Origin of the sequence: Nocardioides marinquilinus, from assembly GCF_039543705.1 — a bacterium.
Taxonomy (GTDB): Bacteria; Actinomycetota; Actinomycetes; order Propionibacteriales; family Nocardioidaceae; genus Nocardioides; species Nocardioides marinquilinus.
Map to the genome: position 1 here is coordinate 169,140 of NZ_BAABKG010000001.1, position 57,512 is coordinate 226,651.

The 57,512-nt window shown below is 74.9% G+C and carries 50 protein-coding genes and 1 tRNA gene (2 of these 51 cut by a window edge); 31 read left to right on the plus strand and 20 right to left on the minus strand.

Annotated features, from left to right (window positions below; genetic code table 11):
* Positions 1-1,260, minus strand: partial view of a bifunctional phosphatase PAP2/diacylglycerol kinase family protein gene (locus tag ABEA04_RS00835; protein ID WP_345453372.1) — the 5' portion only. It extends 390 nt beyond the left edge of the window; only the first 1,260 of its 1,650 coding nucleotides appear in the window; its start codon is at positions 1,258-1,260; its stop codon lies off the left edge, out of view.
* Between the two features lie 106 nt (positions 1,261-1,366).
* Here ABEA04_RS00835 and serS point away from each other — a divergent pair, with 106 nt between their 5' ends.
* The 5 genes from serS to ABEA04_RS00860 all read left to right on the plus strand — a co-directional run bounded on the left by serS (position 1,367) and on the right by ABEA04_RS00860 (position 6,020).
* On the plus strand, positions 1,367-2,653 hold the full coding sequence (gene serS / locus ABEA04_RS00840; RefSeq protein ID WP_345453375.1) for a serine--tRNA ligase: 1,287 nt from the start codon (positions 1,367-1,369) through the stop codon (positions 2,651-2,653).
* On the plus strand, positions 2,650-3,504 hold the full coding sequence (locus tag ABEA04_RS00845) for an HAD family hydrolase (RefSeq protein WP_345453378.1): 855 nt from the start codon (positions 2,650-2,652) through the stop codon (positions 3,502-3,504). The genes serS and ABEA04_RS00845 overlap by 4 nt, the downstream gene beginning before the upstream one ends.
* 4 nt (positions 3,505-3,508) lie before the next feature.
* A complete protein-coding gene (locus ABEA04_RS00850; protein ID WP_345453380.1) occupies positions 3,509-4,009 on the plus strand; it encodes a GNAT family N-acetyltransferase in 501 nt (166 codons plus the stop codon).
* The gene (locus tag ABEA04_RS00855) at positions 4,006-4,815 is read left to right on the plus strand and encodes an HAD-IIB family hydrolase (protein ID WP_345453383.1); all 810 of its coding nucleotides are present in this window, start codon (positions 4,006-4,008) and stop codon (positions 4,813-4,815) included. The genes ABEA04_RS00850 and ABEA04_RS00855 overlap by 4 nt, the downstream gene beginning before the upstream one ends.
* Before the next feature lie 365 nt (positions 4,816-5,180).
* Entirely contained in the window at positions 5,181-6,020 is an 840-nt protein-coding gene (locus ABEA04_RS00860; protein WP_345453386.1) for a hypothetical protein, read from the plus strand.
* 41 nt (positions 6,021-6,061) lie between these two features.
* Here ABEA04_RS00860 and ABEA04_RS00865 read toward each other — a convergent pair whose 3' ends face one another.
* Genes ABEA04_RS00865 through mobA form a run of 4 tightly spaced genes read right to left on the minus strand, consistent with a single transcriptional unit; the run spans position 6,062 to position 8,689 of the window.
* Positions 6,062-6,724: a bacterial proteasome activator family protein gene (locus tag ABEA04_RS00865; protein WP_345453389.1), complete on the minus strand. Its 663-nt coding sequence runs from the start codon at positions 6,722-6,724 to the stop codon at positions 6,062-6,064.
* Between the two features lie 39 nt (positions 6,725-6,763).
* Positions 6,764-7,741, minus strand: a complete 978-nt coding sequence (locus ABEA04_RS00870) for an NAD(P)H-quinone oxidoreductase (protein ID WP_345453392.1) — start codon at positions 7,739-7,741, stop codon at positions 6,764-6,766.
* Positions 7,738-8,067 (minus strand): DUF6457 domain-containing protein, encoded by a 330-nt coding sequence (locus ABEA04_RS00875; protein ID WP_345453394.1) that lies wholly within the window; start codon positions 8,065-8,067, stop codon positions 7,738-7,740. Before ABEA04_RS00875 ends, ABEA04_RS00870 begins: the two co-directional genes overlap by 4 nt.
* 58 nt (positions 8,068-8,125) lie before the next feature.
* On the minus strand, positions 8,126-8,689 hold the full coding sequence (mobA, locus tag ABEA04_RS00880) for a molybdenum cofactor guanylyltransferase (protein WP_345453396.1): 564 nt from the start codon (positions 8,687-8,689) through the stop codon (positions 8,126-8,128).
* A 25-nt stretch (positions 8,690-8,714) separates the two neighbouring features.
* Between mobA and ABEA04_RS00885 the strand changes: the two genes are divergently transcribed.
* From ABEA04_RS00885 to ABEA04_RS00895, 3 genes are read left to right on the plus strand one after another with little or no spacing between them, the layout of a single operon-like run.
* Positions 8,715-9,500, plus strand: a complete 786-nt coding sequence (locus ABEA04_RS00885; RefSeq protein ID WP_345453399.1) for a carbon-nitrogen hydrolase family protein — start codon at positions 8,715-8,717, stop codon at positions 9,498-9,500.
* A gap of 11 nt (positions 9,501-9,511) precedes the next feature.
* Positions 9,512-10,537: a hypothetical protein gene (locus tag ABEA04_RS00890; RefSeq protein WP_345453402.1), complete on the plus strand. Its 1,026-nt coding sequence runs from the start codon at positions 9,512-9,514 to the stop codon at positions 10,535-10,537.
* A 58-nt stretch (positions 10,538-10,595) separates the two neighbouring features.
* Positions 10,596-10,823, plus strand: coding sequence for a biotin/lipoyl-binding carrier protein (locus tag ABEA04_RS00895; protein WP_345453405.1), 228 nt, complete (start codon positions 10,596-10,598; stop codon positions 10,821-10,823).
* An 88-nt stretch (positions 10,824-10,911) separates the two neighbouring features.
* Here the strand turns inward: ABEA04_RS00895 and ABEA04_RS00900 are convergent.
* Positions 10,912-11,000: transfer RNA gene (locus ABEA04_RS00900), tRNA-Ser, on the minus strand.
* Positions 11,001-11,083: 83 nt separating this feature from the next.
* Between ABEA04_RS00900 and ABEA04_RS00905 the strand changes: the two genes are divergently transcribed.
* From ABEA04_RS00905 to ABEA04_RS00915, 3 genes are read left to right on the plus strand one after another with little or no spacing between them, the layout of a single operon-like run.
* Positions 11,084-11,593: a sigma-70 family RNA polymerase sigma factor gene (locus ABEA04_RS00905; protein WP_345453408.1), complete on the plus strand. Its 510-nt coding sequence runs from the start codon at positions 11,084-11,086 to the stop codon at positions 11,591-11,593.
* The gene (locus ABEA04_RS00910) at positions 11,586-12,356 is read left to right on the plus strand and encodes a hypothetical protein (protein WP_345453411.1); all 771 of its coding nucleotides are present in this window, start codon (positions 11,586-11,588) and stop codon (positions 12,354-12,356) included. The genes ABEA04_RS00905 and ABEA04_RS00910 overlap by 8 nt, the downstream gene beginning before the upstream one ends.
* 43 nt (positions 12,357-12,399) lie before the next feature.
* The gene (locus tag ABEA04_RS00915) at positions 12,400-13,707 is read left to right on the plus strand and encodes a hypothetical protein (RefSeq protein ID WP_345453414.1); all 1,308 of its coding nucleotides are present in this window, start codon (positions 12,400-12,402) and stop codon (positions 13,705-13,707) included.
* Positions 13,708-13,827: 120 nt separating this feature from the next.
* Here ABEA04_RS00915 and ABEA04_RS00920 read toward each other — a convergent pair whose 3' ends face one another.
* Complete coding sequence (locus ABEA04_RS00920; RefSeq protein ID WP_345453416.1) at positions 13,828-14,703, minus strand: class I SAM-dependent methyltransferase; 876 nt, start codon at positions 14,701-14,703, stop codon at positions 13,828-13,830.
* Between the two features lie 75 nt (positions 14,704-14,778).
* On the opposite strand from ABEA04_RS00920, the gene ABEA04_RS00925 reads away from it, so the two are divergent.
* Entirely contained in the window at positions 14,779-15,528 is a 750-nt protein-coding gene (locus ABEA04_RS00925; RefSeq protein WP_345453419.1) for a Fic family protein, read from the plus strand.
* Positions 15,529-15,821: 293 nt separating this feature from the next.
* Here the strand turns inward: ABEA04_RS00925 and ABEA04_RS00930 are convergent, their stop codons facing one another.
* From ABEA04_RS00930 to ABEA04_RS00955, 6 genes are all read right to left on the minus strand, one after another.
* Complete coding sequence (locus tag ABEA04_RS00930) at positions 15,822-16,172, minus strand: hypothetical protein (RefSeq protein WP_345453422.1); 351 nt, start codon at positions 16,170-16,172, stop codon at positions 15,822-15,824.
* Positions 16,173-16,203: 31 nt separating this feature from the next.
* On the minus strand, positions 16,204-17,586 hold the full coding sequence (locus tag ABEA04_RS00935; RefSeq protein WP_345453425.1) for an alpha/beta hydrolase family protein: 1,383 nt from the start codon (positions 17,584-17,586) through the stop codon (positions 16,204-16,206).
* 10 nt (positions 17,587-17,596) lie between these two features.
* The gene (locus ABEA04_RS00940; protein ID WP_345453426.1) at positions 17,597-18,064 is read right to left on the minus strand and encodes a hypothetical protein; all 468 of its coding nucleotides are present in this window, start codon (positions 18,062-18,064) and stop codon (positions 17,597-17,599) included.
* A gap of 59 nt (positions 18,065-18,123) precedes the next feature.
* Entirely contained in the window at positions 18,124-19,365 is a 1,242-nt protein-coding gene (locus ABEA04_RS00945) for a PASTA domain-containing protein (RefSeq protein WP_345453427.1), read from the minus strand.
* A 119-nt stretch (positions 19,366-19,484) separates the two neighbouring features.
* Positions 19,485-19,973, minus strand: coding sequence for a SigE family RNA polymerase sigma factor (locus ABEA04_RS00950; protein ID WP_345453430.1), 489 nt, complete (start codon positions 19,971-19,973; stop codon positions 19,485-19,487).
* Between the two features lie 50 nt (positions 19,974-20,023).
* Entirely contained in the window at positions 20,024-20,812 is a 789-nt protein-coding gene (locus tag ABEA04_RS00955; protein ID WP_345455597.1) for an HAD family hydrolase, read from the minus strand.
* A 180-nt stretch (positions 20,813-20,992) separates the two neighbouring features.
* Here ABEA04_RS00955 and ssd point away from each other — a divergent pair, with 180 nt between their 5' ends.
* The 4 genes from ssd to ABEA04_RS00975 are packed head-to-tail and all read left to right on the plus strand — an operon-like array spanning position 20,993 to position 24,772.
* Positions 20,993-22,111 carry a septum site-determining protein Ssd gene (gene ssd / locus ABEA04_RS00960; protein WP_345453432.1) on the plus strand — a complete coding sequence of 373 codons (1,119 nt, stop codon included), beginning with the start codon at positions 20,993-20,995 and terminating at the stop codon, positions 22,109-22,111.
* Entirely contained in the window at positions 22,108-23,265 is a 1,158-nt protein-coding gene (locus tag ABEA04_RS00965; RefSeq protein WP_345453435.1) for a TadA family conjugal transfer-associated ATPase, read from the plus strand. The genes ssd and ABEA04_RS00965 overlap by 4 nt, the downstream gene beginning before the upstream one ends.
* On the plus strand, positions 23,265-24,044 hold the full coding sequence (locus tag ABEA04_RS00970) for a type II secretion system F family protein (RefSeq protein WP_345453438.1): 780 nt from the start codon (positions 23,265-23,267) through the stop codon (positions 24,042-24,044). Before ABEA04_RS00965 ends, ABEA04_RS00970 begins: the two co-directional genes overlap by 1 nt.
* Positions 24,041-24,772, plus strand: a complete 732-nt coding sequence (locus ABEA04_RS00975; RefSeq protein ID WP_345453441.1) for a type II secretion system F family protein — start codon at positions 24,041-24,043, stop codon at positions 24,770-24,772. The genes ABEA04_RS00970 and ABEA04_RS00975 overlap by 4 nt, the downstream gene beginning before the upstream one ends.
* On the opposite strand, the gene ABEA04_RS00980 is transcribed toward ABEA04_RS00975, so the two are convergent.
* Positions 24,758-25,528, minus strand: coding sequence for a methyltransferase domain-containing protein (locus tag ABEA04_RS00980; RefSeq protein ID WP_345453444.1), 771 nt, complete (start codon positions 25,526-25,528; stop codon positions 24,758-24,760). The two genes, ABEA04_RS00975 and ABEA04_RS00980, sit on opposite strands and share 15 nt — an antisense overlap.
* A 212-nt stretch (positions 25,529-25,740) precedes the next feature.
* Between ABEA04_RS00980 and ABEA04_RS00985 the strand changes: the two genes are divergently transcribed.
* From ABEA04_RS00985 to ABEA04_RS00995, 3 genes are all read left to right on the plus strand, one after another.
* Positions 25,741-25,941, plus strand: a complete 201-nt coding sequence (locus ABEA04_RS00985; RefSeq protein ID WP_345453447.1) for a DUF4244 domain-containing protein — start codon at positions 25,741-25,743, stop codon at positions 25,939-25,941.
* Positions 25,942-26,005: 64 nt separating this feature from the next.
* Positions 26,006-26,338 carry a TadE family type IV pilus minor pilin gene (locus ABEA04_RS00990; RefSeq protein WP_345453450.1) on the plus strand — a complete coding sequence of 111 codons (333 nt, stop codon included), beginning with the start codon at positions 26,006-26,008 and terminating at the stop codon, positions 26,336-26,338.
* Positions 26,335-26,700: an Rv3654c family TadE-like protein gene (locus tag ABEA04_RS00995; RefSeq protein WP_345453453.1), complete on the plus strand. Its 366-nt coding sequence runs from the start codon at positions 26,335-26,337 to the stop codon at positions 26,698-26,700. The genes ABEA04_RS00990 and ABEA04_RS00995 overlap by 4 nt, the downstream gene beginning before the upstream one ends.
* On the opposite strand, the gene ABEA04_RS01000 is transcribed toward ABEA04_RS00995, so the two are convergent.
* A complete protein-coding gene (locus ABEA04_RS01000) occupies positions 26,697-29,054 on the minus strand; it encodes a DEAD/DEAH box helicase (protein WP_345453456.1) in 2,358 nt (785 codons plus the stop codon). The two genes, ABEA04_RS00995 and ABEA04_RS01000, sit on opposite strands and share 4 nt — an antisense overlap.
* A 232-nt stretch (positions 29,055-29,286) precedes the next feature.
* Between ABEA04_RS01000 and ABEA04_RS01005 the strand changes: the two genes are divergently transcribed.
* From ABEA04_RS01005 to topA, 6 genes are all read left to right on the plus strand, one after another.
* On the plus strand, positions 29,287-29,625 hold the full coding sequence (locus ABEA04_RS01005; protein WP_345453459.1) for an anti-sigma factor antagonist: 339 nt from the start codon (positions 29,287-29,289) through the stop codon (positions 29,623-29,625).
* A 189-nt stretch (positions 29,626-29,814) separates the two neighbouring features.
* Positions 29,815-32,157, plus strand: a complete 2,343-nt coding sequence (locus ABEA04_RS01010; RefSeq protein WP_345453462.1) for a sodium-translocating pyrophosphatase — start codon at positions 29,815-29,817, stop codon at positions 32,155-32,157.
* Positions 32,158-32,260: 103 nt separating this feature from the next.
* The gene (locus tag ABEA04_RS01015) at positions 32,261-33,082 is read left to right on the plus strand and encodes a metallophosphoesterase family protein (RefSeq protein ID WP_345453465.1); all 822 of its coding nucleotides are present in this window, start codon (positions 32,261-32,263) and stop codon (positions 33,080-33,082) included.
* Entirely contained in the window at positions 33,079-34,605 is a 1,527-nt protein-coding gene (locus ABEA04_RS01020; RefSeq protein WP_345453468.1) for a DUF7059 domain-containing protein, read from the plus strand. Before ABEA04_RS01015 ends, ABEA04_RS01020 begins: the two co-directional genes overlap by 4 nt.
* 10 nt (positions 34,606-34,615) lie before the next feature.
* Positions 34,616-35,830, plus strand: coding sequence for a DUF2510 domain-containing protein (locus ABEA04_RS01025; RefSeq protein WP_345453471.1), 1,215 nt, complete (start codon positions 34,616-34,618; stop codon positions 35,828-35,830).
* A 103-nt stretch (positions 35,831-35,933) separates the two neighbouring features.
* Positions 35,934-38,648 (plus strand): type I DNA topoisomerase, encoded by a 2,715-nt coding sequence (gene topA / locus ABEA04_RS01030; RefSeq protein ID WP_345453474.1) that lies wholly within the window; start codon positions 35,934-35,936, stop codon positions 38,646-38,648.
* Positions 38,649-38,711: 63 nt separating this feature from the next.
* Here the strand turns inward: topA and ABEA04_RS01035 are convergent, their stop codons facing one another.
* Positions 38,712-39,341 carry a DUF805 domain-containing protein gene (locus ABEA04_RS01035; RefSeq protein WP_345453476.1) on the minus strand — a complete coding sequence of 210 codons (630 nt, stop codon included), beginning with the start codon at positions 39,339-39,341 and terminating at the stop codon, positions 38,712-38,714.
* Positions 39,342-39,487: 146 nt separating this feature from the next.
* On the opposite strand from ABEA04_RS01035, the gene tmk reads away from it, so the two are divergent.
* The 4 genes from tmk (at position 39,488) to ABEA04_RS01055 (ending at position 49,173) form a co-directional block, all read left to right on the plus strand.
* Complete coding sequence (tmk, locus tag ABEA04_RS01040; protein ID WP_345453478.1) at positions 39,488-40,120, plus strand: dTMP kinase; 633 nt, start codon at positions 39,488-39,490, stop codon at positions 40,118-40,120.
* Between the two features lie 71 nt (positions 40,121-40,191).
* Positions 40,192-45,054: an NAD-glutamate dehydrogenase gene (locus tag ABEA04_RS01045; RefSeq protein WP_345453480.1), complete on the plus strand. Its 4,863-nt coding sequence runs from the start codon at positions 40,192-40,194 to the stop codon at positions 45,052-45,054.
* 346 nt (positions 45,055-45,400) lie between these two features.
* Positions 45,401-47,275 (plus strand): ABC transporter ATP-binding protein, encoded by a 1,875-nt coding sequence (locus tag ABEA04_RS01050; RefSeq protein ID WP_345453483.1) that lies wholly within the window; start codon positions 45,401-45,403, stop codon positions 47,273-47,275.
* Positions 47,272-49,173 carry an ABC transporter ATP-binding protein gene (locus ABEA04_RS01055; protein WP_345453486.1) on the plus strand — a complete coding sequence of 634 codons (1,902 nt, stop codon included), beginning with the start codon at positions 47,272-47,274 and terminating at the stop codon, positions 49,171-49,173. The genes ABEA04_RS01050 and ABEA04_RS01055 overlap by 4 nt, the downstream gene beginning before the upstream one ends.
* A gap of 335 nt (positions 49,174-49,508) precedes the next feature.
* Here ABEA04_RS01055 and ABEA04_RS01060 read toward each other — a convergent pair whose 3' ends face one another.
* Positions 49,509-50,201, minus strand: coding sequence for a hypothetical protein (locus tag ABEA04_RS01060; RefSeq protein WP_345453489.1), 693 nt, complete (start codon positions 50,199-50,201; stop codon positions 49,509-49,511).
* A 31-nt stretch (positions 50,202-50,232) separates the two neighbouring features.
* Here ABEA04_RS01060 and ABEA04_RS01065 point away from each other — a divergent pair, with 31 nt between their 5' ends.
* Together ABEA04_RS01065 and ABEA04_RS01070 are read left to right on the plus strand one after the other, a co-directional pair.
* The gene (locus tag ABEA04_RS01065) at positions 50,233-50,760 is read left to right on the plus strand and encodes a hypothetical protein (protein WP_345453492.1); all 528 of its coding nucleotides are present in this window, start codon (positions 50,233-50,235) and stop codon (positions 50,758-50,760) included.
* 9 nt (positions 50,761-50,769) lie between these two features.
* The gene (locus tag ABEA04_RS01070) at positions 50,770-52,278 is read left to right on the plus strand and encodes an amidohydrolase (RefSeq protein ID WP_345453495.1); all 1,509 of its coding nucleotides are present in this window, start codon (positions 50,770-50,772) and stop codon (positions 52,276-52,278) included.
* A gap of 84 nt (positions 52,279-52,362) precedes the next feature.
* Here the strand turns inward: ABEA04_RS01070 and ABEA04_RS01075 are convergent, their stop codons facing one another.
* The 3 genes from ABEA04_RS01075 to ABEA04_RS01085 form a co-directional block, all read right to left on the minus strand.
* Positions 52,363-56,187, minus strand: coding sequence for an Ig-like domain repeat protein (locus tag ABEA04_RS01075; RefSeq protein WP_345453498.1), 3,825 nt, complete (start codon positions 56,185-56,187; stop codon positions 52,363-52,365).
* Between the two features lie 126 nt (positions 56,188-56,313).
* Complete coding sequence (locus ABEA04_RS01080) at positions 56,314-57,216, minus strand: SGNH/GDSL hydrolase family protein (protein ID WP_345453501.1); 903 nt, start codon at positions 57,214-57,216, stop codon at positions 56,314-56,316.
* A gap of 9 nt (positions 57,217-57,225) precedes the next feature.
* Positions 57,226-57,512, minus strand: partial view of a PucR family transcriptional regulator gene (locus ABEA04_RS01085; protein WP_345453504.1) — the final stretch only. It continues 898 nt past the right edge of the window; only the last 287 of its 1,185 coding nucleotides appear in the window; the start codon falls outside the window, past its right edge; it ends in the stop codon at positions 57,226-57,228.

A 57,512-nucleotide genomic window follows, 5' to 3' on the forward strand; every position in this document is an offset into this window, starting at 1 on the left:
CAGCGCCGACAGCACGTAGGCGAGCCAGCCGACGCGGCGCTTGATGTCCTCGTTGACGCCCTCCATAATCGCGGCGTCGAAGCCCATGCCGGCCATCACCATGAAGTGGCTGGAGAACTCGTCGTCCTCGGTGAGGACGCCGTCGCCGTCGGCGTCGTGCTGCTCCTCGGCGTGGTCGTCGCCACCGGTCGGGCCGCGGTCGCCGCGCACGGCGACCATGTCGATGGCGCGGTCCTGGCCGGTGAGGGCGATGTCGATGGCGGCGCGGATGTAGAGCGGGATGTCGAGGTTGCGGGCCAGCAGGTTGCCGGTGCCGGCGGGCACGATGCCGACCGGGATGCCGGTGCCGGCCAGCTCGGCGCACACCTCGCGCACGGTGCCGTCGCCTCCGCACACGATGACCAGGTCGGCGCCCGCCACGGACGCCGCCTCGGCCTGCCCGGTGCCGGAGTCCTCGACGGTGGTCAGGTGCCAGGTGGGGTCGCGCCACCCGGCGGCGCGCGCCATGGAGGTCACCGTCGTCATGAACGCCTCGACGTCCTCGACCTTGATCGGGTTGAGGACGACGGCGAGCCGCTTCGCCGACGGCACGGCCTCGGGCAGCGGCTCGACCTTGAGGGCGTGGCTGCGCGGCAGCGGGCTGAAGACCGACAGCGCCAGCAGGCCGATGCCCGCGCCGAGCAGGACGCCGGCCGCGACGTCGCTGGGGTAGTGGCGGCCGAGCAGGATGCGGTCGAGGCCGACGAGCACGACCAGCAGCACGGCCCCGACGCCGATCAGCCGGCGCACGACCGCGCGGCGCACCAGCATCACCGCCAGCACGATCACGACCGTGCCGAACGCCGCGATCGAGGAGGCGTGGCCGGAGGGGAAGGCCTGGTTGTCGAGGAAGTCCTCGGGGTGCTGCCAGTCGGGGCGGGCGCGGCCGATCGCGGCCTTCATCACGGTGGTGAGCACCGCCGTCACGATCGCCACGCCGCCGGCGTACTCGGCCGCCCGCACGTGGCCCTTGAGGAACAGCGCGAGGCACAGCACGACCACGTAGAGGGTCATCGCGATGGTGCCGAAGGCGTCCTCGACGATCCGCAGCGCCGACTGCACGCCGGCGTCGTCGACCGCCCAGGCCCCGGCCGAGCGGCCGCGGTCGTCGATCGAGACCAGCCACGCGGCGTCGGTGGCCACGGCGACCGCCAGGAGGGCCAGCAGCACCAGGCAGCCGGCGGCCCACGCCAGCGGCACGGTGCGCGGTCGGTCGAGCACGGGGTCCTCTTCGCGGGTGGGGGGCGGCGCGTGCCGCCGGAGCGGAGCCAGTATGGCGGCCGCAACCGGGTCGAGCCGCACCGGCGGCGACGACTAGCCTGGCGAGGTGATCGACCCGCGTGTCCTGAGGGACGACCCCGACCGCGTCCGCGCCGCCCAGGCCAAGCGCGGCCTGTCGGACGACGTCGTCGACCGCGCCCTCGCGGCCGACGCCGCCCGCCGTGAGGCGATCAGCGCCTTCGAGTCGCGGCGCGCGGAGCAGAAGCAGCTCGGCTCCCAGGTCGCGAAGGCCTCGGGCGAGGAGAAGCAGCAGCTGCTGGCGCGCACCAAGGCGCTCGCCGCCGGCGTCAAGGAGGCCGAGGCCGACCGCGTCGCCGCCGAGGAGGCCTGGACCGCCGCGCTCGGCTCGATCCCCAACCTCGCCGCCGAGGAGTCGCCCGCGGGCGGGGAGGACGACTACGTCGTCCTCGAGACCGTGGGCACCCGGCCCGAGTTCGACTTCGAGCCGCGCGACCACGTCGAGCTCGGCCGCCTGCTCGGCGCCATCGACATCGAGCGCGGCGTGAAGGTCTCGGGCTCGCGCTTCTACTTCCTCACCGGCGTCGGCGCCCGGCTGGCGCGCGCGCTCGTCAACCTCGCCTTCGACCGGGCCGCGGCCAACGGCTTCACCGAGGCCATCGCCCCCTCGCTGGTGCGCCCGCACGCGATGGCCGGCACCGGCTTCCTCGACCAGGCCGCCGACGACGTCTACAAGATCGAGGGCCAGGACCTCTACCTCGTCGGCACCTCCGAGGTGCCGATGGCGGCGATGCACGCCGACGAGATCCTCGACGGCGCGGCGCTGCCGATGCGCTACGCCGCCTTCAGCCCGTGCTTCCGCAAGGAGGCCGGCAGCCACGGCAAGGACACCAAGGGCATCTTCCGGGTGCACTGGTTCGACAAGGTCGAGATGTTCGTCTACACGACCGTCGAGGAGTCCTACGCCGAGCACCAGCGGCTGCTGGCGTGGGAGAAGGAGTTCATGGACGACCTCGAGCTGCACTACCGCGTCATCGACGTCGCCGCCGGCGACCTCGGCACGTCGGCGCAGCGCAAGTTCGACTGCGAGGCCTGGATCGCCTCGCAGGGCCGCTTCCGCGAGCTCACCTCGACCTCGAACTGCACCGACTTCCAGGCCCGCCGTCTCGACATCCGCACCGCCGGCAGCGCCGGCAGCGCGGGCGGTGAGGGCCGCAACGTGCCCGTGGCCACGCTCAACGGCACCCTGTGCTCCACCAACCGCCCGCTCATCGCCCTGCTCGAGACCCACCAGCAGGAGGACGGGTCGGTGCGCGTCCCGCAGGCGCTGCGGCCCTACCTCGGCGGGCTCGAGGTCCTGAAGCCGATCGCGTGAGCACCCCCGAGCCGGGCGACTGGACGCCGGGCCTGGTCGCCCTCGACATCGACGGCACCCTGCTCGCCTGGGTCGACGGCGCCGGCACGACCTACGAGACCATCACGCCGCGGGTGCACGCCGCCGTCCACCGCGCGCTCGACGCCGGCACGCACGTCGTCCTCGCCTCGGGTCGTTCGCCGCACGGCATGACCGCGATCGCCGACCTGCTCGAGCTGTTCGGCCTGCCGCCGGGCGGCGGTGAGCGGCTGTGGGTGGTGGCTTCGAACGGTGCGGTGATCTTCCGCTACGACCCGGGCCACGAGCTCGAGGTGGTGCACGAGGAGACCTTCGACGCCGGCCCGGCCGTGCGCGCCGTCCTCCAGCAGCGGCCCGGCGCCATCGTGGCCATCGAGGACCGCGGCCGCGGCTACCGGGTCAGCTCGCCGTTCCCCGACGGCGAGCTGTCGGGCGAGATGAGCCTCGCCGAGGTCGACGACCTCGTCTCGCGGCCGGTCAGCCGCGTCATCATCCGTGACCCCGACGCCACCGCCGAGGACTTCGTCGCGCTCGCCGCCGACCTCGGCCTGCACGGCACCGACTACGTCGTCGGCTGGACGGCGTGGCTCGACCTCACCCCGGTCGGCGTCAGCAAGGCCTCCGGGCTCGAGCACGTGTGCCGTGAGCTGGGGCTGACGTCGTCCGACGTGCTGGCCATCGGCGACGGCCGCAACGACATCGAGATGCTGCGGTGGGCCGGGCGCGGCGTCGCCATGGGCCAGGCGGTCGAGGTGGTGCGCGAGGCCGCCGACGACGTCACCGAGACCGTCCACGACGACGGGGTCGCCGTCGAGCTGGAGCGGTGGTTCTGAGGCCGTGGACCTCCCGGACCTCGACGCGCTGCCGGCGCTGATCGAGACCGGTCGGCTGCGGCTGATCCTCGTCACCCTCGACGACGCCGCCGCCATGCGCGAGGGACGCCGCGACGTGCGGTGGCACCCGCAGTACCCGCGACCGGACGACGTCGCTGCGGCCGAGACGGTGCGCACCGGGACCAACACGTTCGGGCCGCGGCACGTCGTCCTCGACCGGCTGGCGGTCGGCACCGTCACCTGCCACGCACCGCCCGAGGTGGCGGGCCCCGAGCTCGAGGTCGGCTTCGGGCTGGTGCCCGACGCGCGCGGGCGCGGCGTGGCCACCGAGGCGCTGCTGGGCTACGCTACGGCGCTCGAGGCGCTGGGGCTGCGGGTGCGCGGCGCCGCCCGACCCGAGAACCGGGCCAGCCTGCGGGTGCTGGCGAAGGCCGGGTTCACCGAGCTGCGTGGCAGCGACGACGACGGCCACCTCGTGATGGCCCGGCCCGCCGTCGTCCGATGAGGGCGCGCCTGGTCGCGACCGACCTCGACGGCACGCTGCTGCGCTCCGACGGTACCGTGAGCGTGGAGACCGAGGGGGTGCTGGCCGCCGTCGAGGAGGCCGGGGTGCCGCTGGTCTTCGTCACCGCGCGGCCGCTGCGCTGGATGGAGCACCTGTGGCGGTTCGTCGGGCGCCACGGGCTGGCCCTGGTGAGCAACGGCGCGCTGCTGTTCGACGTCGCCGAGCGGCGGGTGCTCGAGACGCGGGGCATCGCGCCCGACGTCGGGCTGCCGCTGGTGGACGCCGTCGCGGCGGCGCTGCCCGACGCGGCGTTCGCGCTCGAGTGCGTCTCGGGGCTGGTGCGCGACCCCCGGTTCGTGGAGCCCAACGAGATCCCGCCGGGCAGCCCGGTCGGGCCGCTCGCCGAGCTGTGGGTCGAGCCCGCCCTCAAGCTGATGGTGCGCTGCCCGGGCGCGGACGACGTCCGGGTGCGCGCGGCCGTCACCGCGGCGGTGGGCGCGCGTGCCGTCGCCACCTGGTCGGGCCCCGGGCTCGTGGAGGTCAGCGCACCGGGCGTCACCAAGGCGGCGGGCCTGGCCCGGGTGGCCGCGCGGCTCGGCGTCGACGCCGCCGACGTGGTCGCCTTCGGCGACCAGCCCAACGACCTCACGATGCTGGCGTGGGCCGGCACCTCGTGCGCGGTGGCGAACGCCGACCCGGCGGTGCGCACGGCCGCCGACCACGTCGTCCCCGCCAACGACGACGACGGCGTCGCCCGCACCCTCGCCGCCCTGCTGGCGGGCCGGGGGCTGCCGACGGAGCGGTGACGCCGTCGCCGGCCGGGACGGCGGTGGGTGGGTTACCGAATCCGGTGGCGGAACGGTCACTGGCTCACCGCTGGGTGGGGTCGGGTCGGGACGGCGGTGGGTGGGTTACCGAATCCGGTGGCGGAACGGCCACTGGCTCACCGCTGGGTGGGGTCGGGTCGGGGTGGCGGTGGCTTGGTTACCGAAACCGGTGGCGGATCGGTGACTGGCTCACCGCTGGGTGGGGTCGGGTCGGGGTGGCGGTGGCTTGGTCACCGAGTCCGGTGGCGGAACGGTCACTGGCTCACCGCCCACCGGTCCGGCACGCCGGGTCGGGACGGCGGGGAGTGGCTACGGCCTGGCCGGGTGCGGGACGATCTGTTGTGATGAACCGTGTGCCCCGACCCCAGCGCCTGCCGCGCGCCCTGCTCGCCGTGCTCGTCGCGGCGGTGGTGGCGCTGCTGGCCCTGCCCGTCGGCGGCCTGACGGCGCCCGCGCAGGCCGACGAGACCGAGGTCGGCGGCGTGGCCGAGGAGGCCCAGGCGGTCTTCGTCGGCACCTTCGTCGGCACCCCGCTGGTCTTCGGCGCCTCGCCGGAGCGCACCATCCGCATCTACCGCGTCGAGGTCGACCAGGTCTACGGCGACGTCGACGTGCCCACCCAGCGGGTCAAGGTCCGCTCCCGGGCCGACCTCCTCGGCTGTGCCAACGACGCCGGCAGCGTGGGCGGGTCCTCGACCGACGACCCCACCCCCGGCACGCCGACGCCCAGCACGCCCAGCACGCCGGGCGCCCCCACCACCCCCACCACCCCGAGCACGCCGACCACGCCCAGCACCCCGCAGACCACCGAGCAGACCGAGCCGGTCTCCGACCGCGCACCGCGCGTCTTCACCACCCGCTTCGACGCCGAGACCGGCGTCTACGTCGTCGTCGGCTGCAGCCAGGTGCAGGTGGCCTCCGAGACCGTCGAGCGCGAGCTCGAGGACGAGTACGGCGCCGGCCGCCCCCCCGGCGTCCCGCAGCCGCCGGCCGAGCCGAGCTTCGACGACGTCACCTACCGGTGCGAGGACAGCGACGCCACGGTGCGCGACGTCGGCAGCCCCGAGTGCGACGCCGCCGCCGCCCGGACGCCGTTCGGCCGCCCGGCCGCCCCCGGCCTCGCCCTGGTGATCGTGGGCGTGCTGGGGCTGCTGCTCGCGCGGCGCCTCGGCCGCACGCGCTGACCGGCTGACCGACCGGCCGACCAGCCGGCCAGGCCGACCGGCTAGAGGTACATCCCGCCCGAGCCGCCGGAGCGGTCGTCGTCCCCGCCCGGCTGACCGGGGCCACCCGGCTGACCGGGGCCGGGCTGACCCGGCTGACCGGGCACCTGCTGCATCGACAGACCGGCCGGCAGCCCGCGGCGGATCTGCTCGAACTGCGCCCGCGCCGCCATCTGCTGGGCGTAGATCGCGGTCTGGATGCCGTGGAAGAGGCCCTCGAGCCAGCCGACCAGCTGTGCCTGGGCGATGCGCAGCTCGCCCTCGGACGGCGTCACGCCCTCGGCGAACGGCAGCGTGATGCGCTCGAGCTCTTCGACGAGCTCGGGGGCGAGGCCCTGCTCGAGCTCCTTGATGGAGGAGGCGTGGATCTCCTTGAGGCGGGCGCGGCTGGCCTCGTCGAGCGGCGCCGCCTTCACCTCCTCGAGCAGCTGGCGGATCATGCTGCCGATGCGCATCACCTTCGCCGGCTGCTCGACGAGGTCGGTGAGGTCGCGGCCCTCGGTCTCGCCCTCGTCGTCGCCGCCCTCGGGGGCCAGCGCGGACGCCGGGACGGCACCGATGGCCTTGCCGTCGGGCCCGATGATCACGACCTGCTGCTCGGGCTGACCCGACGGGGCCTGCTCCTGCTGGTCACCGTCGGACGCCGCCTGCTGCTCCTCGGTCATGCCTCCAACCTAGCCAGGGGCACCGACCGGGACACCGCATCACGGGGTGAGGACGATCTTGCCGGTGTGCGAGCCGGCCTCCATCAGCTCGTGAGCCTTCCGGACGTCGTCCAGCGGCAGCGTGCGCTCGACGATCGCGCGCACCGTGCCGTCGGCCAGCAGCGGCCACACGTGCTCGACCACCGAGGCACAGATGGCGGCCCTGTCGGCCACGGGCCGGCTGCGCAGCGACGTCGCGACGACGGCCCCGCGCTTGCGCAGCAGGGCGCCGAGGTCGAGCTCGCCCTTCGACCCGCCCTGCATGCCGATGACGACGAGGCGGCCCTCGGTGGCGAGGGCGTCGACGTTGCGGCCGAGGTAGGAGGCGCCCATGTTGTCGAGGACGACGTCGACGCCGGCCCCGTCGGTGGCCTCCTTGACCCGCGCCACGAAGTCGTCCTCGTGGTAGTCGATGGCCAGCTCGGCGCCGAGGTCGGTGCAGAACGCCTGCTTCTCCGGCGTGCCGCAGGTCGTGAAGACCCGCGAGCCGAGCGCCCGGGCCAGCTGGATCGCCATGACGCCGATGCCGCCGGCGCCGCCGTGCACCAGGAACGTCTCGTCGGGCTTGAGCCCGGCGACCATGAACACGTTCGACCACACCGTGCACGCCACCTCGGGCAGCGCGCCGGCGGTGACCAGGTCGATGCCGTCGGGCACCGGCATCACCTGTCCGGCCGGCACCACCACGCGCGAGGCGTAGCCGCCGCCGGCGAGCAGCGCGCAGACCTCGTCGCCGACGTCCCAGCCCTCGACGCCGTCGCCGAGTGCGGCCACCGTGCCGCTGCACTCCAGGCCGATGGTCTCGCTGGCGCCCGGCGGGGGCGGGTAGTGGCCGCGCCGCTGCAGGGTGTCGGCGCGGTTGACCGCCGTCGCCACGACCTCGATCGCCACCTCGCCGGGGCCGGGCTCGACGTCCGGCACCTCGCGCACCGAGAGCACCTCCGGCCCGCCGGTGCCCTCGGCGACGACCGCCCTCACTCCTCCTCCTCGTCGGCGTCGAGGGTGTGGTCGACCTCCTCGTCGTCGGGGACGTCGTCGTCGACGTCGTCGGGATCGCGCGCTCCGGCCGGCCGGTCCCAGCTCTCGGCGAGGCGCTGCGCCTTCGCGGCGAGCCGCTCGACCGCGGCCGGGTCGGCGTCCGCGGCCCCGGCGGCGAACCCGACCAGGTAGGCCGTCACCGCGCTCGCGCGGGGGCCGACGTCGTCGTGGGCGACCTCGGCCAGGTCGTTCAGCAGTCCCTCGTCGACCTCGGTCTCGAGATCGAGGACGTCGCACAGCTCGTCGATCCAGTCGTGGAGGTTCACCCGCCCAGCGTGGCGAGCGACCCGGTCTGCCGCAACCCTCGGTCGGGCGCCGCGGCGGTCAGTCGGCGAGGTCGCGCAGGTCGGCGAAGGTGTCGACGTCGCGGTGCTCCTCGTCCTCGGCCGGCACCTCGGTCAGCCGCAGCCCGGCCAGCAGCCGGTGGACGGCGTACCCGTGCTGCCCCTCGTGGTCGGGACGCACCGCCTCGAGCCGCTCGCGGTCGAGCACGAGGGCGAGCTGGCGGCGTCCGTCGGGGCCCACCAGGACCGCGCCGTCCGTGCCGTCCGCGGCCTCCTGCAGCCGGCGCACGGTGCGGGCGGTGACGCGGGGCATGTCGACGGCGAGGACGACGACGGTGCGCGGACGGCGCAGCAGCGCGTCGCAGCCGGTGAGCAGGGCCGCGACCGGCCCGCCGTGCCGCGGGTCCTCGCGCACGAAGGTGACCGGGCGCTCGGTGGGCACCTGGTCGCCGACCACGACGACCTCGCCGGCGTCGAGGACGGCGTCCAGCGCGGTGGCGAGCAGCGTGCGGCCACCGACCTCGACCGTCGCCTTGTCGAACCCGCCCAGCCGGCTCGCCCGCCCGCCGGCGAGGACGACGGCCCCGAACGCCTCGAGTGGCATGCCGCCATGGTGGCAGGCTGGGGGGATGGATGGCTCCGTGCTGCGCGTGACCCTCGTCCAGGAGGCGTCCACGCTCGACCCCGCGGCCAACCGCGCCCGGCTGGCCGAGCTGACCCCGCCGGCGGGCGAGCGCGAGCCGGCCGACCTCGTGGTGTGGCCCGAGGCGTTCGCCCGCGACTTCGGCGAGGCCGGCAGCGACGTGAGCGCGTTCGCGGAGTCGGTGACCGGCCCGTTCGCGAGCGAGGTGGCCCGGGTGGCCGACGCGCACGGCACCACGGTGGTGGCCGGCATGTTCGAGCGCAGCACCGACCCGGCGCGGCCGTTCAACACGCTGGTGGTGCGGGGCGCGGCGTCGGCGTCCTACCGCAAGATCCACCTCTACGACTCCTTCGGCTACCGCGAGTCCGACGCGCTCAGCGCGGGCGAGCCCGGCCCGGTGGTGGTCACCGTCGGCGGGTGGCAGCTGGGCCTGATGACCTGCTACGACCTGCGGTTCCCCGAGCTCGCCCGGCTGCTGGTCGACGCCGGGGCCGAGGTGCTCGTCGTCCCGGCGGCGTGGGTGGCCGGGCCGCGCAAGGTCGACCACTGGCGCACCCTGCTGCGGGCCCGCGCGATCGAGAACACCGTCTACGTCGTGGCCACCGGCCAGCCCGGCCCGCGCTACACCGGCCACTCCACGATCATCGACCCGCTGGGCGACGTGGTCGTCGAGGCCGGGGAGGGTCCGGAGGTGGTCGCGGGCTTGCTGCGACGGGCCGTCCTCGACGAGGCGCGCCGCACCAACCCCTCGCTGCGCAACCGGCGTCTGTAACCTGCCTCGACGTGTTCGCAGCCCTGCGCCGTCGCGTCGACTCCCTCTCCGAGTCGCGCCTGCCGCTGCTCGCCTGGCTGCTGGTCGTGGCTGGCGGCGTCGCGGCGCTGGTCTGCGCGATGGTGCCGGTCGGGCCCGACTGGCTCGGCGGGGCCGGTGCGGTCGCCGTCGCCGGCGCCTACTCGTGGGCGCTGGCCGCCCGCACCGGCGGCCGGCCGGTGGTCTTCGGCGCCCTGGCGGTGCTGATCGGCGTCGCCGTGCTCGTCATCGACGACGACCGGCTGCGCACCGGCGCGTCGGTGATGACCTGCGTCGTCGCGGCCGTGCTGGGGGTGATGGCCACCGTGCCCGCGGCGTCGTACCCGCGGGCGGTGCGCGAGTGCGTGGTGGCGGTGCTGATCGGCGCCGGCGGTGCGCTGGCCACCATCGGCTTCGAGCCGACCATCACCGTGACCCGGTTCGAGTACGCCACCTTCGGGCTCGCGCTGGCGGCCAGCTTCGTCGTGGTCTACCGCCTCGGCGCCGGCCTGCACGGGCTCGGACGCCGCGGGTTCGTCATCGTGGTCGTCGGGGGCCTGCTGCTCGCCGGCACGCTGCTCTACGCCGAGCTGCTGCGGCGCTACGGACCCCCCGACCTCGTCACCGACCTGCTCGACGCGGTGCGGTGGTGCCGCGAGCACCTCGGCGCCTTCCCCCGCCCGATCATCTCGGTGCTCGGCGTCCCGGCGCTCGCGTACGGCGTCCACATGCGGGCGCGGCGGCGGCAGGGCTGGTGGGTGTGCGCGTTCGGTGCGGCGGCCACCTCGGCGGTCGCCAACTCGCTGGTCAACCCGGCCATCGAGCGCACCGAGAGCGCGCTGTCGGTGCTCTACGGCCTCGTCGTCGGGCTGGTGCTGGGCTACGTCGTCGTCCGGCTCGACCAGCTGCTCACCGGCTCCCGGGCCTCCGGCGGCCGCGCCCGCGGACGACGCAGCCGTCGCGACGAGCAGGCCGCGGCGCTGCGCCCCGAGCCGGCACGCGGCCAGGCGCTGCTCTGAGGCCCGCGGCGCGACGCGCGTTCGTCGCTACCGCGGGGTAGCGGCTAGCGTGCCGGGCATGCCGCGCGCCCAGACCGTCGAGATCCTCGCCGAGATGGTGGCGAACGTGCTCGAGGTCGCCGTCGAGCCCGGCACGGCCGTCGCGGTCGGCGACGAGGTCGCGCTGCTGGAGTCGATGAAGATGGAGATCCCCGTCATCTCCGAGCACGCCGGCACCGTCACCGCCGTCAAGGTGGCCCCCGGCGACGTCGTCCAGGAGGGCGACGTCCTGGTCGTCCTCGCCTGACCCTTCTCGGCCGGCTCCTGACCTTCTCGGCCGAAGCCTCGGCTGAGAACGTCAGGAGTCACCGGTGATCCGGTGACTCCTGCCGCAGCAGAGGGGGCGGGATTCGAACCCGCGGCTGACATCTCTGCCAGCGACCGCTTTCAAGGCGGTTCCGATCGGCCACTCCGGCACCCCTCCGAGCCCGCGGCGGCGTGCCGCCGGCGGACCCCGGGAGTCTAGTGCGGCGTGCGGAGGGGGCCGGGGGCGTGCACCATGGCCGGGTGGACGACGGCGACGGCTTCGAGGCGTTCGTCGCCGTCGAGACGCCGCGGCTGCTGCGCGTCGCCTACGGCCTCACGGGCAACCCCCACGACGCGTGGGACCTCGTGCAGGAGTCGCTCGTGCGGGTCGGCGTCCGCTGGCGCCGGCTGCACGACCAGAACCCCGGCGGCTACGCGCAGACCGTGCTCGTGCGCCTGGACGTCGACCGCCACCGCCGGCGGCGCCGCGAGACGCCGTCCGACCGCGCCGTCGTCGCCGACCGCCCCGTCGAGCTCGACGCGCCGATCGACCCCGCCCTCGTGGCCGCGCTCGCCGTGCTGCCGGCCCGGCAGCGGGCCGCCGTCGTCCTGCGCACCGTCGAGGACCTCGACCACGCCGCCATCGCCGAGCGGCTGGGCTGCTCGGCGCCCACCGCTCGCACCCACCTGCGGCGAGGCCTGGCGCGGCTGCGCGACCTGCTCGCCGCGGCCGACACCGACGCCGAGGAGGAGGTGCGCCCCCGTGCCTGACCACGACGACGACCTCGAGCGCCTGCTGGGCGAGCGGGTGCGCGCCGCCACCGCCACGGTGCGGCCCCGCGCCGACGCACCCGCCGTCGTCCGCGCCGAGGTCGGCCGACGCCACCGGCGCCGCCGACTCGCCGCGGGAGCCGCGGCCGCCGCGGTGGCGGTCGCCGTCGCCGTGCCGGTGACCGTGGTGGCGCTGCGTGCGGACGACCGCGACGGGACGGCGCCGTCCGACCGGGCCTCCGACCCGCCGCCGGTCGACGCCCGCCGTCCGGCCGCCTTCTTCGCCGAGGTGCTCGGCGGACGGGCCTACCCGGTCGACGTCAGCTACCGGGCCACGCCCCGCCAACGGGTGCACCTGAGCCTGCGGTGGTGGCCGGACGGCGCCGACGCGCCCCCGCGGATCGGCGGCGTCGCGGTCGAGCGCTACCGGGGCGACGCGACGTCGGCGTGCGAGGCGCTCGGCGGCTCCTGCCGCGGCCTGGACGACGGCGGCGTCGGCCGGGTCGACGAGACGGCCGCCGGCGACGCGGTCCTCGACCCGGTCGCCCGGGTCGCGCCGGTGGCCGACGTGCGCGGCGCCGACCCCGATGCCCCCGTGCTCGCCGCGACCGTGCTGCGTCCCGACGGCTGGGCGGTCACGCTCACCGTCTGCGGCTGCACCCCGGGCGGGGAGCGGGTCGACCCGGGCGTCACCACCGACGCGCTGCTCGCCGCCGCGGCCGACGACGGCTGGGTGCCGCGGCCCGGGGCGCCGTCCGACTGAGCCCGCGTGTCAACGCCGGAGCCGTCGTCCCCGTTGTGAGGGCATGCGCGTCCGCTCTCTCGTCCCGCTGCCCCTCCTGCTGTCGGCCGTCGCCGCCCTCCCGGCCGCGCCGGCGACGGCCGAGGTCACCTGCCAGGGGCGGCCGGCCACGATCGTCGGCGACCCCGCCGAGCCGACCGTCGGCACGCCCGGCCCCGACGTCATCGTCAGCAACGGCAGCAAGGTGGTCGACGCCCGCGGTGGCGCCGACCGCGTCTGCCTGACCACCGGCACCTACTACCGGCTCTCGGCCGGGGCGGGCGACGACACCGTCACGATGGACGCCGCCGGCTACAGCGACGCCGAGATCGACCTCGGCACGGGCGACGACACCCTCACCAGCGGTGCGGGCGCGGACGTCGTCGACGGCGGGGGCGGCGACGACACGGTCGTGACCGGCGGCGGCCCCGACGAGGTGACCGTCGGCGCGCGCACCGGCCCGCCCGACACCGCCGTGGTCGACACCGGCGACGGCGACGACCGCGTCACGCTGCAGCCGGGCGGGCTCGACGCCGCCGGCTCGATGGTCGCCGGCCCGGGCGACGACGAGCTGCGGCTCATGCACACGCGGCTGGACGACGGCCCGACCGTGCTCGACATCGATGTGCCCCACCGGCGCATCACGCGGGCCGGCGAGGTGCAGCTCGACGGCTGGGCGGGGTTCGAGGCCTACCGCACCGACGACCGGCCCTTCCACGCGGTCGGCGGGCTCGCGCTGACCTTCACCGGCTCGGTCGTCTCCGAGCGCCTCGAGACGAGCGCCTCCGACGTCGACGTCGACGCTCGCGGCGGCGACGACGAGCTGGCCCTCACGCTCGCCCAGGGCACGACGGGTGCGCTGGTCGGCGCGAGCGGCCGCGACCGGGTCGTCGTCCTCGAGGGCGGACGCCGCGCGCCGGCGATGTCGCTCGACCTGTCCCGCGGGCGCCTGGCCCGCCTGCAGGACGCGCGGGCCGTCGTCAGGCTCTACGGCATCGAGGACGCCGCGGTGCGCCGCGGCGGCAGCGTGCTGGTCGGCGACCGCCGGGCCAACCGGCTGCAGAGCCTGTGCGGCACCGTGCGCGGGCTCGGCGGGGCTGACGTCGTCCGGCAGGGCACCGTCGTCGAGGAGGCGACGCGTCCGCTGTTCTTCCGCCCGACGTCCTGCCCGGACGGCGACCGCTTCCGCGCGGACGGCGGCGCCGGCGACGACCGGCTCTACGGCTCCTACTCGCCCGACGTGCTGCTCGGCGGGCCCGGCCGCGACCTCGCCGAGGGCCGCGCCGGCCGTGACCGCTGCGAGGCCGAGCGGCGCGCCACCTGCGAGGCGTGAGGCCGGGGCGTCATACGTGTGGGTCGCCCGAGCCGCCGGCTCGTATGACGCCCCGCTCGACCGGGGACGTCATCCGCAACGGCCGCTGGGGGCACCGACCCGTATGACGCCCCGGCGGGCTCAGCGAAAGTCGATGAGCAGGGTGCCGGTGTCCTCGAGGCCGGCGGCCACGCGGGGCAGCCGGTCGGCGGAGTCGTCGAGCTCGCGCTCCATCGCCACGGTGGGCTCGGGCTCGGGGACCGGCTCGGGCTCGGGCTCCGGCTGCCTGCGCGGCGCGACCTCGGCACGGAAGCACTGCGCCGCGTAGGGCAGCTGCATGCCGTCCATGCCGCGGCCGTAGTCGTCGTAGAGCGCCAGCAGCTCGGCGAGGCGCTCGTCGCGGGCCTCGTCGTCGAGCACGGCGAGGTTGGAGCGCGAGCGGGCGAGGTCCTGGATGGAGCGGCGGTCGACGGTCTGCCAGTGCGCGAACGCGGCGGTGTCGACGTCGAGGAACTCCTCGCTGGCCTCGAGGGCGGGCGTGGAGTCGGTGTTGTCCTGGCTGCCGATGATGCGGCCCAGCTTGCGCACCCACGGGATGCGCTCGTCGCGCTGGTTCCACACCAGCGCCAGGTGGCCGCCCGGCCGCAGCACGCGCGCGATCTCGGGCAGCGCGACGGCGTGGTCGAACCAGTGGAAGCACTGCGCGCCGACGACGACGTCGACCGACGCGTCGGCGGCGGGGATCTGCTCCGCGCCCGCGGCCGAGGCGCGGACGCCGGGCAGCCGGCGCCGCAGCACGGCCAGCATCGCCTCGTCGGGCTCGGTGGCGTGGACGTCGTGCCCGAGCGCCACGAGCCGCTCGGTGAGCTTGCCGGTGCCGGCGCCGAGCTCGAGCACGGTGGCCGGCTGCTCGCCCACGAGCCAGCGCACGGCGTCGTCGGGGTAGGTCGGCCGCCCCCGGTCGTAGGCCTCGGCCACGCCGCCGAAGCTGCGGGCGCGGCGCTCGTGCTCGCTCATCGTGGCCGATGCTACGGCTCCGCGCGGACGCCGGGTGGGCGCCGCGCGGCCAGTGACAGGCCCTAGCCTCGTCGCGTGCCAGACGCCGACCCGCTCGCCCGGCTCGTCGACCTCGAGGGCGTGCCCTCGGCCTTCGCCGCCACCCGCGACGGCATCGACGCGTTGCTGCGCGACCGCGGCCTGCGGCGCACGACGCCCGAGACGACGGCGGAGTCGCTGCTGCGTGGCGCGCACGCCAGCGCGGTGCTCGAGGGGTCGTCGTCCGGGCTCGACGAGGTGCGGGCGGGGGAGGGCGACGAGATCGCCGCGGACGCCGTCCGGGTCTCCACCGGCCTGCTCGCGCTGGTGCCGACCCTGGGCCGGGCGCCGCTGCAGGTGCTGGCCCGGCTGCACGCGCTGGCGTCGTCCGGCTCGCTGCCGGCCGACCGCGTCGGCCGCCCCCGGGACGCCGAGTCGGCGGCCCGGCTGCGCGACGTCGCCGCGGTGCTGGCCGCCCCGTCGACGCCGTCGGCCGGCAGCGCGGGCACCGCGGCGCCGGCGCTGCTGGTGGCGGCCGTCGTCCACGGCGAGCTGGCGACGGCGGCGCCGTTCCCCTCGCACAACGGGCTGGTGGCCCGGGCCGTCGAGCGGCTGGTGCTGGTGGCGCGCGGCGTCGACGCGAAGTCGCTCGTCGTCCCCGAGGCGGGCCACCTGGCGCTGCGGCCGCAGTACGAGTCGAACCTGCGCGCCTACGCCACCGGCGGACCGGCCGGCATGCACGCCTGGCTGATCTACGCCGCCGAGGCGTTCGCGGCCGGGGCCGAGGCGAGCCCGCTGCGGTCCTGAGCCGACCGCTCGGCCGGGCCCGGACGTGCAGGTGGCACCCGAGTCAGTGAAGTCTCGGGTGCCACCGCTGACACGTGGGTCGCTGGCTACCAGGCGTGCAACTCTGCTTGCTGCCCCGGAGATGTTCCGATGACAGGCGCCCTGTCGGAAGGGTGGTTCGCCGCGTGGGTACCCGACTCACGTGTTGCTCTGGAGTTGTGATGTTGCTCACTCCATTGGTACGCCGGTCGCCCTCGGGGTTCAAGGGTTGACTTTCCGACCCGCCCCGGAGGCGGGCGTGTCCGAGCCCGCGCTCAGAGCAGCCGCTCGCGCACCTCGCGCCCGCTCGGCGGCGACGACAGGCCGAGCTCGCCCGGCGCGAGCGGCACGCCGTCCGGGGTGCGGGCCGTCAGGTCGATCACGACGAGGTCGGCGCGGCGTCCGAGCGGTCCGTCGAGGCCCCGGCGCACCGCGCGCAGCACCTCGAGGAAGGTCGCGCTGTCGGGCACGTCGACGCGGCCGGTGACGGCGCCCGACCCGTTGCGCTGGTGGTTGTAGGCCAGGTCGTGGCCCTCGACGCCCGGCAGCGCGGCCACCGCGTCGGCGACCGCCCGCGCGACCGCCGGCTCGGGCGGACGACGTCCGAGCAGGTCGAGGAGGCCCACGGTGACGCCTCCTGGTGCGGGTCGGGGGTCGCTACTGGCCGCGGCTGACCGGCACGTCGACGGCGGTCGAGTGGCCGGTCGAGCTGAAGAACGGCGCGAGCGAGGCCTGGTAGTCGCGCAGGATACGACCGGCCTCGGTGTCGGAACCGAGCGCCGCGGCCACCGAGTCGCGGTAGGCGACGTGCGAGTGGTTGGTGACCGGGTCGAACAGCCCGCCCGGGCTGCCGAGGGTGACGGTCTGCACGGGGGTGTTGGGGTTGGTGCCGCCGGCGTCGATGCCGCCGAGGTCGAGGCGCGGCACGATGTCGGCGCCGTGCTGCACCTGCAGCGCCGAGACGCCGGGCGCCAGTTGCATGTGGTCGATCGGTGCGCCGTAGGTGAGCACGTTGGTGACGCCGAACCGCTCGACGAACGCCGGGTCGGAAGCCAGCTGGCCGGCGATGATGCCGCCCTGGCTGTGGCCCACCATCAGCACCTGCGAGCCGGGCAGGATGCCGGCCGCCTCCATCGCGCGGGTCACCGACTCGGCGGCCGCGGTCGGGTTGCCGGCCACGAGGTTGAGGTTGGCCGACAGGTCGCGCGGCATCGAGCCGGCGTCGGGGCCCCACCGCTCGGTGCCCGGCACCGAGACGACGTACGTCGGCCGCCCGCTGCCGTTGTCGACCTGCGTGATGCGCACGTCGCCGTTGCTGCCCGGACCCTCGCCGACCTGGTAGCTGTCGGTGACGCTCTGCATGAGGCTCGGCAGGTCGGTGGGCTGGCGCAGCGGCGGCTGGAACTGGCCGTCGCCGCCCGGCGGGACGGCGACCGGCGTCCCGGCGAGGCCCGGGCCCTCGGCGAACCAGCGCTCGTCCTTGCCCGTCACCGCGTTGACGACCGTGCCGACCGCCGAGCCGCCGGTGAGCAGCGCGCTCGCGGCGATCTCGGCCACCGAGTGGTCCTCGCGGCCCGTGACGACGTCGGCCAGCTTGCCGACGAAGTCGCCCGCGTGGCCCAGGGTGCGCTTCGCGCCGTCGAGGACGGCGCCGATGCGCTCCCCGATCCTGCCGAGGAACCCCAGGGGACCGCCGCCGCCCGCAACCGTCGGGAAAGCCGCGGGGGCGGCGGTCGTCTGTGGGGTCCCGGTCACGACCGTACCCGCTGCGGCGCCCGTGCCCGAGGCGGCGTCCTGCGCCTGCGCCTCCTGGCGGATGAGTGTCGCGATGGCCGCGAGGTGCGCCACGGTGCTGTCGAGGGCGGGGCGCTCGCTGTTGCCCCAGGTCTCGAAGGTGCGCTCGGCGTCGGTGCCCTGCCAGTCGAAGGACCGCAGGACGCCGTCCAGGCGCGTGGCGAGCGCGGCGATCTGCTGGGAGCCCTGGTCGAGCTCGCTGCTGGCGGCCAGGCCGGCCGCGGTGTCCATCCCGAGAGTGGTCATCGTGCTGTCCTCACGAGGCCTTGCGGTCGAAGCGGTGCAACAGGGCCTCGAGGGCGGCGGTCACGTCCCACACGAGCAGGTCGGCGACCGCGCCCTCGGCGGCCGGGCGGACGACGGTGGAGCCGTCGGGCTGCGGCGTCACCGACCACAGCTCGTCGTCGGTGGCCAGCCACGAGCGCACGGTGACGCTCTCGTCGACGACCGTGGTGACGGCGACGAACGCCCGGCACTGCTCGACGAAGTCGGGACCGGGCTCGCGCGGCTCGGGCAGCAGCCGGCCCGCCGGGTCGGCCTGCACGTGCGGCAGCAGCGGCAGCAGCTCGCGCACCACCGGCCACAGCCGGGCGGTCGGGAACGCGGTGACGACGCCGTCCTCGACGGCCACGGACTCCTCGCCGGCGATCGCGACGTCGACGCGGCGGGTGGTCTCGCCGACGGTCGTCACGAGCCGCACCGCGATCGCGGGCTCCTGCTCCATGGCGGGCACGCTACGAGCGGGCGAGGGGTCGTCGGCAGGTGGAAGGTTCCGGCTTCCGGCTACCCGGTCGCCGACACCAGGCCGATCTCGGTGCCGGGGCTGACGAGCGTGCCGGGGGCGGGGTTGGTGGTGACGGCGGTGGCTGCCGTGCGCTCCGGGACCCCGACGAGGCCGGCGGCGGCGAGGATCTCCTCCGCCTCGGCGGCGCTCGCCCTCGCTCGCAGCGGCGGCACCGCCACGAGGCCGTCGGGGATCGGCGCCAGGCTGGCAATGATCTGATCAATCACGGCGCGGTCGTCGACGGAGACGACGACCTGCACGCCTGCGTCGACCACCGTCAGTGTCGTCCTGAAGCTGACGACGCAGAAGGCGTTGGTGGGACAGCTCCAGTCTTGCTCGATGACCTCGAACCCGCCCCGCTCGACTGCCGTGCCGCGCGGCGTGGTGGTGGCCCGGGTCAGCTCGACCGATTCGCTCTCGCAGTTGTCGATCCCGGACGGCACGAAACCGACCTGCCCGGCCGCGCACACCTCGGGCACCCAGTCGCGGGGGACGGCGACCGACACCCCGCCGAGGGCGATCCGGTTCTCCACCTCCACGACGCTCCCGTTGGGAACGACCGTGCCCGGCGCGGGAACGAGCGTGATTGGGGGTCCGACGTACATCGCTCCGCACACCTGCTGGTCGAGCCCCGCTCGACCGAGGACGAGGCCGGCGCCGAACACGGCCTTGCACACACGCGCGAACTCCCCCGGCACCGGCACGGCCGGCACGGCCGTGCTGCCCTCGGGCATCGGCCGCAGGGTCGCCACGATCCGCTCCGCCAGGTCGACCGCTGCCTCACCGCTGGCGGTCACCACGAGCTCGACGCCCCGATCGGGAACGGCGATCGTCGTGCGGTGCTCCGGGGCGCAAAGCGCCGCAGGAGCGTCCGGGGTGTCGTCGCACGTCCGGTCGTAGCGCACCACCTCGAGCCCGTTGAGCGGCTCGGTCTGCAAGGCCATGTCGCCGAACACGACTGGCCGCAGCAGGACGACGTCCGTGCAGCCGGTGCCGCCGCTGGACGTGCCGAGCACCGGCCCGTAGGCGAGCGTCCCGGACCCGCACGACCGGGGTCGCCAGTCGGCCGGCAAGTAGACCATGACGCCGTCCAGCCCGACGAGCCGCCAGCCGTCGGGCACCGACGCATCCGTCGTGGCGGAAGACGACGGCGGCTCGACCACCGGTCCGGGGCGGCCGACGACCGACAAACCCACCACCACCGCGACCACCGCCACCGCGGCGGCCAGCCCCGCCCGCACGCCGGCACGCCGGCGACGCACCGACCGGCCGCGGACGACCAGGTCCGTGACGGGGGGCGGGCCGGGGGGCAGCAGCGGCTCGAGGGCGTCGTCCAGCCGGGCCAGCACGTCTCGGTCGGTCATCGGTCCACCTCGGTCTCGTCGAGAGCGCCGGCCAGGCGGCCGAGCGCGGTCGAGAGGCGGCTCTTGACGGTGCCGCGCGGCACGCCGAGCAGGTCGGCGGTCTCGCGCTCGCTCAGCCCGACGTAGTGGCGCAGCACCACCACCTCGCGCTGGGCGGCGGTGAGCCCGGCGAGGGCGCGGCGGGCGGCGTCGGCGTCGTCCACGCGGCCGGTGTCGTCGTCCAGCACCTGCTCGGGCAGGTCGGCGGCGGGGCGCTCGCCCCACCACCGGCGCCGCCGGCTCTCGCGGAACGCGTTCAGCAGCACCCGCCCGGCGTAGGCGTCGCGGCTCTCGGCCCGCACCACCTTCGGCCAGGCGACGTAGCAGCGCAGCAGGGTCGTCTGCACCAGGTCCTCCGCCTCGGTGGGCGAGCAGCCGAGGACGATCGCGGCACGCAGCAGCGGCCGCCAGCGGGCGGCGGCGAAGCCGGTGTAGTCGTCGTCCACGGCACTCCTCTCACCTGCCTAGATGAGGTGGCGCGCCGATCCGTTCGGTGTCAGGCGCGGCGCTTGCGGGCGTTGGCCCACAGCACGCCGCCCATCGCCACCGCCCCGCTCACCGCGAGCGCAGCGAGTGCCGGCTTCGCCGGCGGCAACGGCACCCGCGCCTTGAGCGCCACCGGCTTGGTGAAGACCAGCACCGGCCAGCCCCGGGCGGCGGCGGCCCGGCGCAGCTCCTTGTCGGGGTTGACCGCGTGCGGGAAGCCCACCGCCTCGAGCATGGGCACGTCGGTGACCGAGTCGCTGTAGCCGTAGCAGCGCTCGAGGTCGTAGCCGCGCGAGTCGGCCAGCTCGCGGATCGCGCGCGCCTTCTCCTCGCCGTAGGCGTAGTAGTCGATCTCACCGGTGTAGTGCCCGTCGACCACCTGCAGCCGTGACGCGACGACGTGGTCGGCGCCGAGCAGCTCGCCGATCGGCTCGACCACCTCGGTGCCCGACGCCGAGACGATCACGACGTCGCGTCCGGCCAGCGCGTGCTGGGCGATCAGGTTGACCGCCTCGTCGTAGACGATCGGGTCGACCACGTGGTGCAGCGTCTCGGCGACGATCTCGCGCACGGTGGCGACGTCCCAGCCGGCGACGAGCTGCGACATGAACTGGCGCAGCTTCTCCATCTGGTCGTGGTCGGCGCCGCCGACGAGGTAGACGAACTGGGCGTAGGCCGAGCGCAGCACCGCGCGGCGCGAGATCAGCCCGCCCGCCTGGAACGGCTTGCTGAACGCGAGCGTGCTCGACTTCGCGATGATCGTCTTGTCGAGGTCGAAGAACGCTGCCGACCGGCCCACGCTGGCCACGACGTCATGGTCGCACGCGGGGCGGCGTCGGCGCCCGGACGACGTCCACCCCGCCCGCGCGAGCCCCGGAATGTCCCGCAACCGTCCACAGGCAGGGCTCGCGACGCGGTTCTCCACAGGACGACGTCCGCCCGGCATGCGGCGTCGGTGGTCGCGGCAAGCGTCCTGGCCATGACGACACCGACACCCACGTCCCCGCCCTCCCCGTCCGACCCGTCCGACCCGTCCCGTTCCGGCGCCGCGCCGCTGGTGGTCACCGCCGACGAGACGCTGCGCGACGAGCTGCTGCGGCTGGCCGCGGCCGCCGGCGTGGTGCCCGAGGTCGTGGCCGACCCCGCCGCCGCGCTCCGACCGTGGTCGCGGGCGCCGGTGGTGCTCGTCGGCGGCGACCTGACGCCCGCCCTGGCCGAGCTGGCGCCAGACCGGCGCGACGGCGTCCACGTGGTGGCGTGGGGTCCGGTCGACAGCTCGCTGTTCCGCGCCGGGCTGGGCGTCGGCGCCGAGAACGTCGCCGAGCTGCCGCGCTCGGAGGGCTGGGTGGTCGAGACGCTCACCGACGTCGGCGAGGCCGCGCGGGGGCGCGGGCTGGTGGTCGGCGTGGTCGGCGGCAGCGGCGGGGCGGGCGCGACGACGCTCGCCTGCGCCCTCGGCCAGACCGCCGCGCGCCACGGCGAGACGCTCGTCGTCGACTGCGACCCGCTCGGCCCCGGCCTCGACCGGGTGCTCGGTCTCGACGCCACCCACGGCTTCCGGTGGGACGCGCTGTGCGAGACCACCGGCCGGCTCAGCGCCCGGGCGTTGCGCGAGGCGCTGCCGCGGCGCGGTGCCCTGGGCGTGCTCACCTGGTACGCCGGCTCCAGCGCCACCCTGCAGGCCTTCGCGGTGCGCGAGGCGCTGTCGGCGGCGCGACGCGGCCACGACGCCGTCGTCGTCGACCTGCCGCGCGTGGTCGACCCGCTCGTCGACGAGGTGGCCGCCCGCTGCGACGCGCTGCTCGTGGTGGTGACGCCGAGCGTCGCCGGAGTCGCCTCCGCCGCCCGGCTGCGGGCCCGGTTCGAGGGCCGGGCCGCGCCGACGGTCGTGGTGCGCGGTCGTGGGCTCGACGAGCGCGACGTCGGCCGGGCGGTCGGTGCGCCGGTGGTCGCGACCCTGCCCGACCAGCGCGGGCTCGACGAGTCGATCGACCTCGGCCTGGGCCCGCTGCGCACCCACCGCTCGCCCCTGTCCCGCGGCTGCGAGGCGCTGCTCGAGCACCTCGTCGGCGCCCGGGCCGGAGGGCGCGCGGCGTGAGCGCCCCGGCCGGGCTGGTCGACGCCGTCCGCGAGCACCTCGCGCGCAGCCCCGGCGACCTGACGCCGCACCGCGTCGCCGAGGCGCTGCGGGCCACGGGCCGACCGGTCGGCGACGCCACCGTGCTCGCCGTCCACGAGGCGCTGCGCCGCGACGTCGTCGGCGCCGGGCCGCTCGAGCCGCTGCTGCGGCTGCCCGGCGTCACCGACGTGCTGGTCAACGGGTCGGGCGAGGTCTACCTCGACCGCGGCTCCGGCCTCGAGCGCAGCGAGGTGGCCTTCGCCGACGACGATGCCGTGCGGCGCCTCGCGCAGCGGCTCGCGTCGCTGGGCGGACGCCGCCTCGACGACGCCACCCCGTTCGTCGACCTGCGCCTGGCCGACGGCACCCGGTTCCACGCCGTGCTGTCACCGGTCGCGCGGCCGGGCACCGTCATCTCGCTGCGGGTGCCGCGCCGCGGCGGGTTCACGCTGGCCGAGCTGACGGCGTCCGGCACGGTCGCCCCCGAGGTGGCCGCGCTGCTCGACCGGGTGGTCGCCGAGCGCCTCGCGTTCCTGGTCAGCGGCGGCACCGGCACCGGCAAGACGACCCTGCTGGCCGCCCTGCTGGCCCGCGTGCCGCCCGGCGAGCGCGTGGTCGTGGTCGAGGACGCCACCGAGCTGCGGCCCGAGCACCCGCACGTCGTGGGGCTCGAGGCGCGGCCGCCCAACCTCGAGGGGGCGGGCGCCGTCGAGCTGCGCACCCTCGTGCGGCAGGCGCTGCGCATGCGGCCCGACCGGCTCGTCGTCGGCGAGGTGCGCGGCGGCGAGGTGGTCGAGCTGCTCGCCGCGCTCAACACCGGTCACGAGGGCGGGTGCGGCACGCTGCACGCCAACTCCGCGCGCGACGTCCCCGCGCGGGTCGAGGCGCTGGCCCTCGCGGCCGGCCTCGGGCGCGAGGCGGCGCACAGCCAGCTGGCCTCGGCGGTCGACGTCGTCGTGCACCTCGCGCGCTCCCGCGACGGCGTGCGCCGGGTCGCGCAGGTCGCGGTGCCGGTCCGCGGCGCCGACGGCCTGGTCGGCACCGAGCTCGCGGTCGAGGTCGACCCCGCCGGCGGCCTGCGCGAGGGGCCGGCCCTCGGCGCGCTGCTCGACCGGCTCGGCGGGGTGGGCTGATGGGCGCCGTCGCGGTGGCGGCCGCCGTCCTGGCCGCGGTGCTGCTGGTGCCGCCGGCGAGGGTGCTCGCGGCGCCTGACGGCTCGACGCGACCGGTGCCGGTGCGTCCGGTGCTGCTGGTGGGCGGAGCGGCGGTCGCGCTCTCGGTCCTGCTCGGACGACCGCGCCTCGCCGTCCTCGCGGGCCTGCTGGCGCTGACCGCGGTGGCCGCCGTCCGGCTGGTGCGGGCGCGGCAGACCCGCCGCGCGGCCGAGCGGACGGCGTCCCGCGTGCTCGAGCTGTGCGAGTCGCTCTCGGCCGAGCTGCAGGCCGGTCAGCCGCCCGGCCTGGCCCTCGAGCGCAGCGCCGAGGACTGGCCGACGCTGGCGCGGGTGGCCGAGGCGTTCCGGGTGGGCGCCGACGTGCCCGACGCCTGGCGCGCCGCCGCGACCGAGCCCGGTGCCCGCGACCTGAGGGTCGTGGCCGCGGCCTGGCAGGTCGCCCACCGCACCGGCGAGGGCCTGGCCGACACTCTCGACCACGTCGCGCGCGACCTGCGGGCCGCCGCGCAGACCAGGCGGGTCGTCACCGGCGAGCTCGCCTCGGCCCGGGCCACCGCCAAGCTCGTGGCGGCGCTGCCGCTGCTGGCGCTCGCCATGGGCTCCGGCGCCGGCGGCGACCCGTGGGGCTTCCTGCTCGGCCACCCGGTCGGGCTGGCCTGCCTCGGCCTCGGGCTCGCCTTCGCCCTGGCCGGGCTGGCGTGGATCGAGGCCATCGCGCGCGGGGTGGACGCCCCGTGACCGGGCTGGTCGTGCTCGCGGTCGTGGCCGCCGCCGGAGCCGCGGCGCTGCTGGTGCGGCCCGGGCCGACGTCGCTGCAGCCGGCCCGGGCGCCGTCCGCCGTGGACGACGGCGTGCCCGACGTCGGCTGGCTGAGGCGTCACCGGCTCGTGTGGTCGCTGCTGGCCGGCGTCGGCGCGCTGACCGTGGTGGGCGGCGCCGGTGGCGCCGTGGCCGCCCCCGTGGCCGCGGTCGGCGTGTGGCTCGTCGCCGGCCGCGCCGAGACGCCGGAGGTGCGCCGCCGGCGGGAAGAGGTGCGCCGCGACCTGCCGGCCGTCGTGACGCTGGTGGCCGCGGCGCTGCGGGCGGGCGCGCCGCCGGGGGAGGCCGTCGTCCTGGTCGCCCGGGCGCTGCCCGGCCCGGCTGCCGACCGGCTGGGGCCCGTGGCCGCGCGCCTGAGCCTCGGCGTCGCGGCCGCCGTTGTGTGGGACGAGCTGGCCCGGGACCCCGAGCTGGGGCCGCTCGGCCGCACCATGGCCCGCGCCAGCACCACGGGCGCGCCGGTGCTCGTCGCCGTCGAGCGGCTCGCCGACGACCTCGCCCGCTCGGCCCGCGGCGAGGTCGAGGACCGCGCCCGCGCCGTCGGCGTCAAGGCCGCCGTGCCGCTCGGCCTCTGCCTGCTTCCCTCGTTCGTCCTGATCGGCATCGTGCCGCTGGTGGCCGGCCTGCTCGGCTCACTGTCGATCTGAGCGGTCCTCGCGGCGCGCTTCGACGAGGTGACGGGTCGAGTGCGCGACGAACGGACCCTCCCGGCGGATCCGCTCGTCGAGCTCACGCAGGCGGTCGCGGTAGGCGTCGACCGAGAAGCCCGGCACCCACCAGACGCACTTGCGCAGCAGCCAGACGACGGCGCCCACGTCGTGCAGCTGCATGCGGCAGCGGGCCGTGTCGAGCCGGACGACGGTCAGGCCGGCCGCCGCGGCCTGCGCCGCCTCGACGTCGGGGTCCCGTGCCCGGCGCTCCTCGGGCAGCGGGCCGAGGAAGTGCTCGATCAGCTCGAACGCCGACGCCGGACCGACGTGCTGAGCGAGGTACCGACCCCCCGGCGCGAGCACGCGCCGGATCTCGGCCCAGGGCGGGCTCACCGGGTGGCGGGCCGTCACGAGCTCGAAGGAGGCGTCGGCGAAGGGCAGTGGCGCACCCGGCCGAGCCTCGTGGACCTCCACGCCGCGCGGTCCCAGCAGCGCCCGCGCCCGATCGGCGTTCGGCGGCCAGCCCTCGGTGACACACATCCGGCGGGGCAGCACCGGCGCCTCGGCGACCACCTCCCCACCCCCGGTGTCGAGGTCGAGCGCGGACGACGCGCGCCCCAGCCGCTCGGCGAGCAGCCGCGCGTAGCCCCACGGCGGCCGTTCCTCCGTGGCACGACCGTCGAGCCAGTCGAAGCCCCAGCCGGCGACGTCGGCCGCCTCGGCCTCGGCGACCAGCACGTCGAAGTCCCGCACGGGTTCGATCCTGCCCGAGCCGAGCCGCCGTCCGTCTGCGTGCACGGCGGAGACGCCCCTGCGAGACAGCGGAAATGTCCACGAACCGTCCACAGGCCGCTCCCGCGTCCCGGTTCTCCACAGCTCCTCGGCCACGGCTGCGAGGTGGCGGTGCGGCCGAGCACAGTTCCCCGCCTGGGCCGCACCGGGCGGCCCCGACGAGAGGAGCGCAGATGCGCACACGACTCCCCGCACGACGCCCCGCACGGCGGGTCGCCGACGACCGCGGCATCACCACCGCCGAGTACGCCGTGGGCACCGCCGCCGGCGCCGGGCTGGCCGGCCTGCTCTACACGCTGCTCACCGGCGGCTTCGGCGACCGGCTGCTCAAGACGCTGTTCGACCACGTGCTCGGCCTGCTCGGCATCGGGTGAGTCGGCGATGAGTGGTCGCCGCGCGGTCCGGCGGTGCCGGCGGGTTCGGAGCGATCGGGGTGCGGTGACGGCCGAGCTGGCCCTGGCGCTGCCGTTGCTGGTCGCCCTCACCATCGGGCTGGTCTGGCTGCTCTCGGTCGGCGCCGCGCAGGTGCGCGCCGTCGACGCGGCCCGTGAGACCGCCCGGGCCGTGGCGCGCGGCGACGACGTCGGCGCCGCCGTGGCGGCGGGGGAGCGGGTGGTGCCCGAGGGCGGGTCGGTGAGCGTGACGTCGTCCGGCGGCCGGGTGCGCGCCGAGGCGGTGGCGCAGGTCGACGGCCCCGGTGGGCTGTTCGGCTTCCTGCCGTCGGTCACGGTGCGCGCCGACGCCGAGGCGCTGGCCGAGGAGGAGCCGTGAGCCGGTCCCGCCGCACCGACCGCGGGTCGGCGTCCGTCACGGTGCTGGCGCTGGCCGGCGTGCTGCTCCTGCTCGGCGCAGCGCTCGGGGTGGTGGCCGCGATGGTCGTGGCGCACCGCACCGCGCAGTCCGCCGCCGACCTGGCTGCGCTGGCCGGAGCCCGCACCCTCGCCGACGGCGGCGACCCCTGCGCCGCCGCCGGCGCCGTCGCCACCGCCAACGACGCCGCCCTCACCGCCTGCGCCGTCGACGGGCGCGACGTGCGCGTGCAGGTGCTGGTCACCGGCCCCCGCTGGCTCGGCCAGGAGGGCGACCTCGCCGCGGACGCCCGCGCCGGCCCGGTGGCCCCGGCGGCCGGCTAGGAGGCGGGCGCCTCGGCGAGCAGGGCATCGAGCAGCGCGACGGCGCCCGGCTTGTCGAGCGGGTCGTTGCCGTTGCCGCACTTGGGCGACTGCACGCACGAGGGGCAGCCGTGCTCGCACTCGCACGAGGCGACGGTGGCGCGGGTGGCGGTGAGCCACTCGTGCGCCGCGCGGTAGCCGCGCTCGGCGAAGCCGGCACCGCCGGGCTGGCCGTCGTGCACGAAGACGGTGAGCAGACCCGTGTCGGGATGACGCCGCGTCGAGACGCCGCCGATGTCCCAGCGGTCGCAGGTGGCCACCAGCGGCAGCAGCCCGATCGAGCAGTGCTCGGCGGCGTGCGCGGCGCCGGGCAGGTCGGCCTCCTCGACGCCGGTGGCGGCCAGGACGTCGTCCGGCACCGTCCACCAGACCGCGGCGGTCGTGAGCTCGCGGGCGGGCAGGTCGAGGGCCTCCTGGCCGAGCACCTCGCCGCCGGGCTGGCGCCGCCGCAGGAACGAGGTGACCTGGGTGGTGACGGTGACGTCGCCCAGCACCAGGCGGCAGCGGCCCCACGTGCGGCTCTCGCGCTCGCCGACCACGCGGATGTCGGTGACGTCGCGGGCGGTGGTGGTGTAGCCCGGGTCGGCCCGCGTCATGGTCGCGACCCGCTCCTCGAGGTCGAGCTCGTCGACCAGCCACGTCTCACCGCGGTGCAGGTAGACGGCGCCGGGGTGGGCGTTCGCGTCGGCGCGCCCGCCGTCGACGGTGCCGACGACCCGGCCCGTGCCGGCCTCGACCAGCGAGACCGGTGAGCCGCCCGCGCTGCGGATGTCGGTGAGGTCGGCGGCGCGGCGCCGGTCGGTCCAGAACCAGCCCGTCGGGCGGCGGCGCAGCAGCCCGCGGCCGACCAGCGCGTCGGCCACCTCGGCGGCCCGCGGACCGAAGGTCGGCAGGTCGGCCGCGGTCAACGGCTGCTCCTGCGCGGCGGCGCACAGGTGGGGCCCGAGCACGTGCGGGTTGTCGGGGTCGAAGACCTGCGCCTCGACCGGCCGGCCGAGCAGGGCGTCGGGGTGGTGCACCAGGTAGGTGTCGAGCGGGTCGTCGCGCGCCACGAGGACGCCGAGGGCGTCGCCGGCCCCCCGGCCCGCCCGCCCCACCTGCTGCCAGAACGCCGCCCGCGTGCCCGGGAACCCGGAGACCAGCACGGCGTCGAGCCCGCTGACGTCGATGCCCAGCTCGAGGGCGTTGGTGGCCGCGAGCCCCAGCAGCTCACCCCCGCGCAGCGCCGCCTCGAGCGCGCGCCGCTCTTCGGGCAGGTAGCCGCTGCGGTAGGCCGCCACCCGCCGCGGCAGCGACGGGTCGACCTCGGCGAGCAGGCTCGCCGCGGAGAGCGCCACCTGCTCGACACCCCGGCGCGAGCGCACGAAGGCCAGCGTGGCGACGTCGCTCGAGACCAGGTCGGCCAGCAGGTCGGCGGTCTCGCTCACCGCGCTGCGCCGCACCGGCGCACCGTTCTCGCCCGCGTGGGTCGTCAGCGGCGGCTCCCACAGCGCCAGGCTCAGCTCGCCGCGGGGTGAGCCGTCGTCGGTCACCGCCTCGACGTCGAGCCCGGTGAGCCGGGACGCCGTCAGCGCCGGCTCGGCCGTCGTGGCCGAGGCCAGCACGAAGGTGGGCGAGGCGCCGTACATCGCGCAGACCCGGCGCAGCCGGCGCAGCACGTGCGCGACGTGCGCGCCGAAGACCCCGCGGTAGTGGTGGCACTCGTCGACCACCACGAACCGCAGCGAGCCGAGGAACGCCGCCCACCGCTGGTGCCCCGGGAGGATCGAGCGGTGCAGCATGTCGGGGTTGGTGAGCAGGTACTCGGCGTGCGCCCGCGCCCAGTCGCGCTCGTCGCGGCTGCTGTCGCCGTCGCACGTCGTCACCCGCGCCGGCAGCCCCAGCTCGAGCAGGCCGGCGAGCTGGTCGTGGGCCAGCGCCTTGGTGGGCGCGAGGTAGAGCGTGGCGGCGCCCTGGCGGCCCCGCCGTCCGCGGTCGCGTCGCGCGCCCAGCGCCGCCGAGAGCGCCGGCAGCTGGTAGGCCAGCGACTTGCCCGACGCCGTCGCCGTCGCCAGGACGACGTGCCGCCCGGCCCACGCCGCCTCGGCCGCCGCGGCCTGGTGCGACCACGGGCGGGCCACGCCGCGCCGCTCGGCGAACGCCGTCACGACCGCGGGGTCGCTCCACACCGGCCACGCCGCGTGGGCGGCGGCGCGCGGGGCCCGGGTCTCGCGGTGCACCAGCCGTCCGTCGCGGCCCGGCACCGCGGCCAGCCGGTCGAGCGCCGCGCCCGCCCGGCTCGCCCCCGCGCGGGGCTCGGACGACGTCGTGGTCACGGACGTCGATGCTGGCACAGCCCGCCGACAGCCCCGCCCTGCCGCCGCCCTGCCGCCGCCCTGCCACCGCCACCTGGCAGCAGCCCCACGACCGCGCGGACGGGGCCCGACGACGTCCACCCTTTACTTCTGTGTGCGCCTTGTGGACCAGCATGGTTTGATTAGCCCGGCCGAGTCTCGGCGCACCTGCGCCCGGGCCCGAATCGAACGCCCGCAGTGCATGGGAGAAGACGTGGACCTGAGTCTCGAGACGCGTGACGTCGAAGGGCGCACGATCGTCGCGGTCGGCGGTGAGATCGACGTCTACACGGCGCCGAAGCTGCGCGACAAGATCACCGAGCTGGTCGCCGCGGGCACCTACCACATCGTCATCGACATGGAGGCCGTCGAGTTCCTCGACTCCACCGGCCTCGGCGTCCTGGTCGGCGGCCTGAAGAAGGTCCGCGCCCACGACGGCTCGCTCCAGCTGATCTGCAACCAGGACCGGCTGCTCAAGATCTTCCGCATCACCGGCCTGGCCAAGGTCTTCGTCATCCACGGCTCGGCCGAGGCCGCGCTCGCCGACGCCTGACCCGCGCCCGACCCGACCGGACGACGTCCGCCCGCTCCGGCAGCGCCCGGCCCGGGGCGGCTCACCCGGACGCACGGCCAGCCAGTGCGCATGACACCGGGGGGTCGTGCGTAAACTCCCGCCCGTTCCACACCATGAGGCGGGTCACAGGGCCCGGCTGACGCACGTCTGAATCCGCAGGAGGACAGCATGGCCGGGATCCATCCCGCAGCCGTCGAGGTCACCGGCGGCAACCTCGTCCTGGTAGTGCTCGTGGCCCTGATCGCGCTCGGCGCGCTCGCGATGGGCTACAAGTTCCGCCAGGAAGTGCTTGCCGCGCCCGAGGGCACCGACAACATGAAGAACATCGCGCAGGCCGTGCAGGAGGGCGCGGACGCCTACCTGCAGCGACAGTTCCGCACGCTGGCGATCTTCGCCGGCATCGCGTTCTTCGCGCTGCTCGCCCTGCCCGCCGACGACACCGTCGTGCGCATCTTCCGCTCGGTGTTCTTCCTTGTCGGCGCGGGCTTCTCCGCCGCCGTCGGCTACTTCGGCATGTCGCTGGCCGTGCGCGCCAACCTGCGCGTGGCCGCCGCCGCCAACACCGTGGGCCGCGAGCCGGCCATGAACATCGGCCTGCGCACCGGCGCCACCGTCGGCATGCTCACCGTCGGCCTGGGCCTGCTCGGCGCCAGCCTCGTCGTCATCCTCTTCCAGGACGACGCCCCCGACGTGCTCGAGGGCTTCGGCTTCGGCGCCGCCCTGCTCGCCATGTTCATGCGCGTGGGCGGCGGCATCTTCACCAAGGCGGCCGACGTCGGCGCCGATCTGGTCGGCAAGGTCGAGAACAACATCCCCGAGGACGACCCGCGCAACGCCGCCACCATCGCCGACAACGTGGGCGACAACGTGGGCGACTGCGCGGGCATGGCCGCCGACCTGTTCGAGTCCTACGCGGTGACCCTGGTCGCCGCGCTGATCCTCGGCTCGCAGGCCTTCGGCGACAAGGGCCTGGTCTTCCCGCTGCTCATCCCCGCCATCGGCGCGCTCACCGCGGTCGCCGGCGTCTACCTGACCAAGCCGCAGGCCGGCGTCAACGGCCTCACCACGATCAACCGGGCCTTCTACGCCTCGGCCGGCATCGCGGCGCTCGCCTCGATCATCCTGTCGTTCGTCTACCTGCCCACCAGCTTCGACGACTTCGACGTCGCGGGCAGCGCCCTCGACCTGATCTCCCGCGAGGCGCCCGACGGCAACCCGGCGCTGATCGCCGCCATCGCGGTCGTCATCGGCATCGTGCTCGCGGCCGCCATCCTGGCGCTCACGGGCTACTTCACCGGCACCGAGTACCGCCCGGTCAAGGACGTCGGCAAGTCCTCGCTCACCGGCGCGGCCACCGTCATCCTCTCCGGCCTCTCGGTCGGCTTCGAGTCGGCGGTCTACACCACGATCGTGCTCGGCGGCGCCGTCTTCGGTGCCTTCCTGCTGGGCACCGGCTCGCTGTCGATCTCGCTGTTCGCGGTCGCGCTCGCCGGCTGCGGCCTGCTGACCACCGTCGGCTCCATCGTCGCGATGGACACCTTCGGTCCGGTCTCCGACAACGCCCAGGGCGTCGCGGAGATGTCGGGCGACGTCAGCCCCGAGGGCGCGCAGATCCTCACCGACCTCGACGCCGTCGGCAACACCACCAAGGCCATCACCAAGGGCATCGCGATCGCGACCGCCGTCCTCGCGGCCACCGCGCTGTTCGGCTCCTACGCGACCACCGTGCTGGAGGAGCTCGACAACTCCGATCCCACGCTGCTGCTCAGCCTGTTCGTCTTCGACCCGTCGGTGCTCGTCGGTGTGCTGCTCGGCTCGGCCGTGGTGTTCCTGTTCTCCGGCCTGGCCATCAACGCGGTCGCCCGCGCGGCCGGCGCCGTGGTCTACGAGGTGCGCCGCCAGTTCCGCGAGATCCCCGGCATCATGGAGGGCACCGGTCGCCCCGAGTACGGCCGCGTGGTCGACATCGTCACCCGCGACTCGCTGCGCGAGCTGGTCACGCCCGGCGTCCTCGCCGTCTTGGCGCCTGTGGCCGTCGGCTTCGGCCTCGGCTTCTCGGCGCTGGCCGGCTTCCTCGCCGGTGCCATCGGCACCGGCACGCTGATGGCGGTGTTCCTGGCCAACTCCGGTGGTGCCTGGGACAACGCCAAGAAGCTCGTCGAGGACGGCGCCCACGGCGGCAAGGGCTCCGAGGCCCACGCCGCGACCGTCATCGGCGACACCGTCGGCGACCCGTTCAAGGACACCGCCGGCCCGGCCATCAACCCGCTGATCAAGGTGATGAACCTGGTCTCGCTGCTGATCGCCGGTGCGGTCGTCTCGCTCGGCGCCGGTGACGGTGGCGACGACGTCGTCCGCATCCTCATCGCGCTGGTCGCCACGGCGATCATCGCGGGCGTGGTCTACATGTCGAAGCAGCGTGAGACCACGATCGGCGACGACTCGGCCGCCCCGCCCCCGCCGCCCCCGGCCGCGGGTGGCCCCGGCCCGATGACGGCGCCGACCGCCTGACCCCGCGCTGACCCGTCAGACATGTCCGACGGGTCACCGCACCATCAACGCTGACCCGTCAGACATGTCTGACGGGTCAGCGTCGTCTTGGGAGGATGTGCCGGTGAGCGGACGGCGGGAGCAGATCGCGTTGGTCTCCGACGTGCACGGCAACCTGACGGCGCTGGAGGCGGTGCTGGCCGACATCGACGATCGCGGGATCACCCGGGTGTTCAACCTCGGCGACTACGTCGGCAAGGGTCCGCGCGGGCGCGAGGTCGTGGCGCGGTGCCGGGAGCGCTGCGAGGTGAACCTGCTCGGCAACTGGGACGACGTCGTCGGCGACCGCACGAAGGTCGACGGCGCCGACCTCCGCTGGTGGCGCGACCAGCTGGACGCCGACCAGGTCGACTGGCTGGCCGGGCTGCCGTTCTGCCACGACCTGCTCGTCAGCGGACGCCGCGTGCGGCTGCTGCACGCCAGCGCCGAGACCGTGCACCGCCGGGTGCGCTACGTGAAGACGGAGGAGGAGTTCCTCGGCATGTTCGCCACCACCGCGGCCACGATCCCCGCCGTCGGCGAGGTGCCCGAGCCCGACGTCGTCGGCTACGGCGACACCCACGACCCGTTCTACGAGACCCAGCTGCGCGGGCGCACCCTGTTCAACACCGGCAGCGCAGGCAACGCGATGGGCGACCCGACGGCGTGCTACGTCGTGCTCGACGGGGTGGTCGGCGGCACCGAGCCGGCGTCCTTCGCCCTCACCTTCGTCCGCGTCCCCTACGACGTCGAGGCCGAGCTGGCGGTGGCCCGCGAGAGGGGCCTGCCCAACTACGCCGGCTACGAGGCCGAGCTGCGGCTGGGGCTCTACCGCGGCGCGGTGGCCGACTACGAGGCCGGCGCGTTCGGCCTCGACACCTACTACCACGCGGCGGCGCCCGCATGAGCCCGGACGTCGCCCCCGCGCTGCGCGACGCGCTCGTCGCCGCCGACTTCACCTACGACGGCGTCGCCGACCTGCTCGGCGCGCGCGCCCACGACGCGCTGGCCCGCAACGAGACCGTGCCCGCCCGCGCCGCCACCACCGGCGGCAGCCCGATCGAGACCCTCACCCGGCTGTTCCTGCTGCAGGCACCGGTCGACGGGGCCGCCGCCGAGGGCGCGCTGCCGGGCCTGGTCGACCGCCTGGCCGCCACCGGGCTGCTCGCCCGCGACGGGGACGACGTCCACGCACGGCTCGACTGCCGCCCCTACGCCACCGACGACGGCGACGACGACCTCTGGGTCGTCAGCGACCTCACGCCCGGCCTCGACGGGGCGACCGCCCGGCCCACGGGCGACCACGTGCTCGGCATCAGCCCGGCGTCGACGTCGCTCGCGCAGCTGACGGTGCGTCGTCCGGTCGGCCGCGCCCTCGACCTCGGCACCGGTTGCGGCGTGCAGGCGCTGCACCTGGCCCGGCACAGCGACCACGTCGTCGCCACCGACGTCAACGCTCGCGCGCTCGACGTCACCCGGTTCAACGCCGCCCTCAACGACGTGCGCCTCGACGTGCGCGACGGCTCGCTGCTCGAGCCGGTCGCCGGCGAGCGGTTCGACCTCATCGCCACCAACCCGCCGTTCGTCATCTCACCGGGCCCGGGCGCCCCTCGACAGGGTCAGGGGCCGCTGCTCGTCTACCGCGACTCCGGGCTGCCGGGCGACGGGGTCGTCGAGCACGTCGTGCGCGCCGCGCCGGGCCACCTGACCGACGGCGGCTGGTGCCAGGTGCTCGCCAACTGGGTGGTCGAGCGACGCCGGCCGTGGGACGAGCGACTCGCCGGCTGGCTCGGCGACGACGTCGACGCGCTCGTCGTCCAGCGCGAGCTGCTCGACCCCGCCGCCTACGTCGAGCTGTGGCTGAAGGACTCCGGGCACCACCCCGCCACCGGGCACGGCGACGTCGCCGACTACCGCGCCCGCTACGACGCGTGGCTGGCGTGGTTCGAGGAGCAGGACGTCGAGGCCGTCGGGTTCGGCTGGATCAACCTGCGCCACCGCGGCGAGGGGGCCGAGGGTGCCGGCCACCACGAGCTGCTCGAGTGGCCCTACGACGTCGAGCAGCCGATCGCCCCGGCGGTGCTGGAGTGGGGTGCCACGGCCGGCCGCACGGTCGCCGGCCACGACCGCCTCGTCACCCGGGCCGACGTGCTCCAGGAGACCGTGGGCCCGGTCGGCGCGAGCGACCCGGCCACCGTCGTCCTGCGCCAGCAGCGCGGCCTGCGGCGGGCCCGCACCGCCGACACGGTCGAGGCCGCGCTCGTGGGTGCCTGCGACGGCGACCTCGAGGTCGGGCAGATCCTCGACGCCGTCGCGCAGCTGCTCGACCTCGACGCCGCGCAGACCCGCGCCACCTACCTGCCGGTCGCCGCCGAGCTGGTCGCGCAGGGGTTCCTGACGCCCGCCGGCGACGCGACGCCGTCCGCGTAGGGTTCGGCGCGTGTCGACCGCAGGCTGGTACCCCGACCCGAGCGGGCAGACGGGGCGCTTCCGCTACTGGGACGGCGGCACCTGGGGCGACGACGTGCGCGACGACCCGTTCGGGCCGCCGCCGCCGGGCGCCACGCCGCCGGGCCCGCCGCCGTCGGTGAACCCGTTCGACGACCCCACCCGCTACCCCGACTCCGGGGCCGGGCCGACGTCGGCCGCCCCCGCCACGCCGCCCGCGCAGCCCACGCCGCCCGCCCCGCCGGCCTTCCAGCCCGCCTACCCGCCGCAGCAGCCGCCGGCCCAGCCCTTCCAGCCGTACCAGCAGCAGGGCTGGCCGACGCCGCCGCCGTCGTCCAGCGGCGGTGGGGGCGGGGGCCGGCGCGTCGCGCTGGTCGTCGGCGCGGTGGTGCTGACCCTGCTGCTCGGCGTCGCCTCGTTCCTCGTCACCCGCGCCCTCACCGACGACGGCGGTGACGACGGGGCCGGCGAGACCTCCGCCTCCGACGACGCCACCCCCACCGCCGACCCGACGCCGACCGAGCAGCCGACCCCCACCGACCAGCCCACCCCCACCGAGCAGCCGACCGAGCAGCCGACCGAGCAGCCGACCGAGCAGCCCACCGAGCAGCCGACCGAGCAGCCCACCGAGGGCGCCGAGCCCACGGCCCAGCAGTGCGAGGGCGGCGACCCGACGGCCGGCGCCACCGGGCAGGTCGGCCGCCGCATCGCCGGCGGCGGACTGTCGGTCCCGGCGCCGAGCGGCTACTCCACTGCCCTCGACCAGGCCGCCGCCTTCACCTTCGCCGACGGCGTCACCGCGCCCGCCCGTCGCGTCGAGCAGACCGACGACCCCTCCGTCGGCTGGGTCGCGGTCACCGCGCTCGGCGCCCTGCCGAAGGACAACGGCTTCACCAGCCCCCAGCAGGCGGCCGAGGCGGTCATGGCCTGCATGGCCGCCTCGAAGACCTTCTACGACTTCTTCAGCGGACGCCGCGACCTCGGCTCGCAGGCCACCACCGTCGACGGCGCCGACGCGTGGGAGCTCACCGCGCAGATCCGCGTCGACAACCCGCAGCTGGAGGTGGAGGGCGACGTCGCGAAGGTCGTCGTCGTCGACACCGGCGACCCCGCCGCCTACGGGCTGCTGGTCAGCGTGGTGCCGATCGGCGACCGGGCGCTGGTCCGACAGCAGGACGCACTCGTCGGACGGCTGCGGCTGCGCTGAGCCGTCCGCGCCCCCGCCACCCGCACGAGGCGCTGGACACCACGCGCTACCGTGTGCCGCCGTGGCCCGGAGTCGGGCCACGGGAGGGAAAAGAGACGCGTTCGTGGCACACAAGTTGGTCATCGTCGAGTCGCCGGCGAAGGCGCGCACCATCGGCGGGTACCTCGGCAAGGGGTACGTCGTGGAGTCGTCGATCGGCCACATCCGCGACCTCCCGAACGGGGCGGCCGACGTCCCGGCGAGCATCAAGGACAAGCCGTGGGGCCGCCTGGCGGTCGACGTCGAGAACGAGTTCACGCCCTACTACGTGGTGCCGCGTGACAAGAAGTCGCACATCTCGAAGCTGAAGAAGCTGCTCAAGGACGCCGACGAGCTCTACCTCGCCACCGACGAGGACCGCGAGGGCGAGGCCATCGCCTGGCACCTGCTCGACGAGCTGAAGCCCAAGAACATCCCGGTGCGCCGGATGGTCTTCCACGAGATCACCAAGCAGGCGATCCTCGACGCCGCCGCCCACCCGCGCGACCTCGCGATGGACCTCGTCGAGGCGCAGGAGACCCGCCGCATCCTCGACCGGCTCTACGGCTACGAGGTCAGCCCGGTGCTGTGGAAGAAGGTGATGAGCGGGCTGTCGGCCGGCCGCGTGCAGAGCGTGGCCACGCGCCTGGTCGTCGACCGCGAGCGGCAGCGCATGGCGTTCCGCGTCGCGTCCTACTGGGACCTCGAGGGCACCTTCGACGCCGGCAGCAAGCACGAGCAGCGGATGTTCGGCGCGCGCCTGCACTCGGTCGACGGCACCCGGGTCGCCACCGGCGCCAGCTTCGGCCAGGACGGCGCGCTCAAGGCGAACGCGGACGTCGTCCACCTCGACCGCTCGCGGGCCGAGGCGCTGGTCTCGGCGCTGGCCGAGACCACGTTCGAGGTGCGCTCGGTCGAGGCCAAGCCCTACCGCCGCTCGCCGTACGCGCCGTTCCGCACCACCACGCTGCAGCAGGAGGCCGGCCGCAAGCTCGGCATGACGGCCTCGGTGGCGATGTCGGTGGCGCAGCGGCTCTACGAGAACGGCTTCATCACCTACATGCGCACCGACTCGACCACCCTGAGCGACGGCGCGATCAACGCCGCCCGCTCGCAGGTGCGCGAGCTCTACGGGGCGGAGTACCTGCCCGACGCGCCGCGCACCTACACGACCAAGGTCAAGAACGCGCAGGAGGCGCACGAGGCGATCCGCCCGGCGGGCGAGTCGTTCCGCACCCCGGCGCAGACCGGGCTGACCGGCGACCAGTTCCGCCTCTACGAGCTGATCTGGATGCGCACGGTCGCCTCGCAGATGAAGGACGCCACCGGCCAGACGGTCTCGGTGCGCCTCGGTGGCACCGCGCGCCACACCGACGGCAGCGGTGAGGACGTAGTCTTCGGCGCCTCGGGCCGCGTCATCACCTTCCACGGCTTCCTCAAGGCCTACGTCGAGGGCACCGACGACGACGGCGCGAAGGACGACGCCGAGAGCCGGCTGCCGGCGCTGACGCAGGGCGACAGCGTCTCCGCGGCGTCGCTCAAGGCCGACGGCCACGAGACCAAGCCGCCCTCGCGCTACACCGAGGCCACGCTCATCAAGGAGCTCGAGGAGCGCGAGATCGGCCGCCCGTCGACCTACGCGGCGATCATCGGCACCATCCTCAACCGCGGCTACGTCTACAAGAAGGGCAGCGCGCTCGTGCCGGCGTGGCTGGCGTTCTCGGTCGTGCGGCTGCTCGAGGAGCACTTCCCGCGGCAGGTCTCCTACGAGTTCACCGCCGGCATGGAGGACGTGCTCGACGAGATCGCCGGGGGCCGCAAGGACCGCGTCACCGAGCTCGGCGAGTTCTACTACGGCTCCGACTCGGTCGTCGGGCTCAAGCGCCTCGTCGACGAGCTCGGCGACATCGACGCCCGCGAGCTGGCCACCTTCCCGATCGGCGGGCCCGACTCCGGCATCCACCTGCGCGTCGGGCGCTACGGCCCCTACCTTGAGGGCCCGGACGACGAGGGCAACCCCACGGGCAAGCGGGCCAACGTGCCCGAGGACCTCCCGCCCGACGAGCTGACGCTCGAGAAGGCCACCGAGCTGTTCGCCAACCCCGCCGGCGAGGAGGTCGAGCTCGGCCGCCACCCCGAGACCGGGCTCGAGGTCGTCGCGCGCAACGGCCGCTACGGCCCCTACGTCACCGAGGCGCTGCCCGAGGACGCCCCCAAGGGCGCCAAGCCGCGCACCGGCTCGCTGTTCAAGTCGATGTCGCTCGACACGATCACGCTCGAGGACGCCGTCCGGCTGCTCTCGCTGCCGCGGGTCGTCGGCGAGGACGCCGAGGGCGTCGAGATCACCGCGCAGAACGGCCGCTACGGGCCCTACCTGAAGAAGGGCACCGACTCGCGCTCGCTGACCAGCGAGGAGCAGCTGTTCACGATCGGTCTCGACGAGGCGCTGAAGATCTACAGCCAGCCCAAGCAGCGCGGGCGGGCCGCGGCCGCGCCGCCGCTGAAGGAGCTCGGCAACGACCCCGTCTCAGGGCAGCCGATCGTGGTGAAGTCGGGCCGCTTCGGCGAGTACGTCACCGACGGCGAGTACAACGCCACGCTGCGCAAGGACGACTCGGTCGAGTCGATCACCACCGAGCGTGCCGCCGAGCTGCTCGCCGACCGCCGCGAGCGCGGCCCGGCGAAGGGCGCGAAGAAGACGGCCAAGAAGGCCGCCAAGAAGGCCCCGGCGAAGAAGACCGCCGCCAAGAAGACGGCGGCGAAGAGGACCACGAAGAAGGCTGCGGCCAAGAAGGGCTGAGGCGCACCGCCGGCGGGTGCCGACGATGCGCCTCGGGTGCTCGTCCCGGAGTGCGGTGCGGCCTCAGCCGCCGTACGACGGCGGCGGGGGCTGCTGGCCGTAGCCCGGCTGCTGCTGGCCCGGCTGTCCCGGCTGGCCGTAGCCCGGCTGCTGCCCCGGCTGGCCGTACTGCGGCTGCTGCTGCTGGCCGTAGCCCTGCTGTCCGTACTGGGGCTGGCCGTAGCCCTGCTGGCCGTACTCCTGGCCGTACTGCTGCTGGCCGTACTGCTGGCCGTAGCCGTACTGCTGCTGGCCGTAGCCGCCGTACCCACCGCCGGCGCCCTTCGGGTTGGGGCCGTACTGGTTGTCGGGCGTGCTGTCACCGACCATGAAGACGAGCAGGATGATGCCGCCGACGAACGGGATGAAGGCGAACAGGAAGTAGACGCCGGGCTTGCCGGTGTCGTGCAGGCGGCGCACCGCGACCGCGATGCTCGGCACCAGGACGGCGAGGTACATGACGAAGACGAGCACGTAGAACACGATCGCCAGCGCGATCACGTCGGCCACCGCGAAGATGACCGCCAGCGCGATGAGGGCGAACGCGGCGAGCATCACCGCCAGCGTCCAGTACCAGTACTCCGAGCGCCGTGCGCGCCCGTTGAAGTCGGCGTACTTGCCGAGGACCGTCTTGACGGCCTCCATGAAACCCATCGGGAGCTCTCCTTCGCGTGGTCGGCCCGGCCGGCCGGAACGTGCTGCATGGTAGGGCCGCGCGGGGCCCTCGGCAGGCGATACCCACGACGCGCCGACCTCACGCCCCCGACGGCCGACGACGCGCCGCTCGGTAGGTTCGCCCGGTGAGCGCCCTGTACGCCGACCGCGGCCTGTTCGTGTGCCTCGAGGGCGGCGAGGGGTCGGGCAAGTCGACGCAGGCCCGGCGGCTGGTCGACCGGCTCGCCGCGGCCGGGCGCGACGACGTCGTCCTCACCTTCGAGCCGGGCGACACCCCCGTCGGCGCCGACCTGCGCCGCATCGTGCTCAGCCCCGAGACCGGCGACCTCGACCCGCGCACCGAGGCGCTGCTGTACGCCGCCGACAAGGCCGAGCACGTCGCGCGGGTGGTGCGCCCGGCGCTCGAGCGCGGCGCCGTCGTCGTCTGCGACCGCTACGTCGACTCCACGCTCGCCTACCAGGGGGCCGGCCGGGTGCTCGACGTCGCCGACGTCGAGCGGGTGGCGCGCTGGGCCACCGGCGACCTGCGGCCGCACCTGACCGTCGTCCTCGACCTCGACCCCGGCGCCGGGCTGGGTCGCTTCGAGGGCCGCGACCGCATCGAGGGCGAGTCGGCCGAGTTCCACCACCGGGTGCGCGCGGCCTTCCCCGCCATGGCCGCGGCCGACCCCGACCACTACCTCGTGCTCGACGCCCGCGCCCCCGTCGAGGAGATCGCGGACGCCGTCTGGGCCCGCGTCGCGCCGCTGCTGGACTGAGCCCCGTCCCGGCGGCCGAGGGCACCCGGCGGGGTGTCGCCGTCCACCGGCCGGGCCCTACGGTGAGTCCCGTGTCAACGACGACGCGCGATACCGACAAGACCGAGCTGTTGGGCAAGGCGGCCGAGCTGGCCCGGCAGGGCAAGGGCAGCGGCGGGCCGCCGCACGAGCAGGTGACCGGTCTGCTCCACGCCTACTACCGCCACGTCGCCCCGGAGGACCTCGTCGAGCGCTCCGACGCCGACGTCTACGGGGGCCTGGCCAGCCACTACAAGCTGGCCGGGTCGCGGCCGCAGGGCACCGCGCAGGTGCGGGTCTCGACGCCGACGCCGTCCGAGCACGGCTGGAGCGCGGCCGGGCACACGGTGGTCGAGGTGGTCGTCGACGACATGCCGTTCCTCGTCGACAGCCTGACGATGGAGCTGAGCCGCCAGCTGCGCGACGTGCACCTCGTCGTCCACCCCAACTTCGACGTCGTGCGCGACATCGCCGGCGACCTGCGCTCGGTGACGCCGGTCGACGACGGCGCCTCCCCGCCCGAGGGCGAGGCGGTGCGCGAGTCGTGGATGCACGTCGAGATCGACCGGCTGCGCGACGACGACGACGCCGAGTCGATCGTCGACGACGTGCAGCGGGTGCTGCGCGACGTCCGCGAGGCCGTCGAGGACTGGTCGAAGATGAACGAGCGCGTCGAGCAGATCGTCGCCGAGCTGCGCGACGACCCGCCGCCGCTCGACGCCGACGAGCTGCGCCAGTCCGGCGAGCTGCTCACCTGGCTCGCCGAGGGCCACTTCACCTTCCTCGGCTACCGCGAGTACTCCCTCGACCGCGTCGACATCGACGGCCAGCCGGACGACGTGCTGCGTGCCGTCCCCGGCACCGGGCTCGGCATCCTGCGCTCCGACCAGCAGCTGAGCGACTCCTTCGGCCGGCTGCCCGACCCGGTGAAGGTCAAGGCGCGCGAGAAGACGCTGCTGGTGCTGGCGAAGGCCAACTCCCGCGCCACCGTGCACCGGCCCGCCTACCTCGACTACGTCGGCGTGAAGACCTTCGGCGACGACGGCGAGGTCACCGGCGAGCGCCGCTTCCTCGGGTTGTTCTCCAGCGCCGCCTACACCGAGTCGCTGCTGCGCATCCCGTTGGTGCGCGAGAAGGTCGCCACGGTGCTGCAGCGCAGCGGGTTCGACCCCGCCAGCCACGCCGGCAAGGCGCTGCTCGACACCCTCGAGACCTATCCGCGCGACGACCTGTTCCACACCCCCGTCGAAGAGCTCGGACCGCTGGCCGAGGCCGCGATGCAGGCCCGCGAGCGGCGCTCGCTGCGGATGTTCGTGCGCGAGGACACCTACGGCCGCTACGTCTCGGTGCTGGTCTACCTGCCGCGCGACCGCTACAACACCGGCGTCCGCGAGAAGTTCGCGCACATCCTCCAGGACCGCTACGGCGCCGAGAACGTCGAGTTCAACGTGCGCATCAACGAGTCGACCACCGCGCGGGTGCACTTCGTGGTGCACATGGCCAAGGGCGAGTCGATCCCCGAGGTCGACGCCGGCGACCTCGAGAAGCGCCTGGCCGACGCCTCGCGCTCGTGGCGTGACGACTTCACGACCGCCGTCATCGCCGAGTACGGCGAGGAGGTCGGCGCCATCCTCGGACGCCGCTACCTCGACTCCTTCCCCGAGGCCTACAAGGAGGACTTCCCGCCGCGCACGGCGTCGGTCGACCTCGGCAGGCTCGAGGCGATCCAGGGCGGTGCCGACGGAGAGGGGCTCGACCACTCCCTCTACCAGGACCTCGACGCCGGCCCGGGCGAGGCGCGGCTGAAGCTCTACCGCATCGGCCCGCCGCTCTCGCTGAGCCAGATCCTGCCGGCGCTCGGCTCGATGGGCGTCGAGGTCGTCGACGAGCGGCCCTACTCGCTCTCGGGCCTCGAGCGCGAGTCGCACGTCTACGAGTTCGGCCTGCGCTACCCCGGGCGGCTGCCCGAGGAGGCACGCGAGCTGTTCCACGACGCGCTGCGCGCGATGTGGGACGGCTACACCGAGACCGACGGCTTCAACGCGCTCGTGCTCGGGGCGCGCCTGACCTGGCGGCAGGCGACCCTGCTGCGCGCCTACGCCAAGCACATGAAGCAGGGCGGGACGCCGTTCGCGCTCGACTACATCGAGGGCGCGCTGGCCCACAACGTCGACATCACGCGCCTGCTGGTCGAGCTGTTCGAGACCCGGTTCGACCCCGACCGGGAGGGCGATCACGACGGCAGCGACATCGAGCGCCGCATCGTGGCCGCGCTCGACGACGTCGCCAGCCTCGACGACGACCGCATCCTGCGCTCCTACCTGACCCACATCGGCGCCACGCTGCGCACCAACTACTTCCAGCACACCAGCGAGGGGACGCCGCACAGCTACATCTCGCTCAAGCTCGAGCCGTCCGCCATCCCCGACCTGCCCGAGCCGCGGCCGCGCTACGAGGTCTTCGTCTACTCCCCGCGCGTCGAGGGCGTGCACCTGCGCTTCGGCGCCGTCGCCCGCGGCGGGCTGCGGTGGAGCGACCGTCGCGACGACTTCCGCACCGAGGTGCTCGGCCTGGTCAAGGCGCAGATGGTGAAGAACACCGTGATCGTGCCGGTGGGCGCGAAGGGCGGGTTCTTCGCCAAGTCGCTGCCGGACCCGTCGGTCGACCGCGACGCGTGGCTCGAGGAGGGCATCGCCTGCTACAAGACCTTCATCTGCGGCCTGCTCGACGTCACCGACAACCTGGTCGACGGCCGCACGGTGCCGCCCGAGCGCGTGGTGCGCCACGACGGCGACGACTCCTACCTCGTGGTCGCCGCCGACAAGGGCACCGCGACGTTCTCCGACATCGCCAACGGTGTCGCGAAGGACTACGGCTTCTGGCTGGGCGACGCCTTCGCCAGCGGCGGCTCGGTCGGCTACGACCACAAGGCCATGGGCATCACCGCGCGCGGCGCCTGGGTCTCGGTGCAGCGCCACTTCCGCGAGATGGGCGTCGACTGCCAGAGCGAGGACATCACCTGCGTCGGCGTCGGCGACATGTCGGGCGACGTGTTCGGCAACGGCATGCTCTGCTCCGAGCACATCCGGCTGGTGGCCGCCTTCGACCACCGCGACATCTTCGTCGACCCAGAGCCGGACGCCGCGACGTCCTTCGCCGAGCGCACGCGCCTCTTCGGGCTGCCCCGGTCGAGCTGGCGCGACTACGACACCTCGCTCATCTCCGAGGGCGGCGGCGTGTTCTCGCGGGCGGCGAAGTCGATCACCCTCACCCCGCAGATGCGGGCCTCGCTCGGCATCGTCGGAAACACCGAGAAGATGACGCCCGCCGAGCTGATGCGCGCCATCCTGCTCGCGCCGGTCGACCTGCTGTGGAACGGCGGCATCGGCACCTACGTCAAGGCCGAGACCGAGACCCACGCCGAGGCCGGCGACAAGGCCAACGACGCCATCCGCGTCGACGGCGGCGAGCTGCGGGTGCGCTGCATCGGCGAGGGCGGCAACCTCGGCATGACCCAGCTCGGGCGCATCGAGTACGCCCGCGACGGGGGCCGGGTGAACACCGACTTCATCGACAACTCCGCCGGCGTCGACACCTCCGACCGCGAGGTCAACATCAAGATCCTGCTCGACCGGGTCGTGCGCGACGGCGACCTCACCGAGAAGCAGCGCAACAAGCTGCTGGCCGAGATGACCGACGAGGTCGCCGGGCTCGTGCTGCGCGACAACTACGAGCAGAACCTCGCCCTGGCCAACGCCGCCGCCAACGCCGCGCCGCTGCTGCACGTGCACGAGTCGTGGATGAAGAAGCTCGAGTCGGACGGCGTCCTCAACCGCGAGCTGGAGGGCCTGCCCACGCGGCGGCAGGTCGCACGCCGCATCGAGCGGGGCCAGGGCCTGACGGTGCCCGAGCTGTCGGTGCTGATGGCCTGGACCAAGATCGTGCTGGCCGACGCGCTCATCGGCTCCGACCTGCCCGACGACCCCTACCTCGACCTCGACCTGCGCGCCTACTTCCCCGCGCAGATCCGCGACGGGTTCGAGCAGGCCCTGCACCACCACCCGCTGCGCCGCGAGATCATCGTGACCCAGGTGGTCAACGACCTCGTCAACGGCGCCGGCATGACCTATTGGCCGCGGCTGGCCGGCGAGACCGGGGCCGGGCCGGCCGAGCTGACCCACGCCAACTTCGTCGCGCGCGAGATCTTCGGCTCGCTGCCGCTGCGCGAGGAGGTCGCCACCTTCGACAACCGGCTCGACGCGTCGGTGCAGACCCACATGCGCATCGAGATGCGCACCCTGGTCGAGCGCGGCTCGCGGTGGCTGGTCACCAACCGCCGCGCGCCGCTCGACAGCCAGGGCCTGGTCGACCAGTTCTCCGGGCCGATGCAGGCCACGATGCTGCAGCTGCCCGACCTCATGGTCGGCGCCGAGCTGGCCGCCTACGAGGAGCGGCGCGACCGGCTGGTGGGCGACGGCGTCCCCGACGACCTGGCCAGCAAGGTCGCGGTGCTGCCCGCGGCCTACCAGCTGCTCAACGTCATCGAGATCGCCGGCCGCGAGTCGCTCGAGCCGCAGGACGTCGCCCGCGTGCACTTCGCGCTCGGCGAGCGGCTGGGGCTGACCCACCTCGTGCAGCAGATCCTGCGGCTGCCGCGCGAGGACATGTGGCAGACGATGGCGCGCGCCGCCCTGCGCGACGACCTGCACGCCGTCCACGCCCAGCTGACCTCGCAGGTGCTGGCCACGACGTCCGCGGAGGAGTCGGCCACGGCCCGCATCGCCTCCTGGCAGGACGCCGACGACGAGGTCATCACGCGGGCCGCCGCCACGCTGGAGCAGATCTGCTCCGAGGGCCCGGTCGACCTCGCCCGGGTCTCCGTCGGGCTGCGGGTGGTGCGCGGCCTGCTGTCCTGAGGGGACGACGGGTCCGTGGGACGGGGCGTCCCGGTGGTCGAGCAGCGAGGTACGAGCGTCGTCGAGACCACCGGCCCTCCGTGCCGCCGCTCGCACACGGACCCTGAGCTCGTCGAAGGGCCCTGCACGGGGACGTTCGCGTGGTCCCTGCGGGGTCTCGACGACGGCCTCGCGCAGGCGCTCGGCCTGCTCGACCACCGGTGGGACGGGTCGTCGCGATCACCGGCCCGGCGTCCCTCCGACAGGCTCACGGTCCGTCGAGCACCAGGATCTGAGGTGCCATGCCCCGATCTGAGGTGCCTTAGTCGGTCGCCGTTGTCGGGGGTGGCACCTACTGTGGTTGACGATGGCAACGACTGCGACGTCCCCGGCCGAGCTGGGTCCCGATCCCGACGTCCAGCCGCCGGCCGGCGTCCACTCGCTCTGGCGGCTGCGCGGCTACCTGCGCCCGCACGCGTTCTCGATCGCGATCATGCTGTTCACCTCGCTGGCCGCGGTGGGGCTGACGATCGCCATCCCGTTGGTCACCGAGGCGGTCATCGACGGCCCGGTCAGCGACGGCGACACCGGCGCCATCTGGCCCCTCGGCCTGCTGGCGCTGGGCCTGGGCACGCTCGAGGCGTTCCTGCTGTGGTGGCGCCGGTGGGCGCAGTCGACGGCGGTGCTGGCGATGGAGGCCGCGATGCGCCACGACCTCTACGCCCACCTGCAGCGGCTCCCGATGTCGTTCCACAGCCGCTGGCAGTCGGGCCAGCTGCTCTCCCGCGCCGTGCAGGACCTCAGCTCGCTGCGCCGCTTCCTCGGCTTCGGCCTGGTCTTCCTCATCGTCAACATCACGCAGGTCGTCGTGGTGTGCATCGTGCTGCTCGGCATGTACTGGCCGCTCGGCCTGGTCGTGGCCGCCGCCGCGGCGCCCATCGTGTGGCTCTCGCGGCGCTTCGAGAAGCGCTACGTCGTCGCCTCGCGCCGGGTGCAGGACGAGCAGGGCGACCTCGCCACCCTGGCCGAGGAGGGCGCGATGGGCATCCGCGTCATCAAGGCCTTCGGTCGCAGCGAGCACGTCGCCGCCCAGTACGAGACCGGCGCGCGCCGGCTGCAGGCCTCCAGCGTCGACAAGGTCAGGCTCGCCTCGCGGTTCTGGACGTTCCTCGAGGTCATCCCCAACCTCGCCGTCGTGGTCGTGCTGCTGCTCGGCGCCATCGGCGTCGGCCGTGGCGCGCTGACCCCCGGTGAGCTGGTCGCCTTCATCACGCTGCTGCTCTCGCTGGTGTGGCCGGTCTCCTCGCTCGGCGTCATCCTCGCGATGGGGCAGGAGTCGATGGCCGCCGCCGCCCGGGTGCTCGAGGTCTTCGACACCGAGCCCGCCATCGTCGGTGGCGACCAGGTCGTCGCCGAGCCGCGCGGCCGGCTGACCTTCGACCACGTCGACTTCGCCTTCCCCGACGCCCCCGACGAGACCGTGCTGCGCGACGTCTGCCTCGACCTCGCCCCCGGCGAGACCGTCGCCGTCGTCGGCGCCACCGGGTCGGGCAAGACCGCGCTCACCGCGCTGGTGCCGCGGCTGCACGACGTCACCGACGGCCGGGTGCTGGTCGACGGCGTCGACGTCCGTGACCTCGACCTGACCCACCTGCGCACGCTGGTGGCCACCGCCTTCGAGGACCCGATCCTTTTCTCGATGAGCGCCCGCGAGAACCTCACGCTGGGCCGCGACCCCGACCTCGACCCCGCCACCGACGCCGAGATCGACGAGGCGATCGAGGTCGCCCAGGCCGGGTTCGTGCGCGACCTGCCGTGGGGGCTCGAGACCCGCATCGGCGAGCAGGGGATGGCGCTCTCGGGCGGCCAGCGGCAGCGGCTCGCGCTGGCGCGCGCCGTCCTCGCCCGCCCGCGGGTGCTGGTGCTCGACGACACGCTCTCGGCCCTCGACGTGCACACCGAGAAGCTGGTCGAGAGCGCGCTGCGCAACGTGCTCGCCGACACGACCGGCCTGATCGTGGCGCACCGCGCCTCGACGGTGATGCTGGCCGACCGGGTGGCGCTGCTGCAGGACGGCACGGTCACGGACGTCGGCACGCACTCGCACCTGCTGGCCACCGTGCCGGCCTACCGCGACCTGCTCGCGGCGTCCGACGACGACCTGGCCGGCGACCTCGCCGGTGACGTGGACGACGACGCGGACGGCGACGCGGACGACGACCTCGAGGAGGACGTCGCGTGAGCACCGACACCAGCCCGGCCACCTCCCAGCCGGCCACCGAGGCCGAGACCGCCGAGCCGGGTGGCACCCGCGCCGACGCCTGGCGCGGCGTGTTCGCCGACGACGTCTCCGACCGCATCGACACCGGCGACCGCATCCGCTTCACCGGCGGCTCCGGCCAGCTGCTGCGCGAGCTGCTGCGGCCCTACCGCGCCGCGATCTGGGTGCTGCTGGCGGTCGTCGTCCTCGAGAACGCCGCCCGGCTCGCCATCCCCTACCTGGTCAAGGTGGGCATCGACTCCGGCATCCCCCCGATCCGCGAGCGCGACGACCTCGGACCGCTGCTCACGGTGGTGGGCGCGGTGCTGCTGGCGACCGTGGTGCAGGCCGTCACGCGTCAGCTGTTCCTGCTGCGCTCGGGCCGCATCGGGCAAGAGCTGCTCTACCAGCTGCGCAGGCGGGTCTTCCGGCACCTGCAGCGGCTCAGCCCGGCCTTCCACGACGAGTACACCTCGGGCCGCGTCATCGCCCGGCAGACGAGCGACATCGACGCGATCGACGAGATGCTCGACAGCGGGTTCGACGGGCTGATCAGCGCCGCGCTGACGCTGGTGGGCACCGCCGTCATCCTGCTGTTCCTCGACCTGCGGCTCGGGCTCGTGGTGCTGCTGTGCGGGCCGTTCCTGTTCGCGATCACCCGCTGGTTCCGCCGGGCCTCGGCGCGCAACTACCGCGTCGCGCGCGAGAAGGTCGCGCTGCTGATCGTCCACTACGTCGAGTCACTCGGCGGCATCCGGGCGGTGCAGGCGTTCCGGCGCGAGCCGCGCGACCTCGAGATCCTCGACGTCCTCAACGACGACAACCGCAAGGCCAACCTGGCCGCGTTCCGGCTGGTCGCCTGGTTCATGCCGGGCGTGCGGCTGATCGGCAACGTCACGATCGCGGTGGTGCTGGTCTACGGCGGCTACCGCGCCGCCCAGGGCGAGGTGACCGTCGGCGTCCTGGCCGCGTTCCTGCTCTACCTGCGCCGGTTCTTCGAGCCGATGATGGAGATCTCGCAGTTCCTCAACACCTTCCAGTCGGCCTCCGCCGCGCTCGAGAAGCTGGCGGGGGTGCTGCGCGAGGAGCCGTCGGTGCCCGAGCCGGTCGAGCCGAAGCCGCTGGGCGCGACCGGTGACGGCGCGGGCGAGCTGCGCTTCGACGGCGTCCGGTTCTCCTACGTCGAGGGCCGCGACGTGCTGCCTGGGCTCGACCTCACCGTGCCGGCCGGTCAGACCATCGCGCTGGTCGGCACCACCGGCGCCGGCAAGACCACGCTGGCCAAGCTGGCCACCCGCTTCTACGACCCGGTCGAGGGGCGCGTGCTGCTCGACGGCGTCGACCTGCGCGACCTCGCCTCCGACGACCTGCGCTCGCGGGTGGTGATGGTGACCCAGGAGAACTACCTGTTCTCGGGCTCGGTCGCCGACAACATCCGCTTCGGCCGGCCCGAGGCCACCCAGGACGACGTCGAGGCGGCCGCGCGGGCGCTCGGCGCCCACGAGCTGATCATGGCGCTGCCCGAGGGTTACGACACCCAGGTCGCGAACCGGGGCGGCCGGCTCAGCGCGGGGCAGCGGCAGCTGGTCGCGTTCGCCCGGGCGTTCCTGGCCGACCCGGCGGTGCTGATCCTCGACGAGGCGACGTCGTCGCTCGACATCCCGTCGGAGCGGCTGGTGCAGCAGGCGCTGCGCACCGTGCTCGCCGACCGCACGGCCGTGATCATCGCCCACCGCCTCTCCACCGTGGCGATCGCCGACCGGGTGCTGGTGATGGCGCACGGCGACGTCGTCGAGGACGGTTCGCCCGCCGACCTGGTCGGCAGCGGCCAGGGCCACTTCTCCGACCTCCACCGCGCCTGGCTCGACTCGCTCGCCTGACCCCACCGGGGCCGGCCCTGACGGTGGTCGAGGTGCGAGGAGCCCTGGCGACGAGCCTCGAGACCTGCGGCCTCCCGAGGCCAGCCCGGCCACCCGGGCCCTGAGCTCGATCGAAGGGCTTGGGCTCCCGGTGCGCGGGTGGCCCTTCGACAGGCTCAGGGTCCGTCGGGTCGGGTTGGCGTTGACCTCTCGCGGTCTCGAGGCTCGGCCGTGAACGGCCTCGCACCTCGACCATCGTGAGGTCGACCCTGACGGTGGTCGAGGTGCGAGGAGTCCTGGCGACGAGCCTCGAGACCTCCGGCCCTGCACGCGACGTCCGCACGGACGTCGCCGGGTCAGTCGCCGACGCGGATGCCCTCGGAGATGCGGGCGAGCAGGTCGGCCATGCCGGGGCGGTCCTGCTCGCGCCCGCTGATCGCGACGGTGGCGTAGGCCGTGACGCCGTCCGGACCGGCGAAGAACTTCTCCTCCGCCACACGCAGGAAGCCTCGGTCGACGTAGGTGGCGACGAACCCCTCGGCGTCCTGCTCCTCGACCTCGAAGTCCTGCAGGTTGCCCTGGAGCGTGCTGGAGTCGAGCGCCGAGATGCGGGCGCTGATGGCACGGCCGACGGTCAGCGGCAGGCCCCGGTAGATGTCGATGCGCAGCACGTAGGAGTTCGGGTCGTTGCCCTCGACGGTGTACTGCCAGCGTGCAGGCGCGCTGGGTCCCTGGAGGGCGATCTGCCGACCGGTCCAGCCCTTCGGCAGCGGGACGACGATGCGGCGTCCGGTCGGCTTGCCGTCGGGACCGGGCACGGCCAGCACCACCGGCGGCGTCAACGGGATGTTGAGCTGCAGCTGCGGGTCGGAGGGATCGGGGGCGAACGTCTCGACCGGGATCGATGGGTCGGACGCCGGCAGCTGCCGCGGGTCGGAGAACGAGACCCGCGCCTCGGGCTCGGTGCGGTCGCTCCGGGCCGCGACGACGCCGATCACGCCCCCCACGACGAGGGCGAGCAGCACCACCAGGAGCACCCGCCACTTCACGGCGCGACCATACCCAGGGACGATGCGGATCGTGGTTCTCCGCGTGGCCCCCTCGCCGTCCGAGATCGCAGCGAGGCTGCCGGGCGACGACCTGGTCGCGCCCGCCGACGTCGTCATGGACCGTGCCTTCGACCTGCCGGCGGCGCCGGACGTCGTCTGGCCGTGGCTCGTGCAGCTGGGCAAGCGGCGGGCCGGGTGGTACCTGCCGCGGTCGGTGGAGCGGCTCGTGCCGCGCGGCCGGCGGGCGCTGCGCCACCTCGAGCCGCGGTGGCAGCGGCTAACGGTGGGCGACGTCGTCCCCGACTGGGGCGGGCGCGACGCCACCTTCACCGTCGCCGCGATCGAGTCCGAGCGGCTGATCCTGTTCACCTCCACCCGCGGCCGCACCGACCTGACCTGGTGCCTCCACCTCACCCCGGCGCCGGGCGGCAGCCGGCTGCACCTGCGCCTGCGGCTCGCCCCGGTGCGGCACCGCCGCGTCGCCGAGGTGCTGGGCGGCGGGTTCGACCTGCTCACGGTGGCCGGGCTCGCCCGCGGCCTCGCCGAGCGGGTCGCATAGGTTGCCGCCGTGAGCGACCTGCTGCTGCGCGACGTGCGCGTCGTGGCCCTCGACGACGCGCCGCCGCCCCACGACGGCGAGCCCGTCGACGTCCTCGTGCGCGACGGCGTGGTGACCGGGCTGGGCCCCCGCCTCGAGCGTCCGGACGGCGTCCCGGAGGTCGCGGGGGAGGGCCGGTGGCTGATCCCGGGGCTGTGGGACCAGCACACCCACCTCGGCCAGTGGACGCTGGCCAGCCGCCGCCTCGACACCATCGGCGTCCGCTCGCCCGAGGACGCCGCCGCGCTGGTCGCGGAGCGCGTGAGTGCCGAGCCCGGCCGCCCGGTCATCGGCTGGGGCCACCGGCCGGGCACGTGGCCGCGCGAGGTCACCGTCGCCGAGCTGGACGCCGTCTCGGGCGTCACGCCGGTCGTGCTGGTGGCCGGCGACGGGCACCACGGCTGGCTCAACAGCGCCGCGCTGGCCGCCCTCGGCCTCGGAGCCCGCGAGGGCGTCGTCCGCGAGAACGAGTGGTTCGCCGCCTACGACCTGCTCACCACGCTCACCGGCGACGACGGGACGACGCCCGCCGCCTACCGCGAGACCCTCACCCGGGCGGCCGCCCAGGGCGTCGTCGGGCTGGTCGACTTCGAGTTCGCCGGCGGCCCGGCCGACTGGGTCGAGCGGTGGTCGGGCTGCGACCTGCTGCGCGTGCGGGTGGCGACCTACGCCGACGGCCTCGAGCCCGCGATCGCCGCCGGCCTGCGCACCGGCGCGCCGCTCGTCGCGGGCGACGACCGCCTCACGATGGGGCCGCTGAAGATCATCAGCGACGGCTCGCTCAACACCCGCACCGCCTGGTGCTGCGAGCCGTACGCCGACGCCCACGCCCAGGAGCACCCTGCCGGCGCCGCCAACCTGCCGGCCCACGAGCTGGCCGCGCTGCTCGCCCGCGCCCACATGTCGGGGCTGCAGGTCGCCACCCACGCCATCGGCGACGCCGCCGTGACCGCCGCCCTCGACGCCTACGAGACGACGGGCGCCGGCGGCTCGATCGAGCACGTGCAGCTGGTCGCCCGGGCCGACGTGGCCCGGATGGCGGCGCTCGGCGTCCGCGCGAGCATGCAGCCCGGCCACCTGCTCGACGACCGCGACCTCAGCGAGCTGATCTGGCCGGGTCGCGGCGAGCGCTGCTTCGCGTTCCGCTGGCTGCTCGAGGCCGGCGTCCGGCTGGTGCTCGGGTCGGACGCCCCGGTCTCGCCGCTCGACCCGTGGCTGGCGATGGCGGCCGCGGTGCACCGCAGTGCCGACGACCGCGGGCCGTGGCACCCCGAGCAGGCGCTGACCCCGCGCGAGGCGCTGGCCGCCTCGGTCGACGAGCGGCCCACGGTCGGCGTCGGCTCCCTCGCCGACCTCGCCCTGCTCGATCACGACCCGCTGGCGCCGGCCGACTCGCCTCGCGAGGCCGCCGCCGCCCTCCGCTCCGCCACCGTCGCGCTCACCCTCGTCGGCGGCGAGATCGTCCACGAAGCACGCTGACCCGTCGCTTACAAGCGACGGGTCAGCGTGGTGGGGCTCGGCGGGGGACGGCGCCGGGGCCCTGGCAGGCGCGCGCCCGGTGGGTCAGCGGGTGAGGGTCACCGCCACCGAGGTGCGCTTGCCGGCCATCGTGACCGCGAGGTTCGCGGGCACGCGGGACTTCTTGGCCAGCAGGGTGCGGGCCTTGGCGTTCAGGCTCACCTTGACGGTGGCCGTCCTGCCGCCGTCGACGGCGAACCGGGCGGTGCCGAGCGCGGCGCCGTTGGCGCGCAGCTCGACGGAGCCGACGCAGCGCACGCCGGCCGGCTTGCAGGTCATCTTGACCGTGCCGGTGCGACGGTTCGCGGCGGCGTCCACGACCTTGGGCGCCACGGTGACGACCGGCGTCGGCTTGGCCCGGACGACGAGCGCAGCCGTGCCCGAGCCTGCGGCGACCGCGCCGTCACCGGCGTAGGACGCCGTCAGGGTGCGGCGGCCGGCCGCGGCCCAGGGGCCGACGGTCACGGTGACGGTGCCGTCGGTGAGGGTGCCGCTCCACTGCTTGGCCGAGCCGTCGGTGACGACGACCTCGCCGGTGGGCGTGACGCCCTCGGCGTCGACCGCGACCTCGACGGTGGTGGTCGAGCCGGCCTCGACGCCGCCCGGCGCCGGGGTGACGGTCACCGTGGAGGCGGCCGCCGTGACCTGGAGCGTGGTGGTGGCGCTGCCCGCGGCGACGGTGTCGCTGCCGAGGTAGTCGAGGGTCAGCGTGCGGGTGCCGGTCGTGTCGAACGGGCCGACGGTGACGGTCGCCGTCCCCCCGGTCAGCGAGCCGACGGCGTTCACGTCGCCGTCCACGCCGTCGGTGAGGGCGTACATGCCATCCGGCGTGGTGCCGGGGGCCGTGACCATGACCGTGACGCTCGCGGTCTGACCGACCGCGATGCCCGACGGGTCGGCCGACACGGTGACGGTCGGGGCCAGCTTGGTGACCGCGAGGGTGGCGGTCGCGCTGCCGGGCATGACGGTGCCGCTCCCGGCGTACGAGGCGCTGAGCGCCCGGTCGCCCGCGGTGGCGTAGGGACCGACCTGGAAGGCGGCGACCCCGCCGCTCAGCGGCGCGGTGCCGACGACGTTGCCGTCCTCGCGCAGGGTGACCGTGCCACCGGGAGTGGTGCCGGGTGCCGTGACGGTGACCGTGACCTGGGCGGTCTCGCCGATCGCGACGCTCCCGGGGCCGCTGATCGTGACCGTCGAGGCCACCGGTGCGGGCACCACGGTCAGCGTGGCCGAACCCGAGCCGGCGGTGACGGCGTCGGTGGCGGCGTACTGCGCGGTGAGGGTGCGGGTGCCGGCGCTCGCGTAGGGCCCGACCTGGAAGGTCGCGACGCCGTTGACGAGCGGGGCGGAGCCGAGGTCGGTGTCGCCGTCGCGCAGCACGACCGACCCGCTCGGGGTGAGGCCGTCGGCGGAGACGGTGACCGTGACGGTCGAGGTCTGACCCGTCTCGACGGTGCTCGGCGCGGCCGAGACGCTGACCGTGCTGGCAGCCCGGACGACGGTGAGCGTGCGGTTGACGCTGCTGGCCGCGACGGTGGCGTTGCCGGCGTACTCGGCCGTCAGCGTCCGGTCACCGGCGGTGGCGTAGGGGCCGACCTGGAAGGTGGCCTTGCCGTCGGTGAGGTCGCTGGTGCCGACGACCTGCTCGCCGTCCCGCAGGGTGACCGAGCCGGTGGGCGTGCCACCCGCGGCGGCGACGGAGACGGTGACGGTGGCGGGCTTGCCGACCGTGACGGACGTCGGGTCGGTGCTGATGGTGGTCGTCGACGGGACGGGCTCGTCGGCCACGGTCAGGTCGGCGGAGGCCGTGCCGCCGGCGACGGCGTCGTCGCCGTCGTAGCCCGCGGTCAGGGTGCGGACGCCGGTGGTGTCGTAGGGGCCGACCTCGAAGGTCGCGACCCCGTCGGTCAGCGCGCTGGTGCCGACCGGGCCGTTGCCGTCGTTCAGGGTGACCAGGCCGGTCGGGGTGCGGTCGCCGGCGGCGACCGTGACGGTGACCGTGGAGGTCTGACCGGTCCGCACGACGGCGGGGGACGGCGAGACGGTGACCTGGGAGGCGGCGCGGACGACCTCGACGGTGCCGGTGGCCTCGCTGGGCGCGGCGCCGGTGTCACCGGCGTAGCTCGCCCGCAGGGTGCGGGTGCCGGCGGTGGTGAAGGGGCCGGCCTCGAAGGTGGCCTTGCCGTCGGTGAGCGCCATCGTGCCCACGACGTCGTCGCCGTCGAAGAGGGTGACGTCGCCGGTGGCCGTGGAGCCGGGGACGGCGACCTCGACCGTCACGCCGGCGCTCTGGCCGACCGTGCGGGTGCTCGGGGCGGTCAGCGTCGTGGTGGACGCGACGCGCTCCGGCGCACCGACCGTGAAGGCGTCGAACGACGCGGTCTCGGCGCCGGTGCCGTTGAAGGCGGCCACGCCGATCTGCGGGCTGCCGAGGCCGGTGTCGGGGTAGCCGTTGCCGACCAGGCTCCAGGTGGCGCCGTCGTCGAGCGAGTACGACCCGCGCAGCACGCCGCCGGTGACCCACATCCGCAGCGCGACGTCGGTCTGCGCGCCGTCGGCGAGGGTGGGGGAGTTGCTGAACTGCAGGTTGTTCGCGGTCACGCGGCCGAGCTCGATCTTCCAGCCGGCGGTGGGCGTGCGGATGACGGCGACCTTGCCGAAGTTGGCGGCGTTGCCCATGACGACGAGACCGGCCTGCAGGTAGTCGTCGGTGCCGTCGATCGACACGGAGGTCTCCGCCATCCAGTCGCCGGTCGGGGCCTGCTGCAGGACGACGTTCTTGGCGCTGGTGGTGCCGCCACTGAGGTCGCCGGGGCGGGCGTCGATGCGCAGGTCGCCGTCGGCGAGGCGGTAGCCGGAGGGCTCCTCGTTGAACACGGTGGTCCAGCGGCAGCGATCGAGCTCGGCGCCGGAGAAGTCGTCGTCGGGGTCGACCTCGCCGGTGCACGTGGGCGGCACGGGGGCCTTGACGTCGAGGTGGTCGATGTTGACGTTGCCGTTGTCGCCGGGCAGGTAGCGGATGGCGACCGTGTTGGCGCCGGCGTTCAGCGGCAACTCGAGGGCGTAGTCGCCCCAGAACTTCCAGGAGCCGAAGCCCGGCAGGACGATCGGGCGCGGCTGGCCGTTGACCTCGAGGGTGACCTGCTTGGCGCCGTTGAACGGGTTGGGGCCGGCGCCGTAGCGCAGCGTGGCCGGGTGCGTGCCGGCCTCCGCGGCGTTCACGGTGAAGGTGACGGTGGCGCCGGCGTTGTCGAACCCGCCGACGAAGCTGGTGCCGGTGTAGCCGGCGTGGTCGGACGCCGTGCGGGCGCCGCTGGTGAGCGCGGCGTCCTCGGCCTCGTAGCGGGTGCCGACGCGCGGGGCCACGCGCAGGTTGTCGACGTTGACCGAGCCGCTGTCGGTGCCGGCGCGCCGCAGCACGATCGAGTTGGCGCCGGCCTGCAGGTCGACCGAGGCCCACACGAAGCCGTAGCTGTTCCACGCCCCGCTGCCCGGCAGCGTGATCTGGCGCGCCGCGCCGTTGACCTCGAGGGTCAGCGTCTTGCTGCTGCCGCCGTTGGCGTAGCGCACGAAGAGGTCGTGGGTGCCGGCGTCCGCGGCGGTGACGGCGGTGGTCAGGCTCGAGCCCGTGCCGCCGAAGCCGCCGACGTAGCCGGAGCCGGTGAAGCCGTTGTGCTCGGTCTGCACCGAGTTGCCGCTGAAGGGCTGGCTCTCCGCCTCGTAGACGGTGCCCGGCTCGGCGGCCGAGGCCGGCGTGGGCGCGGTGACGGCCGCGGCCATGCCCGCGCCGAGCGCGACGGCGAGGCCGACGCCGAGCAGGCGACGGAGCCGGCCGGGGCCGGAGGTTCGATCGGTCAGGCTGAGGGTCACGCCGGACGCCCCTTCTCACGTGTGACGGTGGTCACCGGCACTGTGAGGCCTTCGGGCGGCGTGCCGCAGCACTTTTGCCCAACTTGTGGCAGAACTGAGGGGAACGGTCTAGCCCGCCCTCCGGGCTCAGCGCACCAGCGGCGCGATCAGGTCGGCCACCGCCCGCTGCTCGGCCGGCAGCGGGTGCAGCGGGATGACGCCCTCGGGCGAGGTCTGCACGCCGTTGACCCACGGGTCGTCGGCGCAGATGTCGTGGCCCTGGCTGGCGGCGTAGACGTCGACGAAGTCGAGGTCGCGCCGCTCGGCCTGCCGCCGCAGCGCACCCGAGAGGTCGCGCACCACGCCGTCGACGAAGGCGAAGTCCTGCGCGGCCAGCGGGATGCGGTCGGGGCACTCGCCCCGCTCCGGCAGCAGGTCGGGGTAGCCGACGACGACGACCTGCGCGTCGGGCGCGGCCTGCTGCACGGCGTCCAGGACGTCGCCGACGTTGCGCTCGATCGTCGGCAGCACCTCGGCGACGCGCTCGCCCGCCACCTCGGAGCACGCGACCGCCGCGCCGACGCACGAGGTGACCAGCTGCACGAACAGGTCGGCGTCGTTGCCGCCGACCCCGAGCGTCACCAGGCGCGTGCCGGGGCCGATCGCCGGCACCTGGCGCTCGATGACGTCACCTGTCGTGGCGCCGCTGCAGGTCTGGTCGCTCAGCTGCAGGTCGAGATCGGTCGCGAGCAGCGAGGCGTAGTTGCCGCCGGAGCGGAAGCAGCCGCCGACGGGGTCGGACGGCGGCACCCCGGGCGCGGCCGCGTAGGAGTCGCCGAGCGCGACGTACTCGGTCGAGCCGTTCGCCGGGGCGTCGTCCGACGGCGCCTCGGCGGCCGACGTCGGGCTCGCGGGCGTCGTCGGCGTCGTCGGCGTCGTCGGCGACTGGGGCGGGCCGTCGGAGCCGTCGGTGCCGTCGGAGCCGTCCGCACAGCCGACGACGGTCACGAGCAGGAGGCCGACCAGGCCGAGGGCGAGGGGGGAGCGCACCCTGCGAACCTACGGGGCGGCGTCGAGCCCGAGGCCGAGCGCCACGGTGAGCGCCAGCACCGTCTCGGGGTCGTCGAGCCGGTCGCCGAACGCCTCGCGCACCTGGCCCATGCGGTAGCGCACCGTCTGCGGGTGCACGAACAGCGCGGCGGCGACCTCGTCGCGGCGACCCTGGTGCAGCAGCCAGGCCCGCAGCGTCTCGGCGAGCTTCTCGGCCGTGGCCGGACGCAGGTCGGCCAGCGGCGCGAGCGCGCGGGCGCGCAGGTCGGCCAGCGCGTCGGGGTCGGCGGTGAGCA

What these genes read in the sequence shown, in the direction of transcription:
- ABEA04_RS00855 (WP_345453383.1), top strand. Translation starts at nt 4,006, where the DNA reads ATGAGGGCGCGCCTGGTCGCGACCGACCTCGACGGCACGCTGCTGCGC.
- ABEA04_RS00860 (WP_345453386.1), top strand. Translation starts at nt 5,181, where the DNA reads ATGAACCGTGTGCCCCGACCCCAGCGCCTGCCGCGCGCCCTGCTCGCC.
- ABEA04_RS00865 (WP_345453389.1), bottom strand. Translation starts at nt 6,724, where the DNA reads ATGACCGAGGAGCAGCAGGCGGCGTCCGACGGTGACCAGCAGGAGCAG.
- mobA (WP_345453396.1), bottom strand. Translation starts at nt 8,689, where the DNA reads ATGCCACTCGAGGCGTTCGGGGCCGTCGTCCTCGCCGGCGGGCGGGCG.
- ABEA04_RS00885 (WP_345453399.1), top strand. Translation starts at nt 8,715, where the DNA reads ATGGATGGCTCCGTGCTGCGCGTGACCCTCGTCCAGGAGGCGTCCACG.
- ABEA04_RS00895 (WP_345453405.1), top strand. Translation starts at nt 10,596, where the DNA reads ATGCCGCGCGCCCAGACCGTCGAGATCCTCGCCGAGATGGTGGCGAAC.
- ABEA04_RS00915 (WP_345453414.1), top strand. Translation starts at nt 12,400, where the DNA reads ATGCGCGTCCGCTCTCTCGTCCCGCTGCCCCTCCTGCTGTCGGCCGTC.
- ABEA04_RS00920 (WP_345453416.1), bottom strand. Translation starts at nt 14,703, where the DNA reads ATGAGCGAGCACGAGCGCCGCGCCCGCAGCTTCGGCGGCGTGGCCGAG.
- ABEA04_RS00935 (WP_345453425.1), bottom strand. Translation starts at nt 17,586, where the DNA reads ATGACCACTCTCGGGATGGACACCGCGGCCGGCCTGGCCGCCAGCAGC.
- ABEA04_RS00940 (WP_345453426.1), bottom strand. Translation starts at nt 18,064, where the DNA reads ATGGAGCAGGAGCCCGCGATCGCGGTGCGGCTCGTGACGACCGTCGGC.
- ssd (WP_345453432.1), top strand. Translation starts at nt 20,993, where the DNA reads ATGACGACACCGACACCCACGTCCCCGCCCTCCCCGTCCGACCCGTCC.
- ABEA04_RS00970 (WP_345453438.1), top strand. Translation starts at nt 23,265, where the DNA reads ATGGGCGCCGTCGCGGTGGCGGCCGCCGTCCTGGCCGCGGTGCTGCTG.
- ABEA04_RS00985 (WP_345453447.1), top strand. Translation starts at nt 25,741, where the DNA reads ATGCGCACACGACTCCCCGCACGACGCCCCGCACGGCGGGTCGCCGAC.
- ABEA04_RS01010 (WP_345453462.1), top strand. Translation starts at nt 29,815, where the DNA reads ATGGCCGGGATCCATCCCGCAGCCGTCGAGGTCACCGGCGGCAACCTC.
- ABEA04_RS01020 (WP_345453468.1), top strand. Translation starts at nt 33,079, where the DNA reads ATGAGCCCGGACGTCGCCCCCGCGCTGCGCGACGCGCTCGTCGCCGCC.
- ABEA04_RS01035 (WP_345453476.1), bottom strand. Translation starts at nt 39,341, where the DNA reads ATGGGTTTCATGGAGGCCGTCAAGACGGTCCTCGGCAAGTACGCCGAC.
- ABEA04_RS01050 (WP_345453483.1), top strand. Translation starts at nt 45,401, where the DNA reads ATGGCAACGACTGCGACGTCCCCGGCCGAGCTGGGTCCCGATCCCGAC.